General features: G+C 70.5%; 39 protein-coding genes, 2 rRNA genes and 2 pseudogenes (2 of these 43 running past the window's edge). 28 read left to right on the top strand and 15 right to left on the bottom strand.

From position 1 onward, the window contains the following. Positions 1 to 695: the 3' portion of a hypothetical protein gene (locus tag STRVI_RS39780; RefSeq protein ID WP_014061221.1), read on the top strand. 397 nt of this gene lie to the left of the window's left edge; 695 of the gene's 1,092 nt are visible here — the last part of the coding sequence; its start codon lies beyond the left edge, outside the window; it ends in the stop codon at positions 693 to 695. A gap of 1 nt (position 696) precedes the next feature. Continuing rightward, on the top strand, positions 697 to 2,091 hold the full coding sequence (locus tag STRVI_RS39775) for a hypothetical protein (protein ID WP_014061220.1): 1,395 nt from the start codon (positions 697 to 699) through the stop codon (positions 2,089 to 2,091). Positions 2,092 to 2,224: 133 nt separating this feature from the next. Here STRVI_RS39775 and STRVI_RS39770 read toward each other — a convergent pair whose 3' ends face one another. Continuing rightward, positions 2,225 to 3,751, bottom strand: coding sequence for a peptide MFS transporter (locus STRVI_RS39770; protein WP_014061219.1), 1,527 nt, complete (start codon positions 3,749 to 3,751; stop codon positions 2,225 to 2,227). 331 nt (positions 3,752 to 4,082) lie between these two features. Here STRVI_RS39770 and STRVI_RS39765 point away from each other — a divergent pair, with 331 nt between their 5' ends. Beyond that, positions 4,083 to 4,763, top strand: coding sequence for a response regulator transcription factor (locus STRVI_RS39765; RefSeq protein WP_014061218.1), 681 nt, complete (start codon positions 4,083 to 4,085; stop codon positions 4,761 to 4,763). Positions 4,764 to 4,794: 31 nt separating this feature from the next. Then, the gene (locus STRVI_RS39760) at positions 4,795 to 6,045 is read left to right on the top strand and encodes an ATP-binding protein (protein WP_014061217.1); all 1,251 of its coding nucleotides are present in this window, start codon (positions 4,795 to 4,797) and stop codon (positions 6,043 to 6,045) included. Between the two features lie 36 nt (positions 6,046 to 6,081). Here STRVI_RS39760 and STRVI_RS39755 read toward each other — a convergent pair whose 3' ends face one another. Continuing rightward, the gene (locus STRVI_RS39755; RefSeq protein WP_014061216.1) at positions 6,082 to 6,609 is read right to left on the bottom strand and encodes a GtrA family protein; all 528 of its coding nucleotides are present in this window, start codon (positions 6,607 to 6,609) and stop codon (positions 6,082 to 6,084) included. A 163-nt stretch (positions 6,610 to 6,772) separates the two neighbouring features. On the opposite strand from STRVI_RS39755, the gene STRVI_RS39750 reads away from it, so the two are divergent. The 5 genes and pseudogenes from STRVI_RS39750 to STRVI_RS39730 all read left to right on the top strand — a co-directional run. Further along, positions 6,773 to 7,921 (top strand): 5-(carboxyamino)imidazole ribonucleotide synthase, encoded by a 1,149-nt coding sequence (locus STRVI_RS39750; RefSeq protein ID WP_086019655.1) that lies wholly within the window; start codon positions 6,773 to 6,775, stop codon positions 7,919 to 7,921. Continuing rightward, on the top strand, positions 7,918 to 8,442 hold the full coding sequence (gene purE / locus STRVI_RS39745) for a 5-(carboxyamino)imidazole ribonucleotide mutase (RefSeq protein ID WP_014061214.1): 525 nt from the start codon (positions 7,918 to 7,920) through the stop codon (positions 8,440 to 8,442). Before STRVI_RS39750 ends, purE begins: the two co-directional genes overlap by 4 nt. Positions 8,443 to 8,625: 183 nt before the next feature. After that, positions 8,626 to 9,825, top strand: a complete 1,200-nt coding sequence (locus tag STRVI_RS39740; RefSeq protein WP_014061213.1) for a dipeptidase — start codon at positions 8,626 to 8,628, stop codon at positions 9,823 to 9,825. Positions 9,826 to 9,840: 15 nt separating this feature from the next. Beyond that, a pseudogene (locus STRVI_RS39735) lies at positions 9,841 to 11,068 on the top strand (RNA-guided endonuclease InsQ/TnpB family protein). A gap of 35 nt (positions 11,069 to 11,103) precedes the next feature. Continuing rightward, positions 11,104 to 11,541 (top strand): annotated as a pseudogene (locus STRVI_RS39730) (alkaline phosphatase family protein); the annotation flags it as partial. Between the two features lie 71 nt (positions 11,542 to 11,612). Here STRVI_RS39730 and STRVI_RS39725 read toward each other — a convergent pair. Continuing rightward, positions 11,613 to 12,953, bottom strand: a complete 1,341-nt coding sequence (locus STRVI_RS39725) for a UDP-glucose dehydrogenase family protein (RefSeq protein ID WP_014061212.1) — start codon at positions 12,951 to 12,953, stop codon at positions 11,613 to 11,615. A gap of 164 nt (positions 12,954 to 13,117) precedes the next feature. Between STRVI_RS39725 and STRVI_RS39720 the strand changes: the two genes are divergently transcribed. Next, the gene (locus STRVI_RS39720; protein WP_014061211.1) at positions 13,118 to 14,293 is read left to right on the top strand and encodes an acyl-CoA dehydrogenase family protein; all 1,176 of its coding nucleotides are present in this window, start codon (positions 13,118 to 13,120) and stop codon (positions 14,291 to 14,293) included. A gap of 62 nt (positions 14,294 to 14,355) precedes the next feature. On the opposite strand, the gene STRVI_RS39715 is transcribed toward STRVI_RS39720, so the two are convergent. After that, the gene (locus STRVI_RS39715) at positions 14,356 to 15,678 is read right to left on the bottom strand and encodes an LCP family protein (protein WP_063644330.1); all 1,323 of its coding nucleotides are present in this window, start codon (positions 15,676 to 15,678) and stop codon (positions 14,356 to 14,358) included. A gap of 107 nt (positions 15,679 to 15,785) precedes the next feature. Between STRVI_RS39715 and STRVI_RS39710 the strand changes: the two genes are divergently transcribed. Next, entirely contained in the window at positions 15,786 to 16,358 is a 573-nt protein-coding gene (locus STRVI_RS39710) for an acyl-CoA thioesterase (RefSeq protein WP_014061209.1), read from the top strand. A 9-nt stretch (positions 16,359 to 16,367) separates the two neighbouring features. On the opposite strand, the gene STRVI_RS39705 is transcribed toward STRVI_RS39710, so the two are convergent. Next, entirely contained in the window at positions 16,368 to 17,822 is a 1,455-nt protein-coding gene (locus tag STRVI_RS39705) for an LCP family protein (RefSeq protein WP_014061208.1), read from the bottom strand. A gap of 219 nt (positions 17,823 to 18,041) precedes the next feature. Between STRVI_RS39705 and STRVI_RS39700 the strand changes: the two genes are divergently transcribed. After that, positions 18,042 to 19,058: a glycosyltransferase family 2 protein gene (locus tag STRVI_RS39700; RefSeq protein WP_014061207.1), complete on the top strand. Its 1,017-nt coding sequence runs from the start codon at positions 18,042 to 18,044 to the stop codon at positions 19,056 to 19,058. A 63-nt stretch (positions 19,059 to 19,121) separates the two neighbouring features. Here STRVI_RS39700 and STRVI_RS39695 read toward each other — a convergent pair whose 3' ends face one another. From STRVI_RS39695 to STRVI_RS39680, 4 genes are all read right to left on the bottom strand, one after another. Beyond that, a complete protein-coding gene (locus STRVI_RS39695; RefSeq protein ID WP_014061206.1) occupies positions 19,122 to 20,780 on the bottom strand; it encodes an LCP family protein in 1,659 nt (552 codons plus the stop codon). Between the two features lie 58 nt (positions 20,781 to 20,838). Then, positions 20,839 to 22,539 (bottom strand): LCP family protein, encoded by a 1,701-nt coding sequence (locus tag STRVI_RS39690; protein ID WP_014061205.1) that lies wholly within the window; start codon positions 22,537 to 22,539, stop codon positions 20,839 to 20,841. 227 nt (positions 22,540 to 22,766) lie between these two features. After that, positions 22,767 to 23,885 (bottom strand): LCP family protein, encoded by a 1,119-nt coding sequence (locus STRVI_RS39685; RefSeq protein WP_014061204.1) that lies wholly within the window; start codon positions 23,883 to 23,885, stop codon positions 22,767 to 22,769. A gap of 282 nt (positions 23,886 to 24,167) precedes the next feature. Further along, complete coding sequence (locus STRVI_RS39680; protein ID WP_014061203.1) at positions 24,168 to 24,920, bottom strand: TIGR03089 family protein; 753 nt, start codon at positions 24,918 to 24,920, stop codon at positions 24,168 to 24,170. A gap of 128 nt (positions 24,921 to 25,048) precedes the next feature. Here STRVI_RS39680 and STRVI_RS39675 point away from each other — a divergent pair, with 128 nt between their 5' ends. Together STRVI_RS39675 and STRVI_RS39670 are read left to right on the top strand one after the other, a co-directional pair. Next, positions 25,049 to 26,695 carry a peptidoglycan recognition protein family protein gene (locus STRVI_RS39675; RefSeq protein WP_014061202.1) on the top strand — a complete coding sequence of 549 codons (1,647 nt, stop codon included), beginning with the start codon at positions 25,049 to 25,051 and terminating at the stop codon, positions 26,693 to 26,695. Positions 26,696 to 26,767: 72 nt separating this feature from the next. Next, positions 26,768 to 27,874: a sugar phosphate nucleotidyltransferase gene (locus STRVI_RS39670; RefSeq protein ID WP_014061201.1), complete on the top strand. Its 1,107-nt coding sequence runs from the start codon at positions 26,768 to 26,770 to the stop codon at positions 27,872 to 27,874. Positions 27,875 to 28,214: 340 nt separating this feature from the next. Here the strand turns inward: STRVI_RS39670 and STRVI_RS39665 are convergent, their stop codons facing one another. The 4 genes from STRVI_RS39665 to STRVI_RS39650 all read right to left on the bottom strand — a co-directional run bounded on the left by STRVI_RS39665 (position 28,215) and on the right by STRVI_RS39650 (position 33,283). After that, a complete protein-coding gene (locus STRVI_RS39665) occupies positions 28,215 to 29,126 on the bottom strand; it encodes a DNA-3-methyladenine glycosylase family protein (protein WP_014061200.1) in 912 nt (303 codons plus the stop codon). Between the two features lie 1,160 nt (positions 29,127 to 30,286). Continuing rightward, positions 30,287 to 31,741: a coenzyme F420-0:L-glutamate ligase gene (locus tag STRVI_RS39660; RefSeq protein WP_014061199.1), complete on the bottom strand. Its 1,455-nt coding sequence runs from the start codon at positions 31,739 to 31,741 to the stop codon at positions 30,287 to 30,289. Continuing rightward, entirely contained in the window at positions 31,738 to 32,700 is a 963-nt protein-coding gene (cofD, locus tag STRVI_RS39655; RefSeq protein ID WP_014061198.1) for a 2-phospho-L-lactate transferase, read from the bottom strand. Before cofD ends, STRVI_RS39660 begins: the two co-directional genes overlap by 4 nt. Before the next feature lie 49 nt (positions 32,701 to 32,749). After that, entirely contained in the window at positions 32,750 to 33,283 is a 534-nt protein-coding gene (locus STRVI_RS39650; RefSeq protein ID WP_014061197.1) for a cysteine dioxygenase, read from the bottom strand. A gap of 712 nt (positions 33,284 to 33,995) precedes the next feature. Here STRVI_RS39650 and STRVI_RS39645 point away from each other — a divergent pair. From STRVI_RS39645 to STRVI_RS39635, 3 genes are all read left to right on the top strand, one after another. Then, a complete protein-coding gene (locus tag STRVI_RS39645) occupies positions 33,996 to 34,259 on the top strand; it encodes a WhiB family transcriptional regulator (protein ID WP_004952403.1) in 264 nt (87 codons plus the stop codon). Positions 34,260 to 34,551: 292 nt separating this feature from the next. Then, positions 34,552 to 38,601, top strand: coding sequence for a glycosyltransferase family 2 protein (locus tag STRVI_RS39640; RefSeq protein ID WP_014061196.1), 4,050 nt, complete (start codon positions 34,552 to 34,554; stop codon positions 38,599 to 38,601). Continuing rightward, the gene (locus STRVI_RS39635; protein ID WP_014061195.1) at positions 38,598 to 40,154 is read left to right on the top strand and encodes a DUF5719 family protein; all 1,557 of its coding nucleotides are present in this window, start codon (positions 38,598 to 38,600) and stop codon (positions 40,152 to 40,154) included. Before STRVI_RS39640 ends, STRVI_RS39635 begins: the two co-directional genes overlap by 4 nt. A 167-nt stretch (positions 40,155 to 40,321) precedes the next feature. On the opposite strand, the gene STRVI_RS39630 is transcribed toward STRVI_RS39635, so the two are convergent. Continuing rightward, positions 40,322 to 40,741 (bottom strand): metallopeptidase family protein, encoded by a 420-nt coding sequence (locus STRVI_RS39630; RefSeq protein ID WP_014061194.1) that lies wholly within the window; start codon positions 40,739 to 40,741, stop codon positions 40,322 to 40,324. 342 nt (positions 40,742 to 41,083) lie between these two features. Here STRVI_RS39630 and STRVI_RS39625 point away from each other — a divergent pair, with 342 nt between their 5' ends. The 7 genes from STRVI_RS39625 to STRVI_RS39595 all read left to right on the top strand — a co-directional run bounded on the left by STRVI_RS39625 (position 41,084) and on the right by STRVI_RS39595 (position 49,014). After that, complete coding sequence (locus STRVI_RS39625) at positions 41,084 to 41,539, top strand: DUF3499 domain-containing protein (RefSeq protein WP_014061193.1); 456 nt, start codon at positions 41,084 to 41,086, stop codon at positions 41,537 to 41,539. 219 nt (positions 41,540 to 41,758) lie between these two features. Then, positions 41,759 to 43,375: an L-lactate permease gene (locus tag STRVI_RS39620; protein ID WP_014061192.1), complete on the top strand. Its 1,617-nt coding sequence runs from the start codon at positions 41,759 to 41,761 to the stop codon at positions 43,373 to 43,375. Positions 43,376 to 43,521: 146 nt separating this feature from the next. Beyond that, positions 43,522 to 44,880, top strand: coding sequence for a phosphomannomutase/phosphoglucomutase (locus STRVI_RS39615; RefSeq protein ID WP_014061191.1), 1,359 nt, complete (start codon positions 43,522 to 43,524; stop codon positions 44,878 to 44,880). Between the two features lie 202 nt (positions 44,881 to 45,082). Beyond that, positions 45,083 to 45,265, top strand: a complete 183-nt coding sequence (locus STRVI_RS39610) for a Trm112 family protein (protein WP_014061190.1) — start codon at positions 45,083 to 45,085, stop codon at positions 45,263 to 45,265. Between the two features lie 78 nt (positions 45,266 to 45,343). After that, positions 45,344 to 46,651, top strand: coding sequence for an SIS domain-containing protein (locus STRVI_RS39605; RefSeq protein WP_014061189.1), 1,308 nt, complete (start codon positions 45,344 to 45,346; stop codon positions 46,649 to 46,651). Between the two features lie 137 nt (positions 46,652 to 46,788). Continuing rightward, entirely contained in the window at positions 46,789 to 47,985 is a 1,197-nt protein-coding gene (gene manA, locus STRVI_RS39600; RefSeq protein ID WP_014061188.1) for a mannose-6-phosphate isomerase, class I, read from the top strand. Positions 47,986 to 48,090: 105 nt separating this feature from the next. Continuing rightward, on the top strand, positions 48,091 to 49,014 hold the full coding sequence (locus tag STRVI_RS39595) for a cation diffusion facilitator family transporter (RefSeq protein WP_014061187.1): 924 nt from the start codon (positions 48,091 to 48,093) through the stop codon (positions 49,012 to 49,014). A 551-nt stretch (positions 49,015 to 49,565) separates the two neighbouring features. On the opposite strand, the gene STRVI_RS39590 is transcribed toward STRVI_RS39595, so the two are convergent. Then, the gene (locus tag STRVI_RS39590; RefSeq protein ID WP_014061186.1) at positions 49,566 to 51,734 is read right to left on the bottom strand and encodes a fructose-specific PTS transporter subunit EIIC; all 2,169 of its coding nucleotides are present in this window, start codon (positions 51,732 to 51,734) and stop codon (positions 49,566 to 49,568) included. A gap of 411 nt (positions 51,735 to 52,145) precedes the next feature. On the opposite strand from STRVI_RS39590, the gene ahcY reads away from it, so the two are divergent. The 4 genes from ahcY to STRVI_RS39570 form a co-directional block, all read left to right on the top strand. Further along, complete coding sequence (ahcY, locus tag STRVI_RS39585) at positions 52,146 to 53,603, top strand: adenosylhomocysteinase (RefSeq protein WP_014061185.1); 1,458 nt, start codon at positions 52,146 to 52,148, stop codon at positions 53,601 to 53,603. A gap of 137 nt (positions 53,604 to 53,740) precedes the next feature. Continuing rightward, entirely contained in the window at positions 53,741 to 54,358 is a 618-nt protein-coding gene (locus STRVI_RS39580) for a hypothetical protein (RefSeq protein ID WP_014061184.1), read from the top strand. Between the two features lie 654 nt (positions 54,359 to 55,012). After that, a 16S ribosomal RNA gene (locus STRVI_RS39575) occupies positions 55,013 to 56,539 on the top strand. A 290-nt stretch (positions 56,540 to 56,829) separates the two neighbouring features. After that, positions 56,830 to 57,671: ribosomal RNA gene (locus STRVI_RS39570) — 23S ribosomal RNA — on the top strand (it continues 2,277 nt past the right edge of the window). The 16S and 23S rRNA genes sit together here, the layout of an rRNA operon.

The raw sequence follows: 57,671 nt of genomic DNA, 5'->3' as shown, positions 1-57,671 counted from the left end.
CGTTCAAGGTCGCCGGGCATCCGGTCGCGCCGCTGCCCAAGGAGCGGAGCGGAGGCGAGCGGCTGAGCGTGCTCTCGGCCCGGCTCGACGGGTCCAGCGGGCTGCTGACCTGGTTCGGCGCACCGCCGAGTCGACGGCTCGTGGTCACCGTCGGCAATCTCGGCTCGACCCCGGCCCGCGATCCGGTCTTCGAAGTGGGCACCTCGCATGGCGTCTTCGCCCCCTCCTGGGAGGAGCAGCGATGGCGGGGGACGCTCCAGCCGGGGAAGAAGACGCAGGTCAAGCTGGACGTCGAACTGTCGGCCGGGGCCCATGGCGACTATCTGGTCTCGCTGCGCTACGGAGACAAGCTGCTCGTCGAACAGCCGTGGACGGTGGGGCGGCCCTGGGGCGTCACGCTCTTCTGGGTCCTGCTGTGCGTGGTGGTCGCGGCGACGGTCTTCCGGATCGGCATGGCCGTCGTGGACAAGGTACGGCCCCGTACGTCCCGGGCCGCGCCACCGCCGCGCCCCTCCACGCCCCCGTCGTCCGGGTCAACCGCGTCCGGGTCAACCCCGTCCGGACCGGCCGCGGCGAACGGCGCGCATCCGGCGCTTCCCTGGTTCACCCCCGACACGGCGCCGGAGGCACCGCCGCACCACCAGATTTCCGCACCGTCCGAGGAGATCCGATCGACTCCGAAAGGAACCACCTGAGATGCGACGAAGAGTGAGTGCGGCCGCCGTCGCGCTGCTGCTCGGCGGTGCGGGCGTGCTGCTCGGCGCGGGCAGCGCGGCGGGCGCCGAGGTCTCGTACAAGACCGAGTGTCTACCGCCCCCGATCTCCGGTCTGCCGCCGGTGGAGGGCACCACGACCGTGGCCGTGACGGCACCGGCGACGGCCAAGGTCGGGGAGGAGGTCGAGGTGGTGTGGAAGACGGTGCAGGCCGCCTCCAAGAACCCGCCGATCCTCGACCTGGAGGCCAACACCATCCTGCCGACCGGCACCATCACGGTGGGCGGTGCCCAGACCGGTGACCTGTCCCTGGAGGGGCCGCGGGAGAACCCGGCGATCCCCAAGGGCGGTGAGATGAAGCTCTCCGACATGAAGGGGAAGCTGAAGCTCACGAAGGCGGGCGAGGTGACGCTGACGCCCGGCGGCTACAACATCAATGTCAGCAAGCCGCTGTCCACGGACACCAAGTGCTCTGCGAAGGAGGACGTCAAGGCCGCCGCGACCATCAAGGTGACGGACGGCGGCAGCGGTCCGGGCGGCACGACGAGCGGCACCACGAGCGGGACGACCAGCGGCACGACAAGTGGCACCACCAGTGGTACGACGAGCGGTACCACCAGTGGCACCACGAGCGGCACGACCAGTGGCACCACCAGCGGGAACACCGGTGGCGGGGGCGGCGGAGACGATTCGTACACCGGTAAGGAGGTTGAGGTCGCCTACGCCTGCAAGACCCCCATCGGCGACAAGAACGCGACCTCCCCGGTCCAGATCAACGCCACCAAGAGCGGCGGGAGCTTCGCGCTGACCGTGAAGTTCGGCAAGTCCGTGATGGACAGCCCGGCCGATATCCCCGCCGATTCGGTCAAGCCGTCGATGGCCGTCAAGGTCGGCGGTGCCGACAAGGGCACCGTCGCCGTGGCGGGGCCGACCAACAAGGGGCCCATCAAGTCCGGTGATCCGATCGAGATCCCCGACCTCACCGGCACCTACAAGCCGGGCGCGAGCGGCAAGTCGACGCTCACTCCCGGGGTGCTGACGGTCAAGGCGCTCGGTACGACCACCACCTGCACCCCGTCCAAGGACCCCGGAGCCTCGCTCGAACTGGACACCACCGGCCAGCCCGGCGGCACCACCGGCGGTGACACGACCGGCGGTGGTACGTCCGGGGGCAGCGGCTCCGGGGGCGGCACCTCCGGCGGCAGCGGCACCTCGGGCAGCGGCGGTTCGGCCACCAGCGGCGGGCTCGCCGACACCGGTGCCGGCGACCACGGCGGGCTGAAGGCGCTCGCCCTGATCGCCGGTACCACCGTTCTGCTCGGCGGCGCCATCTTCACCCTCACCCCGTGGCGCAAGCTGCGCGGCACCACCCGCTGAACCGAGTAGCCACCCGGAACGGCGAAGGGCCCGGCGCGGTTTCCCGACGCTGTTGGTCGAATTGACCAACAGCGTCGCTTTCCCGCGCCGGGCCCTTCATATCGCTGCCGAGTACGGCGTACCGCTGCCGACGTCAGTGGACGTCGGCCATCAGGGCCACGACCTTCTTCCGGTACATGAAGACCGCGAAGCCCGCGAGCGCCGCCATGACCGCCTCCAGCGTGATCACCCCGACCCCGCTCAGGTCGACCCCGGCGATGGACAGCAGCCCTGTGATGCAGTCGCCCGCGGTCACGGCGAGGAACCACACGCCCATCATCTGGCTGGCGTACTTCGCCGGCGCCATCTTGGTGGTCACCGACAGGCCGACCGGCGACAGGCACAGCTCACCCATCGTCTGGACCATGTAGATCGACACCAGCCACAGCGGGCTGACCTTGGTCCCGTCCTGGGTCATCCCCATCGGCACGACGAAGACGAAGAACGAGGCGCCGATCAGGACCAGGGCCATCGCGAACTTCAGCGTGGTGTTCGGCTCCCGGTCACGCCGCGCCAGCCACAGCCACAGCCAGGCGAAGACCGGGGCCAGCGCCATGATCATCAGCGGGTTGACCGACTGGAACCACGAGGACGGGAAGTGCAGCCCGAAGATCGTGTCCGCGGTCTTGGACTCGGCGAAGGCGGACAGCGTCGAACCGCCCTGGTCGTAGATCATCCAGAACACCGCGGCGGCCACGAAGAACCAGATGTAGCCGCTCACCTTGGTCTGCTCGACGGCCGAGAGGTCCCGGTCGCGCTTGATCCGGATGAGCACGCCGGTCGGGATGATCAGGCCCAGGATGGTGATCGGGATCAGCACCCAGTTGAGGGTCCAGCTCCCGCTGAGCACCACGCCGGTGTAGAAGACCGCGGCGACGATCAGCCAGATCATCGCCTTGCGCAGCCAGGAGCGGCGCTCCTCGGTCGCCAGCGGGGTGGGGACGACGTTGCTCTCCGGGCTCAGATGGCGGGTGCCGATCAGGAACTGGACCAGACCCAGGGCCATGCCGAGCGCGGCGAGCGCGAAGCCCAGGTGCCAGTTGTACGACTGGCCGACGGTGCCGATGACCAACGGAGCGGCGAAGGCACCGAGGTTGATGCCGATGTAGAAGAGGGTGAAGCCGCCGTCCCGGCGCGGGTCCTGCGGACCGTCGTAGAGCTGGCCCACCATCGTCGAGATGTTGGCCTTGATCAGACCGGAGCCGAGCGCCACCAGGGCGAGGCCGACGAAGAAGGTCGCCTGGCCGGGGACGGAGAGCGCCAGATGCCCGGCCATGACGATCCCGGACGCGATGACCACCGTCTTGCGCGGGCCCCAGACCCGGTCGCCGAACCAGCCGCCCGGCATGGCCAGCAGATAGACCATGGCCAGGTAGACCGAGTAGATGGCCACCGCGTTGCCCTCGGTCAGCCCGAGCCCGCCGCCCTGCCCGCCGGCCTTGGCGTCGGGGCCGCCGGAGATCAGATAGACCACGAGGAGGGCCCGCATGCCGTAGAAGCTGAACCGCTCCCACATCTCGATCATGAAGAGAGTGGCCAGGCCGCGGGGGTGGCCGAAGAAGGTTTTGCCGCCGGCAGGGGTCCCCTGCGCGGTGGCGCCCTTCGTCAGGCTGGACGCCATGGTGGTTTCCTTGCGTTTGCGTGCTCAGAGAGCGCTGCCGAGCGGGCCAGCGCCCATGGGGGGATGGCTGAGCGACTGAGCGCCGGAGGTGGTCCGGGCCGGTCGTGCCGACCCCTTCCCCGCTCCGGACATGACAGAGACCTTTGGGTGCGTCGTCGTCACCAAAGGTCCCGGAGGAGTGCTACAGACGTTGTTTCACCATACGACACGTACTTGACACCTTTGGAGACGGTGAGAGATAGCTCACGGCGGAGGCGCGCAACCTTCCGTGCACCGTCCGTCGCGCCGTACGCGCCCCGTGCCCCGACCTCAGCGGACTACCATCACCCCCATGACCCGAGTACTGCTCGCCGAGGATGACGCATCCATCTCGGAGCCGCTCGCCCGCGCCCTGCGCCGCGAGGGGTACGAGGTAGAGGTGCGCGAGGACGGACCCACCGCGCTCGACGCCGGTCTGCAAGGAGGCGTCGATCTGCTCGTCCTCGATCTCGGCCTGCCCGGGATGGACGGGCTCGAGGTCTGTCGTCGGCTCCGTACGGAGGGCCACGGCTTTCCGGTGCTGGTGCTCACGGCCCGCGCGGACGAGGTGGACACGGTGGTCGGCCTGGACGCCGGCGCCGACGACTACGTCACCAAGCCGTTCCGGCTCGCCGAACTGCTCGCCCGGGTCCGGGCGCTGCTGCGGCGCGGTGCCGTCGAGACGCAGCAACAGCAGCCGGCCACCCATGGGGTGCGGATCGACGTCGAGTCGCACCGCGCCTGGATGGGCGACGAGGAGCTGCAGCTCACCGCCAAGGAGTTCGATCTGCTGCGGGTCCTGGTGCGGGACGCAGGGCGGGTCGTCACCCGCGATCAGCTCATGCGCGAGGTGTGGGACACCACGTGGTGGTCGTCCACCAAGACCCTCGACATGCACATCTCCTGGCTGCGCAAGAAGCTCGGTGACGATGCGGCCAACCCCCGCTATATCGCCACCGTCCGGGGTGTCGGCTTCCGATTCGAGAAAAGCTGAAGAAACTGACCAGGGCTGACACGGTAGGGCAATGCGCCGTCGCTTGATCAACTCCACGCTGGCCGTGGTGCTCGTCGTCATCGCGGTCTTCGGCCTGTCGCTGGTCATCGTCGAGACGCGGACCATCGAGAACAGCGCCCAGGAGAGCGTGAGCTCCGACGCCGTGCGCCTGGTCAGCATCGTCGACAGCAGGCTGCTGGGGGGCGAGGGGGTCACCCCCAGAGTGCTGCGCGAGCAGATCGAGCCCGGCCGCTACGCCGTGATCAGGATGCCCGACCACCGCAATGTGGAGATCGGCAAGCGCCCCGGGGGCAGTGTCATCTCCGCCGAGGAGACGGGTGAGCAGGGCGAGGTCGTACGGGTCGAGGCGTCCCGGACCACGGTGAGCCGCGAGGTCGGCCGCACCATGCTGATCATCCTCGCCGTCGCGCTGCTCGCCGTGCTCGCCGCCGTCGCCCTCGCCGTACGCCAGGCGCACCGGCTCTCCGCCCCGCTCACCGACCTCGCCGAGACCGCCGAGCGGCTGGGCTCCGGGGACCCCCGGCCGCGCCACCGGCGCTATGGGGTGCCGGAGCTGGACCGGGTCGCCGACGTGCTGGACGGGAGCGCCGAGCGCATCGCCCGGATGCTCACCGCCGAGCGGCGGCTGGCCGCCGACGCCTCGCATCAGCTCCGTACGCCGCTGACCGCGCTGTCGATGCGGCTGGAGGAGATCACGCTCACCGACGACCCGGAGACGGTCAAGGAGGAGGCGACGATCGCGCTGGGCCAGGTGGAGCGGCTCACCGACGTCGTCCAGCGGCTGCTGACCAATTCGCGCGATCCGCGCAGCGGCTCCGCCGTCGCCTTCGACCTGGACGAGGTCGTCAAGCAGCAGATCGAGGAGTGGCGCCCGGCCTCGCGCAGCGAGGGCCGCGCCATCGTGCGCTCGGGCAAGAAGGGGCTGCGCGCGGTGGGCACCCCGGGCGCGGTCGCCCAGGTGCTGGCGACGCTGATCGAGAACTCGCTGATGCACGGTGACGGCACGGTCGCGCTGCGTACCCGGGTCACCGGCAACCAGGCCGTGGTGGAGGTCTCCGACGAGGGGCCGGGGGTCTCGCCGGACCTGGGGGCGCGGGTCTTCGAGCGGACGGTCAGCGGACGGAACTCCACCGGGCTCGGGCTCGCCGTCGCCCGGGATCTGGCCGAGGCGGACGGCGGCCGGCTGGAGCTGCTGCAGCAGCATCCGCCGGTGTTCGCGCTCTTCCTCAGCCGGGAGGCCGAGGACGCCTCGGGGTCCTGAGCGGCGCCCGAGGCCGCTCGGGCGCTGCGTGCGGACCTACTTGCGGACCGGCTGCTTACGGGTGGCCTGGGCGGGCGGCGCGTCGGACAGGAAGGCTTCCGCGTGCACGACGGCGTCCCGCGCCGGCAGCGTCCGGAACACCCAGGTCCGGTAGGACCAGAAGCGGAAGAGGGTGCCCAGGCCGATGCCGAGGAACTTGAACACATTGCTCTGCAGTGAGCTGTCCCACCCGAAGCCATAGGTGGCGGCGTAGAGCACCCCGTTCTCGATGATCAGGCCGATGGCGCTGAACAGCAGAAAGAGGCTGAGCTCCTTGGTGCGGCCCTGCTTGTCGCGGTCCCGGTAGGTGAAGTAGCGGTATCCCACGTAGTTGAAGCCGGTGGCGACCACCGTGGCCACGACGCTGGCCCGCACCACCGGCAGTTCGGTGGCGCTGCGGACCAGGTTGAACACCGCGAGATTGACGAAGACGCCGGCACCGCCGACCACCCCGAACTTCGCGAGCTCGCGGGCCAGTTGCCCCATCTGGGCGCGCAGCCCGCCGAGTGTGCTCCGTTCACTCATGGTGATCGATCAGCCCCGTCCCGTCGGTGTCGTCCATCCCCCCATGCTAACCAGCGGCCGCGCCCCGTGCCCTTCAGGCCGCGGACAAGTGTCCGGTGCGTATCTCTGGAGGTTCCTCCAACGCAGGTCAGGGCCGGTCGGCGGAGGAAGTTACCCTGGGAGGGTGACATTCCCGGTAGTCGGCATGGTCGGTGGCGGCCAGCTCGCCCGTATGACCCATGAGGCGGGCATCCCCCTCGGCATCAGGTTCAAGCTGCTCAGTGACACCCCCCAGGATTCGGCGGCTCAGGTGGTCAGCGAGGTCGTCATCGGCGACTACCGCGACCTGGACGTTCTTCGTGCTTTCGCACAAGGCTGTGATGTGGTCACTTTCGACCACGAGCATGTCCCGGCCGAGCATCTGCGCGCCCTGGAAGCGGATGGCGTGGCCATCCGCCCCGGAGTCGAGGCGCTGCTGCACGCCCAGGACAAGGGTGTGATGCGTGAGCGGCTGAGCGAGGCCGGTGTGCCGTGCCCGCGCCACCGCATCGTGGCCGACCCCGAGGATGTCGCGCGGTTCGCGGCGGAAGCGGGGGAGGGCGACGGATTTCCGGTCGTCCTCAAGACGGTGCGCGGCGGTTACGACGGCAAGGGCGTCTGGGTCGTCCGCGGTGTGGGGGAGGCGGCCGAGCCGTTCCGCGCGGGGGTGCCCGTCCTCGCAGAGGAGATGGTCGACTTCGCCCGTGAGCTCGCCGCCAATGTCGTACGGTCCCCGCACGGCCAGGCCGTGGCCTACCCCGTCGTGGAGTCGATCCAGGTGGACGGGGTCTGCGACACCGTGATCGCCCCGGCCCCCGGCCTCTCCGAGGAGCTGTCCGGCACCGCGCAGGAGATGGCGCTGAAGATCGCGGCGGAGCTCGGGGTGGTCGGCCATCTCGCGGTCGAGCTGTTCGAGACCCGCGACGGCCGGCTGCTGGTCAACGAGCTGGCGATGCGCCCCCACAACTCCGGTCACTGGACCCAGGACGGCGCCGTCACCTCCCAGTTCGCCAACCATGTGCGGGCCGTGCTGGACCTGCCGCTCGGCGATCCGCGGCCGCGCGCGCCGTGGACCGTGATGACCAATGTGCTCGGCGGCGACTACCCCGATATGTACGGGGCGTATCTGCACTGCATGGCGCGCGACCCGGCGCTCAAGATCCATATGTATGGCAAGGACGTGAAGCCCGGGCGCAAGGTCGGCCACGTCAACACCTATGGCGACGACCTGGCCGATGTGCGCGAGCGCGGCCGGCACGCCGCCGACTACCTCCGAGGAACCATCACCGAATGAGCGCTCCTGTGATCGGCATCGTCATGGGCTCCGACTCCGACTGGCCCGTCATGGAAGAAGCGGCCAAGGCCCTCGACGAGTTCGAGGTCCCGTATGAGGTGGACGTCGTCTCGGCCCACCGCATGCCGCGCGAGATGGTCGCCTACGGGGAGAACGCGGCGTCCCGCGGCCTCAAGGCCATCGTCGCGGGCGCGGGCGGCGCCGCCCACCTCCCGGGCATGCTCGCGTCCGTCACCCCGCTGCCGGTCATCGGGGTGCCCGTACCGCTGAAGTACCTCGACGGCATGGACTCCCTGCTGTCGATCGTCCAGATGCCCGCGGGCGTCCCGGTGGCCACCGTCTCCATCGGCGGAGCCCGCAACGCGGGCCTGCTCGCCGCCCGGATCCTGGCCGCACACGACCCCGGACTCCAGGTGCGCATGTGCGAGTTCCAGGACGAACTCAACGCCCAGGCCACGGAAAAGGGCAAGCGCCTGCGGGCGAAGGTGGACGGCGCGGACGCTTTCGGCTTCGGTCGCTGAGTCACCTTCAAGCCCCTCCGGCGTTTGAGGAGCGGGGTCCGGGGCGGAGCTCCGGCGGGGGCTGGGGGTGGAGCCCCCGGTTGCGGGAAGGGGCGGGGTGGGGCATAGCCCGCCGCAGGCGCCCCCACCGCACGCGCGCCCCCAACACGTGACTTCGACCCGCCCGCATACGAAAATGCCAGGATGACCGATCACCTCGCGCAAGCCCACGACCTGCTGGCCGCCCACCCCGTCGTAGACGGCCACAACGACTTCCCCTGGGCCCTGCGCGAGCAGGTCCGCTACGACCTCGACCAGCGCGACATGGCCGCCGACCTCACCCCGTACACCCACACCGACATCCCCCGCCTCCGCGCGGGCGGCGTAGGCGCCCAATTCTGGTCGGTGTACGTGCGCTCGGACTTCAGCGGCGACACCGCCGTCAGCGCCACCCTCGAACAGATCGATGTCGTCCGCCGCTTCACCGACCGCTACGCGACCGACCTGCGCCCCGCCCTCACCGCCGACGACATGGAGGCGGCGCGGACCGAGGGCCGCATCGCCTCCCTCATGGGCGCCGAGGGCGGCCACAGCATCAACTGCTCCCTGGCCACCCTGCGCACCCTGTACGACCTGGGCGTGCGGTACATGACGCTCACCCACAACGACAACGTCCCCTGGGCCGACTCGGCGACCGACGAGCCGAAGGCGCACGGCCTCACCCGCTTCGGCGAGGAGGTGGTGCGCGAGATGAACCGCCTGGGCATGCTCGTCGACCTCTCTCATGTCTCGGCCGACACCATGCGGGACGCGCTCCGGGTGACCGAGGCGCCCGTGGTCTTCTCGCACTCCTCCGCACGCGCCGTCTGCGACCACCCGCGCAACATCCCCGACGATGTGCTGGGGCTGCTGCCCGCCAACGGGGGCGTGGCGATGGCCACCTTCGTCCCCAAGTTCGTCCTGCCCGAGGCGGTCGCCTGGACCAAGGCGGCGGACGAGAACATGCGCGCCCATGGAATGCATCCGCTGGAGATGACGCCCGCCGGGATGAAGGTCCAGCGCGCCTTCGAGGAGGCCAACCCGCGTCCCCTGGCGACCGTGTCGACCGTCGCCGACCACCTCGACCATATGCGCGAGGTGGCGGGCATCGACCACATCGGCATCGGCGGCGACTTCGACGGCACCGCCTTCACCCCCGAGGGCCTCACCGATGTCGCGGGCTATCCGAACCTGATCGCCGAGCTCCTCGACCGCCGCTGGTCACCGGCCGACCTCGCCAAGCTGACCTGGCAGAACGCGGTCCGTACGCTGCGCGGTGCCGAGGACGCGGCGCGCGCCGCGCAGAGCACCCGCGGCCCGTCCCTCGCGACCATCGACCAACTGGACGGCACGGACGCCACCTGAGGCACACGCCGCCGCCTGACGCACCAACAGCCCCTTTGCGGCCCAGCCGACGGCCCGTCAGGAAGTCACAGGCGGTACCGCTTCTATCCGACCGATGCGCAGGCGGCCGAGCTGTTGCGCACGTTCGGGTGCGTGCGAAAGGTCTACAACATGGCGCTCGCGGCCCGGACGGAGGCGTGGATGCTGCAAGCCGAGCGGGTCAACTACAACGCGACGTCGACGATGCTGACCGCGTGGAAGAAGACCGAGGAACTCGCCTATCTCAACGATGTTTCCTCTGTCCCGCTGCAGCAGGTCCTGCGCCACCTCCAGACGGCGTTCACCCACTTCTTCGCCAGGCGGGCCAAGTACCCGCGGTTCAAGTCGCGGAAGAAGTCCCGCAAGAGCGCGGAGTACACCTCCAGCGCGTTCCGGTTCCGGGACGGGAAGCTGACACTGGCGAAGGTGGCGGATGCGCTGGACATCGTGTGGTCCCGTCCCCTGCCGGAGGGGGCGGTGCCGTCCACGGTGACCGTCTCCCAGGACGCGGCCGGACGCTGGTATGTCTCCCTCTTGGTCGAAGACCCCGGTGTGAAACCGCTTCCCGCCACGGGTGCGGCGGTTGGTGTGGACGCCGGACTGGGTCACCTGCTCACCCTCTCCACCGGGGGAGAAAGTCGCCAATCCCCGGCACGAACGGCGCGACCGCGCCCGTCTGGCGAGGGCCCAGCGAGAACTGTCCCGCAAGGCCAAGGGGGACGGCACCAACCGGGCCAAGGCCCGCCGCCGCGTGGCCCGCGTCCACGCGCGCATCGCCGACCGCAGGCGTGACACCTTGCACAAGCTCACCACTCGGCTCGTTCGTGAAAACCAAACGATCGTGATCGAGGACCTCGCCGTTCGCAACCTGATGGGGAACGGCAAGCTCGCTTGTGCCATCAGCGACGCGGCATGGTCGCGGTTCCGCGGCATGCTGGAGTACAAGGCCCAGTGGTACGGCCGCGAGGTGATCGCGCTCGACCGCTGGTTCCCCTCTTCCAAACTGTGCTCGAACTGTGGAACTGTGCAGGACGCGATGCCGCTAAGCGTCCGCACTTGGACGTGCCGCTGCGGCGTGACCCACGACCGCGACGTGAATGCGGCGCGAAACATCTTGGCCGCCGGGCTGGCGGTGTCGGCCTGTGGAGCCGGTGTAAGACCTCAACGGAGTTCTCCGGGCGGGCAGTCGGCGATGAAGCAGGAAACCCCACGGCGCGAGCCGTAGGAATCCCCCTCTTTCAGGAGGGGGACGAAGTCAACCTCAACTACGACGAGAGCGACGGTCTGTTCGACCATGTCCCGCCGCCCACCCCCAAGCAGGGGACCGTGGACGAGTTCGTGGGCGGCCTGCCCATCGGCGGCGGCTTCCGGGTGCCCTGCCTGATCGTCTCGCCGTGGACGGTGGGCGGCTGGGCCGCGGGCCAGGCGTTCGACCACACCTCGGTGCTGCAGTTCCTGGAGCGGCTGACCGGGGTCGAGGAGCCGAACATCAGCCAGTGGCGCCGCCGCACCTTCGGCGACCTGACCTCGGCCTTCGGCTTCTCACACGTCGCGCCGAAGCCGCCGAAGCTGCCGGACGACACGGCCGAGCAGTTGGAGCAGGCCAAGAAGGACGTCGAGAACCTTCCCGAGCCGACCCTGCCGGGCGCCGGCCAGAAGCCCCCGCAGCAGGAACGCGGCCACCGCCCCCGCCGCTGAAACCGACCCGACGTCGCCCCCGCCGGAGCATGTCCGGCGGGGGCGACGGTTACGTCGGGGGAGGGCGGCGGCTACGCCAGCGGGCGCCCCAGCGCGCGGTAGGTCCAGCCGGCCTCGCGCCAGTGGTCGGGGTCCAGGGCGTTGCGCCCGTCCAGGATGCGGCGCTCGGCGACGACGCTGCCGAGGGCCGCCGGGTCCAGCTCGCGGAACTCGCGCCACTCGGTGAGATGCAGCACCGCATGCGCGCCCTGCGCCGCCTCGGCCGCCGTCGTCGCGTAGGCGAGGGTCGGGAAGAGGGCCCGGGCGTTCTCCATGCCCTTGGGGTCGAAGACGGTGACCTGGGCGCCCTGGAGCTGTATCTGACCGGCCACGTTGAGTGCGGGGGAGTCCCGGACATCGTCCGAGTCCGGCTTGAAGGTCGCGCCCAGCACGGCGACCCGCTTGCCCAGGAAGCTGCCGCCGACGGCCTCGCGGGCCAGCTCGACCATGTGGCCGCGGCGCCGCATATTGATCGAGTCGACCTCGCGGAGGAAGGTCAGCGCCTGGTCGGCGCCGAGCTCACCGGCGCGCGCCATGAAGGCCCGGATGTCCTTGGGCAGACAGCCGCCGCCGAAGCCGATCCCGGCCCGCAGGAACTTACTTCCGATGCGCTCGTCGTAGCCGATGGCCTCGGCCAGCTTGACCACATCGCCGCCCGCCGCCTCGCAGACCTCGGCCATGGCGTTGATGAAGGAGATCTTCGTCGCCAGGAAGGAGTTGGCCGCGACCTTCACCAGCTCGGCGGTCGGGAAGTCGGTCACCACGAAGGGCGAGCCCTCGGCGATGGGCGTCTGGTACACCTCGCGGAGCAGCTTCTCGGCCCGGTCGCCGGCGACGCCGACCACGATCCGGTCCGGGTGGAGGGTGTCCTGGACGGCGAAGCCCTCGCGCAGGAACTCCGGGTTCCAGGCGAGCTCCGCGTCCGCCCCCACCGGGGCCAGCTCGGCCAGTCGGGCCGCGAGCAGGTCGGCGCTGCCGACCGGCACCGTGGACTTGCCCACGACCAGCGCGGGGCGGCGCAGATGCGGGGCGAGCGAGTCCACCGCGGCGTTGACGTAACTCATGTCACAGGCGTACTCGCCGTGCTTCTGCGGGGTGTTCACGCAGATGAAGTGGATGTCGCCGAACTCCCCGGCCTCCTTGTAGGAGGTGGTGAAGCGCAGCCGCCCGGTGGCGCCCTCGATCCCCGCGACGTGGCGCCGCAGCAGGTCCTCGAGGCCGGGCTCGTACATCGGCACCCGGCCCTCGGTGAGCATCGCGATCTTCTCGGGCACGATGTCGAGGCCGAGCACCTCGAAGCCCAGTTCCGCCATGGCCGCTGCGTGGGTGGCGCCGAGGTAGCCGGTGCCGATCACAGTGATCTTGATGGCCATGCAGTGCTCCAGAACGGTCGATCGCAGATGCGGTGCCTGAGCATAGTCGGGACCACGGGACGGGCTCAGCCGACTCTGTCGGGTAACTCACGTATACCTGCCGGGGCGTCGCCCCTAGAATTCAGTTACTTAACGGTAGTTAGCACTCTTGGGGAGTGAGAGGCTTGGCGTCCTCGGTGAACGACTTCGAACTGTACCGGCCGTCCGAGGAGCATGACATGCTCCGGGACGCCGTCCGCTCTCTCGCCGAGGCGAAGATAGCCCCCTTCGCGGCAGAGGTCGACGAGGGGGCCCGCTTCCCCCAGGAGGCGCTCGACGCCCTCGTCGCGAACGATCTGCACGCGGTGCACGTCCCCGAGTCCTACGGCGGCTCCGGCGCGGACGCGCTGGCCACCGTGATCGTCATCGAGGAGGTCGCCCGGGTCTGCGCCTCGTCCTCCCTGATCCCCGCGGTCAACAAGCTGGGCTCGCTGCCGGTCATCCTCTCCGCCTCCGATGAGCTGAAGAAGAGGTACCTGGCCCCGCTCGCCAAGGGCGACGCGATGTTCTCGTACTGCCTCTCCGAGCCGGACGCGGGCTCGGACGCGGCGGGGATGAAGACCAAGGCGGTGCGCGACGGCGACTTCTACGTCCTCAACGGCGTCAAGCGCTGGATCACCAACGCCGGGGTCTCCGAGTACTACACGGTGATGGCCGTCACCGACCCCGAGAAGCGCTCCAAGGGCATCTCCGCCTTCGTCGTCGAGAAGGGCGACCCGGGCGTCTCCTTCGGCGCCCCGGAGAAGAAGCTGGGCATCAAGGGCTCCCCGACGCGTGAGGTCTATCTCGACAACGTCCGCATTCCCGCCGACCGCATGATCGGCGAAGAGGGCACCGGCTTCGCCACCGCCATGAAGACCCTCGACCACACCCGCATCACCATCGCCGCCCAGGCCCTCGGCATCGCCCAGGGCGCCCTGGACTACGCCAAGGGGTACGTCCAGGAGCGCAAGCAGTTCGGCAAGCCGATCGGCGACTTCCAGGGCGTCCAGTTCATGCTCGCCGACATGGCCATGAAGCTGGAGGCCGCCCGGCAGCTCACCTACGCGGCGGCGGCCAAGTCCGAGCGGGTCTTTGCCGGAGGCGGCAAGGAGGACCTGACGTTCTTCGGCGCCGCGGCCAAGTGCTACGCCTCGGACGCCGCGATGGAGATCACCACGGACGCCGTCCAGCTCCTCGGCGGCTACGGCTACACCCGTGACTACCCGCTCGAGCGGATGATGCGCGACGCCAAGATCACGCAGATCTACGAGGGCACCAACCAGGTCCAGCGCATCGTGATGGCGCGCAACCTGCCGTAACCCGTCACGACAGAAAAGACCGCTGCCGGGTCCCGGCAGCGGTCTTTTCTGTATTGCCCTGCTCAGTTGCTGGAGACCGTGACCGTGTCGTCGTTCTTCAGCTCGCCCATGAGCTGCTTGACCTTGCCCATGTCCCACTGCACGGCGCTGCCCTTGGAAGTGGCCAGGCCGGGGTTGGAGATCGGCATGTTCATCTGCTTGCCGTCACCGCCGGAGACGCTCTTCATCGCGAAGAACATGTCCTTCACGTCCCACAGGCTCATGTCCTTGTCGACGACCAGGTTGTCCAGGCCGGCGCCCATCGTCGGGTAGAGCTTGAAGGGGTTCATGACCGTGCCGGTCGAGGCCGCCTTGTTGGCCAGCGCGGAGAGGAACTTCTGCTGGTTCTTGGTGCGGTCCAGGTCGCCGCCGGCGAGGCCGTAGCGCTGCCGGACGAAGGCGAGCGCCTGCTGGCCGTTCAGCGTCTGCTTGCCCTTCTTCAGGTCATTGCCGGACTTCTTGTCCTTCATGTCCTGCGGGATGTCGATGTCGACGCCGCCGACCCCGTCCACGAGGCTGGCGAAGCCGTCGAAGCCGATCTCCGCGTAGTGGTCGATCTTCAGGCCGGTGTTGTACTCGATCGTGCGGACGAGCAGCCCGGGGCCCTCGGAGGAGTACGACGCGTTCAGCTTGTTCTGGCTCTGCGGGATCCGCCTGCCGCTCTCCGAGCCAGTGAAGGCCGGGATGGTGACCCAGGAGTCACGCGGGAGGCTGACCATGGTGTTCCCGTTCGCACCGACATGGAGAAGGATCATGGAGTCGGTGCGGCGGCCGTCGGCCGAGCCGGTGTGCAGCTTCTTCTTGTCCGCGTCGGACATGCCCTCGCGGCTGTCCGAACCCACGATCAGGTAGTTGGTGCCCTGGCCGCCGCCCGGCCGGTCCTCGACCTTGCTGAGGTCGACCTCGCGGCGGAGCTTGGAGTCGGCCCAGAAGTAGGTGCCGATGCCGACGGCGAGCAGCAGGACGATCAGGGTGACCAGGCCGATGGTTATCCGGCGCTTCCAGTTCTTCGGCCTCACCGGACGCGGGCCGGGGCCGCCCGGACCGCCGGGGCCGTGGGGGTCGCCGCCGCCGGGCCCGCCGTTGCCGTGGCCGTAGACCTGCCCGGTGTTGTAGCCGTCGTCGTAGTCGTCATAGCCCTGGGACGCCTGCTGCCGCGGAATGGTGCCGTGGGGCGAGAGGTCGGGCGGTAGTGGCGGCTCGTTGTAGGGCGGCTGACCGCCCGCACCGGGCGCCGGGCGCCTCACTTGCGGCATGGCGCGTACCCCCTCTGATTCGGGGCTGCCGCTACCACGTCCGTACCGGCCGCTGCGGTCGCCGGTCGATCCCTGGGGCCATTCGCTCATGCAAGGCAGTGTGCCTGGTCGGGTGGGTCGCCTTACAGGGCGGGGGCCGGATCGGAGCACGGCTGTTGCAGACCTGATAAGAATGTGGTCCGCATAAGGTGGAGGGCATGACCAATCAGGCCCACGGTGCGGAACCGGAGCTTCCGGGAAAGCCCACCTCCGCCTCCCGTACCACGCTGTCACACATCATGACGGGCAGTGACACCAATCTCCTCGGCACCGTCCACGGCGGCGTGATCATGAAACTGGTGGACGACGCGGCCGGAGCGGTCGCCGGACGCCACTCCGAGGGGCCCGCGGTCACCGCGTCGATGGACGAGATGGTCTTCCTCGAACCGGTCAGAGTCGGCGACCTCGTTCATGTGAAGGCCCAGGTCAACTGGACCGGCCGGTCCTCCATGGAGATCGGGGTGCGGGTGCTGGCCGAGCGGTGGAACGAGTCCACGCCCGCCACCCAGGTCGGCAGCGCCTATCTGGTCTTCGCCGCCGTCGACGCCGACGGCAAGCCCCGGCCGGTGCCCCCGGTCATCCCGGAGACCGAGCGGGACAAGCGGCGCTACCAGGAGGCCGAGATCCGCCGTACCCACCGGCTGGCCCGCCGCCGCGCGATCAAGGAACTCCGCGCCCAGCGCGTCGCCCCGCGCGCCGACGACGACACCGAGGACGCCGGCCGGGGGTGACCCCTCGGGTCAGAGGGAGCGAGTGGCGCCCTCGGGGCAGACGACCTCGTCGCCGGTGATGGCCCCGAACCCGGCAGTGTCGCTCCGCGGCTTCTCGACCCGGACCGGCCGCACATCCGTGTAGTCCGCGCCGATCGTGATCTGCATCACCGCACCCTGCCCGACCACCGGCTTCAGCCGGGCCCCGGGCAGCGCGGCCGCCAGCGAGCGCACCGAGCGGTCCCAGACGGGGTCGTACGCGATCACCGTGCGCCGTACGTCGGGGGTCGCGGCGTCGGCGGGGGAGCCGGTGGTGGCGAAGCCGGTGGCGTGCAGCGCGCGGTCCGCATGGCGGGCGAGCCCCGCCGTATCGGTGCCGTTGAGCACATGGACCCGGACCCGGCCCGGGTCCACGTCGACCGGGGTGGCGCCGGAACGCTTCGGGCGGTGGGCGACCAGCGGCCGGTCCTCGCGGAGGGTGGTGAAGAGCCGCTCGGCCTTGGCCTGGTCCCAGCGGAGCGTGGAGCCGGCCCCCTTCACCGGGACGCCGGGCAGGATCACCGGGACCGAGGCGAACTCCGAGGACGCGGGGGTGACGCCGCTCATCGCCCGCCCCAGGGCGACCATGTCCGTCGCCCCGAAGCCGTGGTCGGCGCGGACCGAGCCCAGCAGAGCCCCGGCCACCCGGTTGAACCGCACCGGGTTGAGCAGGATGCCACCGGCCGTGGTCTGGTGGACCACGGCGGCCAGGAAGCGCTGCTGCCGCTGGATCCGGCCCAGGTCGGAGGTGCCGTCGACATGCCGGGAGCGGACGTACTGCAGCGCCTGGCCGCCGTTGAGCACATGGGTGCCGGCCGCCAGGTCAAGCCCGGTGTGATCGTCCTTGAGCGGCCGCGCGGTGCAGATCTTGACCCCGCCGAGCACATCGACCGTCTTCATGAAGCTGGTGAAGTCCACCTCGAGGTAGTGGTCGATGTGGATGCCGGTCAGATGCTCCACGGTGCGCACGGTCAGGCTCGGCCCGCCCTCGGCGTACGCGGCGTTGAGCTTCCGCGGATGGTGCGGATGGCGCTTGCCGGTGGCGTCGGTGTACGCCGGGATCTGGGCGTACGAGTCGCGCGGCAGGCTCACCGCGCTGATCCGGCGGTGGTCGGCCGACAGATGCATCAGCATGATCGTGTCGGTGCAGCGGCAGGGGGCTCCGCCCAGCCGGTACAGCGCCTTCTCCCGAGGCGTGATCTTCTCCCGCCCGTCCGTGCCGACCACGAGGAAGTTGACGCCCCCACCGGTGTTCTTCGGCCGGTTGTCCAGGCCGCCGAAGGCATCCACCCGGTGGATCCCGGATTCGAGCTCACTGACCAGCAGATGCCCGATGCCGCTGACCGCCAGCACCAGACAGGCGCCGCCTGGGGCGAGCCGCAGCCCCCAGCGCGGGCGGCGGGAGCGGGGGCGCGGCGGGCGCGGCGATCGGGCCGGTGCACTCACTCCGGGGACCTCCGTGAACGGGGGGGGCTGGGCGGAACCGCCTCACCGTAGGCCCATACGACGATCGCTTTGACGGCCCCACGCCGCCCGTGTGGCGCGCTGCCACCCGGGCGGCGCGTTCCGGTGTCCACCATTCGCGGTAACGTGGGCGCGATATCGCAGCCTTTTGGGGCCCCACCCCCAGTCTCCTGGGGCCCGGCCCCCGAACCCCGAGGTGCCATGCCCCCGCATCAGCTCCCGGCCGTCTCCGTGATCATGCCGGTGCTCAATGAGGAACGCCATCTGCGCAATGCCGTGCGGCACATCCTGGAGCAGGAGTACGACGGTGAGATGGAGGTGGTGATCGCGCTCGGCCCGTCCGCGGACCGTACCGACGAGATCGCCGCCGAACTGGTGGCGGAGGACCCCCGGGTGCATACGGTCCCCAACCCCACGGGCCGCACCCCCGCCGCCCTGAACGCGGCGATCAAGGCATCCCGCCATCCGGTGGTGGTGCGGGTCGACGGCCACGGCATGCTCTCGCCGGACTACATCGCGACCGCCGTGCGGCTCCTGGAGGAGACCGGCGCGCAGAACGTCGGCGGGATCATGCATGCCGAGGGCGAGAACGACTGGGAGAAGGCCGTCGCCGCCGCCATGACCTCCAAGATCGGCGTGGGCAACGCGGCCTTCCACACCGGCGGTGACGCGGCCCCCGCCGAGACCGTCTATCTGGGCGTCTTCCGGCGCGAGGCGCTGGAGCAACAGGGCGGCTACAACGAGGAGTTCATCCGCGCCCAGGACTGGGAGCTGAACTTCCGGATCCGTGAGGCCGGCGGGCTGGTCTGGTTCTCGCCCGAGCTGAAGGTCTCCTACCGGCCGCGGCCGAGCGTGCGGGCCCTGGCCAAGCAGTACAAGGACTACGGGCGCTGGCGCCATGTCGTCGCCCGCTTCCACCAGGGGTCGATCAATCTGCGCTATCTCGCCCCGCCGACCGCCGTCGTCGCCATCGCGGCGGGCATCGTGGTGGGCGCGGCCGTCACCCCCTGGGCCTTCGTGATCCCCGGCGGCTATCTGGCCGCGATCGTCGCGGGCTCGGTTCCGGCGGGCAAGGGGCTGCCGGTGATGGCCCGGCTGCGGGTCCCGGTGGCGCTCGCGACCATGCACATGTCCTGGGGCTGGGGCTTTCTGACCAGCCCGCGGGCGCTCGCCAAGCGGGTCATCGCCAGCCGCCGCCCGGCGGTCATGGCCTCGTAGCCCTACGCGAAGGGGCCGGACCCGCTGCTGGTCCGGCCCCTTCGTCGTGCCGTCACGGGGGCGTCAGAAGGTGTAGCCCTGGTTGACCTTCATACAGCCCTTCTGCTCGCCGTTGAGCGCGTCCGCGCTCTCGGGCGTCTTGTCGGCGTCGTCCGTCGCCGCCTTCGGATAGGTCGTGCCCTCGCGCCAGTCGTTGCCGACCACCACGGTGATCTCCTGGACCGACGTCGACGACTTCGCCGCGGACTTCGGCAGCTTCAGCGCCTTGGCCACGGCCAGGCCGTCGCCCTGCCGGTCCTCGCCCGGGTAGAGGACGGTGGTGTCGGCCTGCGAGATGAGCACCGTGTTCGCGGTGGCCTTGGCGTAGCCGAGCCGCGCCAGCTCGGAGGTGATGACCGAGGCCCGGCCGGAGACCGGCCCCAGTACGGTGCTGGCGGTGCCGTTCTGCACCACCACCGGGAGCTGCTCCTTGGGCTCGGTGGGCGCCGGGGTGGCGTCGGGCTTCTTCTTGTCCTTGCCGTCCAGCGCTATATCGTTGCGCAGCAGCGAGAAGGTCTGCTCGGCGTCGCCCGGCTTGGGCAGTACGTACTCCCCGCCGCCGCCGTACTCCCAGGGCATGGTGATCATGGTGGTGCGCTTGGTCGGCACCCGCTTGAGGTCATTGCCCAGGTCGTACAGGTTCTTGACGGTGCCGAGGCCATGGTCGACGGTCAGCGCCTCGGTGGCGGCCTCCGCGAGGTCCATCAGCTTGCCCGGGTCGCTCAGCTTGGTGCCCGACTTGAGCTGGCGGATCATCGAGGTCATGTATATGTGCTGGGCCTTGGCCCGGCCGATGTCGGTGTTGTCCTCGAAGCCGTAGCGGGTGCGCAGCCACTGGAGGGCCTGGACGCCCTTGACGTTGTGGGTGCCCTTGGTCAGCTTCAGCCCGGAGCCATGGCCCTTGCTGTCATGGGAGTACACGTTGTTTTTCACGCACACCGGGACGCCGCCGATGGCGTCGGCCATGGAGACCACCCCGGAGAAGTCGATCATCATGAAGTGATCGATGTAGACGCCGGTGAGCTCCTTCCAGGTGGCGACCGTGCAGCCCGGACCGCCGTTCTGGAGCGACTCGTTGATGGGCCCCTCGGTCTTCCGATACACCGTTCCGTCGTGTGGATCGGTGCACTGGGGGATGGTCACCCGGGTGTCGCGCGGGATGCTGACCACCGACATGTTGCTGCGGTCGGCCGAGACATGCACCAGCATCTGCACATCGCCCAGCGGCTTGCGGTCCGCGTCCTGCTTGGCCCCGCCGAGCTTGACGTTCTCCGCGGTGTTCCGGCCGTCGGAGCCTATGAGCAGGATGTTGAGGGGGGTCTGGCCGGCGGCGTTCGGCTCGGGTTTGCCGATCTTGCTGTCCCCGAGGTCCAGATCCTCCTTCCGGAGATTCCCGTTCAGATGTTCGTAGTAGAAGTATCCGGCGCCGGCCGCGCCGAGTACCAGCACGGCCAGCGTCAGGGCGGTCCAGCGCAGGATCCGCACCCCGCGACTGCGCTTCGGCGGCTCCTTGCCGCGCCGCCGGTTGCTGTTCGGCCCTCCACCGCTCGAGCGGCGCCCCGCGTCCGGTGACGCGGGGCGCTCCTCTTCCGGCGGGCTGCCGTCCTCACCGGGCTCGCGGGGCTCGGGGACGGCGGCCCGCCGCCCTCTCTCCCCCCGCCCCCGCACACTGCTCTGCCCCATCGAGCCCTCCCCGCAGTTCTCTATGCCGTCCGGCCCGGGTTCCCCAGGCCGGCGACGGTCACTTGGCGCAGACGTTCTTGTCGTCGGCCTCGACCCGTTGAATGTCCTTCGGCGCCTTCGCCGGAGCGGAGATCGGTGTGCCGGCGCCCTTGAAGTCCGCGCCCAGCGTCAGGCTCATCTCCGCCTTCGGCTCGGCGTCCTTCGTGCCTTCCTTCATGGCGGAGGCGGGCAGCCCCATGCTGTCGGCCAGCCGACGCGCCTGGTCGGCCTGGTTGGGAGCGTACTCGAGCGTCGTCTTCTTCAGCTCTGACGGAGCGTTTCCGCCGTTGCTGGTGAGGAGCATCCCCTCGGTGTTCTGCATCCAGTCGACGGTCTCCTGGGCGGCGCCGAACTGCCCGCTGCCGTTGAGCACCTTGACCCGGACATCGGCGGGATCGGACTTGGGCCCCTTCAGCCGTGCCGCCTGCTCGTCCTTGGCCGCCTTCTCCTTCTTCTTGACCTCGGTCAGGGACACGTCCTGGCGGACCATGGAGAACAGCGGCTCGGCCTTGGTCTTGTCGAGCAGCACGGTCGCACCGTCGGTGTTGTCGACGACCGGGACGGTCGCGAAGGTGACGTTCTTGAGGTCGACCTTGCTCAGGTTCTTCCCCAGCGAGGCCAGCTTGTTGACGGTGCCGATCCCGGTGTCCACGGTGAGCGCCTTGGTGGCGGTCTGGGCCAGGCCCCACATCTTGCCCGGGCTGGTGAGCGTCCCGCTGTCCTTCATCTTGCGCATCAGCGAGCTCAGGAACTGCTGCTGGAGCTTGATCCGGTCCAGGTCGCCGCCGAAGCCGACGGTGTGCCGGGTCCGGACGAACGCCAGCGCCTCCTCGCCCTGGATCGTATGGCGCCCCTTCTTGAGGTTCAGATGCGACTTGGGGTCGTTGACGTCCTTGGCGAGACACACCTCGACCCCGCCGACCGCCGAGGACATCTCCTTGACCGCGTTGAAGTCGGCCATCATGAAGTGGTCGATCTGCAGCCCGGTGAGCTTCTCGACCGTCTGCCAGGTGCAGCCGGGGTCGCGCCCCTCCTGGCCCAGGCTGGTGTTGAAGCGCACCTCCGACTCGCCCGGGATGCTCTTGAAGGCACCGTCCTTCTGCTTCGTACGGCAGTTCGGGATGTCGGTGATCATGTCGCGCGGAATGGACAGCACGGTCGCGTTGGACCGGTCCTCCGAGACATGGAAGAGCAGTGTGGTGTCGGCGTGACCGACGCTCCCCGCGTCGCCGTACCCCTCGTTGCCCTTGCCGTCGCGCCGGTCGGTGCCGATCAGCAGGATGTTCATCGGGCCGTCGGAGACCGCGGCGTTGTTCTCGCCGACGTCGACCTTGCTGATGTTGTTGTTGAGGTGCTGATAGACGAAGTACGCCGCGGCCGAACCGCCCACGAGCAGGAAGGCCAGGGTGCCGCTGCCCCAGTACAGCGCCTTCTTCGTCTTCGACTTCTTCGGCTTCGGCTTGCGACGGCTGACCGGGCCCGTCGCCTTCTCCTTTTCCTTCTCCGACTCCCGTTTGGCCGCCCGCCGGCGCCCCCTGGGCTCGGAGTCGGTGGCGCCGTCACGGCTCGACGATCTGGAGACCCGTCGCAGCTCCGTGGTGTCGTCCGCCGATGTCTCGGCGGCGTTCAGCCGCAGCTCGTAATTGCCCGTGTTCGGGTCGAACACCCACTGATCGGCTGGGTCCAAGTCACCCGCCCCGCCAGGGCCTTGCGCGTCCACGGTCGTTTGTGTCCTCCGTCGGTGCCACGCGGCGCCTCCCCCTCAAGGCGCTCCAGCTGTCTTCGTGCAGTGCGCGGCCACCTCGTAGAGCGCACCGGATCGCTCACACTATCCGCCCGGATCAGCGTCAAGCGACGCCGGTGACACATTCCACTTCCCTACAACTGGGCAATCTGCCCAATCCTTATCTCATCCTTCACGATTCGTGGCCCGCCCTTAACGTGCTTTTACTCGCAGATGCCTCGCGCGGCCGTCGTCCCTTGGTACGGGCTGAGGTTGCCGGCCTTCTGGTCGCCGCCCGTCGAGGCCGTGACGGTGTGGGCCACCGGCACCGGGCGATCCAGCCGCAACTGCCGGAACAAGCGGTCGGCGTCGGGCTGGACGAGCTCATCCCGGTTCTTGTTGTACGTGTAGGGCTGCTGCGGAATCGTGAGGAACCGGATCTTCTCCCGCGGGATGTCCCGCACCCCGCGCACCAGCGCGTACAGATCCTTGAGCGAATCCAGCCCCGGATCCGTGGTCAGCGAGGACGTCGCCGCGTTGAGCACCGGATACAGCTTCGCCGGATTGAGCAGCACACCATTGCTCTGCACTTTCTTCACAAGCGAGCCCATGAACTCCTGTTGCCTGCCGATGCGCTCCGTGTCGCTGCCGTCGCCGATGCTGTACCGGGCGCGCACATAGCCCAGCGCCTGCTCCCCGTGGAGGACCTGACGGCCCGCGGGCAGCTTCAGATGCGCGTCATCGTCGTCCACGGGCTCCTTCAGGCACATCTCCACCCCGCCGACCGCGTTCACCAGCCGCTTGAAGCCGCTGAAGTCCACGATCAGATGGTGGTCGACGCGGATCCCGGTCAGCTTCTCGACGGTGCGGATCGAACAGGCCGCGCCACCGGCCTCGAACGCCCAGTTGAACTGGGCGAATCGGGCCTGGGTCCGCTTTCCGTCCGGCTGGTCGCAGGCCGGGATGTCCACCATCAGGTCGCGCGGGATGGAGACGGCGGTGGCGCTCTTTCCACCGGCCTGCAGATGCAGCAGGATCGTGGTGTCCGAGCGCTGGGTGCCGGTGTCCTTGCCGTATTTGCCGTTGCCCTTGCCGCCCCGGTTGTCGGAGCCGATCAGCAGGATGTTCTGCGCGTCCCGCACCACCGATACCGGCCGCTCGGCCTCGTACTTCCTCAGCTCGTCCGCGGTCCGGGTATCGGTACGGATATTGCCGTCGAGGCGCTCGTAGAACCACCACCCCGCCCCGGCGACCGACAGCACCAGCATGGCCACGCCCAGCGCGAGAACACGCGGCCAGCGGCGCCTGCGTCTCGGCGCAGGCTCAGAGCTGTCGGTCGTCACGTCCGCGTCCTCCCACCCGTCTTCCGCCCGGGGGGCGGAGCGGCATCGCATGCCGGGATGCCGATTAACGGAACAGACATGCGAAGCCCGTACATGGTTGTACGTATCCGTAGATCATCGCGCGGGGTGGGCGACGCGGCCCGTGGACTCGGCCCGCGGTCCGCCGGACGGGTCAGGGGTGGGAAGGGGGGGCGTGGGGTCCGGGGCGGGGAGGTTGCGGGGTCTCTGGGTGTTCTCGGGGTGGGGTGGTCGGCCCCAGGGGGCGTGGCCGTGGCTGTGGCCTCAGGGCATGGTGGCGGTGACGCGCTCGCTCTCCTTGCGCCCCGCCAGCCCCTTCTCGTCCAGCCGGTCCAGATGGCGGCAGAGCACCACTGAACCGCCGGTGGCCAGCGGTGCGTACAGCCCGTACGACAGTCCCTCCCAGCCGTCGTACGGCAGCCCCGAGAGGATCCGCGAACCGGGCCCGAGCCCCTGCGCGGCGGCGTCGGCCTGCGCCCGCTCCACCACCTCCGCGCTCGTCAGCTCCACACCGCCGACGGCAAGCGCGGGCGCCTCCGGGTCCACGGGGGAGTACGGGGCGAAGCGGTCGCCCTGGCTGGGCACCTCCACGGCGTAGTCCGCGAACCCCTCCGGTAGCTGGGGGAACCGGCCGCCCAGCGGCTGCAGCGACAGCGCCACCCGCTCACCGGAGCACTCCCGTGCCTCCTTGAGGGTGTCCGGGCCGCTGACGACGAGATCGGCGGAGGCCGGGTCGCCCCCGATGTCCACGAGGACCCCGACCGAGGAGCAGGCCACCAGCCACACGGCGGTCTGCCAGTGGGCGGGCAGCAGCAGTGCGCATCTCTCGCCCGGCGCTGCGGCCAGATCGTCCTGGAGCAGATTGGCGGTCTTCGCCACCCAATTGGCGAAGGTGGCCACGGAGAGTTCGACACGTTCGCCCGTGGCGTCGTCGTAGAAGGTCACGAGCGGGCGGGCCGGGTCCGCGGCGAGCGCGGATCCCAGCAGGTCGGCGGGGGTGCGATCGGTGGCGTTCACGCGCGCAAGACTACGCGCCGAAGATGCGGCGCGGACGGGGCCGGTGGGGCTTGGGTCAGCGAACGGTCCGCGACGTGTCAGCTCTTCCGAATGGACAGGTTTGTCCCCCTATGTAGACGATTTCAATCATGCGTGCATACCTGGCATCCTCGATCGGCGTCGCGTGCACCGCCGCCCTCGCCCTGCCCCTCGCCGTCTATCCCGGCCCCGCACATGCCCGGGCCGAGCGGACCGCCGCAACCTCCTTCGGCTCCGGCTCCACGCAGTCGCTGCCGCTCCTTCCGCTCGTGGCGGACGGACTCGACCGGGGGTTGGCCGCATCCGGTGGCGACGCTCCGGCACCGGCCCCGGCCGACCGGGGGGTCGCCGCGTCGCGCGTACGGCCGTTCTCGCTCGTCGGCGTCGTCTGGGACCAGCCCTCCGCCGACCTCCGCGGCCGGGTACAGGTCCGCACCCGCGCGGTCGGCGGCGAGTGGTCCCCATGGCGCGAGCTGCTCCCGTACGGGGACGACGGCCCCGACCCCGACTCGCCCGAACTCCGCGGGGTACGGGCCCACGGCGGCACGGCGCCGCTGTGGGTGGGCGACTCGGACGGCGTGCAGGCGCGGGTGCGGCCGGAGGAGGGGGTGGCGGTGGCGGACGGGGGCGCTGGTGCGGGCGTGGGCGCAGGTGCGGCTGCCCGGTCGGCGGCGCTGCCGTCCGGGCTGCGGCTGGAGCTGATCGACCCCGGCGAGGCCCCGGCGCCGCCACCCCCGGACCGGGCCGTACTGCGCGCCCTTCCGGCACATCCGGTGCCGACGGCGGGGGCTGCCGCGAAGCCGGGTGCCGTATCGGCGCCGGGGGGTGCCGCGCCGGGCACGAGACCGTCGGCGGGGTCGTCCGGGAAGCCGTCCTGGGGGCACTCGGGGGTGTCCGCCCAGCCACCCTCCCGGCCCTCGAGGTGGTCCGCGAGGCCGTCTCCCAGGCCCTCCAGGCCATCCGTCGAGCCGTCCTTGCCCTCCAGGTGGTCCGCGAAGCCGTCCCCCGGACCCGCCGGGTCATCCGCCAAGCCGCTGCCGTACCCCTCCACCCACTCCACCCACTCCACACCCCCCACCTCGCCGCCCAGCTCCATCACCCCGCCGCCCAACGCACTCGCCGAGGAGGCGACCAAGGCGAACGCCGCCCGCTACAGCGCGCCGCGGCCCAGCATCGTCACCCGCGCGGGCTGGGGCGCCGACGAGAAGATCCGTGAAACGGGCCACGTCTACAGCAAGACCGTGAAGGTCGCCTTCATCCACCACACCGTGACGGGCAATAAGTACCGCTGCTCCCAGGCGCCCTCCGTTATGCGCAGTATCTACCGTTACCACGTGAAGAGCCTGGGATGGCGCGATTACGGCTACAACTTCACCATCGACAAGTGCGGAAAAATCTACGAAGGCCGCTCCGGCGGTGTCACCAAAGCCGTACGCGGAGCGCACACCCTGGGCTTCAACACCAACAGCATGGGTGTCGCTGTCCTCGGTACTTTCTCCGCCAAGAAGCCCCCCGCCAAGGCGGTCAAGGCCATCGCCAAGCTCACCGCGTGGAAACTGGGCCTCTTCAAGCGAAATCCGCGCGGCACCACGCATCTGGTGTCCGGCGGCGGCAACAAGTACAAAAAGGGCGCCAGCGTAAAGCTCCATGTGATCGCAGGTCACCGCGACGGCTTTGCCACCGAGTGCCCGGGCAAGGACCTCTACAAGAAGCTCGGTTCGGTACGGAAGACAGCCGCCCGCCTCCAGGGGCGCTGATCAGGCGTGGTCCGGGGATCTGCATACACTGGCCGCCGACCGGCGAGCCCCAGCAGGAAGCAGAGACGTTACGTGACCATTGCGCCAGCAACGCCATCGCCAGAGGCGATCCTCCTGGTCGGCGGCAAGGGAACCCGGTTGCGCCCGATGACGGTGCACACTCCCAAGCCGATGGTCCCGGCGGCCGGCGTTCCGTTTCTGACCCACCAACTCGCCCGCGCCCGCGCCGCCGGGGTCGAGCACATCGTGCTCGCCACCTCCTATCTGGCGGAGGTCTTCGAGCCGTACTTCGGTGACGGCTCCGCGCTCGGCCTGCACCTGGAGTACGTCACGGAGGAGGAACCCCTCGGCACCGGCGGCGCCATCCGCAACGTCGCCTCCCGGCTGCGCTCGGGCCCCGACGACCCGGTGCTGATCTTCAACGGCGACATCCTCACCGGCCTCGACATCCGCGCCCTCGTCGACAACCACCGCACGACGGGCGCCGATGTCTCCCTGCACCTCACCCGGGTCCCCGACCCCCGCGCGTACGGGCTGGTGCCCACCGACGAACAGGGCAGGGTCACCGCCTTCCTGGAGAAGCCGCAGACCCCCGAGGAAATCGTCACCGACCAGATCAACGCGGGCGCGTACGTCTTCAACCGTTCGGTCATCGACACCATCCCCGCCGACCGCCCCGTCTCCGTCGAACGCGAGACCTTCCCCGGTCTGCTGGCCGCGGGCGCGCATCTGCAGGGCATGGTCGACTCCACGTACTGGCTCGACCTCGGCACCCCCCAGGCCTTCGTCCGCGGCTCGGCGGACCTGGTGCTGGGCCGGGCCCCCTCCCCGGCCGTACCGGGACGCTGCGGTGACCGCCTCGTCCTGGACAGCGCCTCGGTCGCGGGCGACGCCAAGCTGACCGGCGGCACGGTCATCGGCCCCCAGGCCCGGGTGGGCGCGGGCGCGCGCATCGACGGCAGCACGGTGCTGGAGGGCGCCGTCGTGGAGGAGGGCGCCCAGGTGCGCGATTCGCTCGTCGGCGCGGGCGCGCGCATCGGCGCCCGTACGGTGCTGCAGGGCGCGGTGGTCGGGGACGGCGCGCTGGTCGGCCCGGACAACGAGCTGCGGGACGGCGTACGCGTGTGGTGCGGCGCGGACATCCCGGCGGGGGCGGTCCGCTTCTCGTCCGACCAGTGACGGGGGTGCCGGTCGGGCGGGCTTGCCCTTGGACGCGAGGTGGGGTGCGCGGTGGCGTGTGTGGTGGGTGCCGGGTGCGGGGCCTCCGGGGCGGCGCCCTGGACCGTATATTTACGGCGCCATTGACCGGGGGCGTTGAGTTGGTCGGAGATCGGCGCCACAAATACACGTAAGCGTCCAGGACACCACCCCTGCGACCCCGCCCCCTCCCGCCGTCTCGCGGCTGCCCGCCGGTGGCACCGGGGCGCCTGTCCGTCTCGCGTTCGGCCCGGGGGCCGTGCATTCAGCCCCTCCGGCGTTTGAGGAGCGGAGCCCCTCGGATGTGACTGGGGCCCGGGAGCTACATCGTCCGGAAGTCCCTGACCGCGAAGCGGGGGGCACGGCGGGGTGGGGTGCGGCCGGACAGGAGGATCAGCCGGGTCGCGCGGTAGCGCTGGCCCGCGTAGGGGACCAGGAGTTCGAGCATCGCCTCGTCGTCCGCACCCCGCTCTCCGGTGAGCGCGTAGCCGACGATCTGCGGCAGATGCAGATCCCCGACCGTGATCGCGTCCGGGGTGCCATTGCTGCGCTGCAGGGTCTCGGCCGCCGTCCAGGGCCCGATGCCCGGGATGAGTTGCAGCCGGGCGGAGGCGGTGGCGAGGTCCATGGACGTGGCCTCCTCCAGCCGTCGGGCGACCCGGACGGCCCGCAGGATCGTCGAGGAGCGCTTGGTGTCCACGCCCGCGCGGTGCCACTCCCACGACGGGATCAGCGCCCAGGTACGCGGATCGGGCATGACCCGCATCCGCATCCCCTCGGCCGGACCGGGCGCGGGCTCGCCATGCCGCTGAAGCAGCAGCCGCCAGGCGCGGTACGCCTCGACGGCGGTGACCTTCTGCTCCAGGATCGACGGAATCAGGGATTCCAGGACCAGCCCGGTGCGGATGAGCCGGAGACCGGGGTGGCGGCGGTGCGCCTCGTGGACGAGCCGATGGCGGGGCACGAACGCGGTCGGGTCGTCGTCCGCCCCGAGGAGGGCGGGCAGGCCGTCCAGCAGCCACTCCGCGCCCGGCCCCCAGGCCCGGCCCTCGACCTCCGCACCCTTGCGCGCGATCCGCATGGTCCCGGGCCCGGCCGGCGTCCGGCTCGCCCGCCAGAAGGCGCCGTCCGCGCCGACCTGAAACGCGGGATCCCCTGGGCCTCGCTGCAGCACGCCGAGGTTACGCGCGAGGTCGCAGGGCCCCGAAGGGCGCCAGGTACGTCTCACACACACCCCGCCACCCTACGACCCACCCAATCCGCACTTCCCCCGCCCCGGGGGTGTGCCCCTGGCGCCCACTCGCCGAGGAACTGGGAGGACGCAGGGCCGGCGCCCACCCCCGCCCAACACTCGGCCCCTGGAGGCCGGTCGCCAGCGAGGGCACACCCGTCCTCGGGCGATCCGGAACCGGACAGGCGGCTCGTGCCACTGGCAGGTGGTCGCGGGACGGCGGTAGGGGGCGGGGGTCGCACCCCCGGCGCTGGACGTGGGACGGGCAGGCGGCCTGTGCCACCGGGGCCTGGTCGTCGATGCAGCGGGAGAGGACGGGGCCGTTCCCCCCGGCCCAGCGCCTCCGGGCGGTCCGAAGCCGGGGAAGCGGCCTGTGCCACTGGCGGGTGGCCGCGCGGCGGCCGGAGGGGCACTCCCCTCGTCCATCCGGCGGCCCTCAGGCTGAAACGCGGGGCAGGTGCCCGGTGCCACCGGCGGGTGGCCGCAAGACGACGGTAGGGGATTGGGGTCGCTCCCACGCCCGCCCAGCACCCGGCCCGCGGGCGGAACGCGCGCCGGACAGGTGCCCGGTGCCACCGGCGGGCGGTCGCAAGACGACGGTAGGGGATTGGGGTCGCTCCCACGCCCGCCCAGCACCCGGCCCGCGGGCGGAACGCGCGCCGGACAGGTGCCCCGGTGCCACCGGCGGGCGGTCGCAAGACGACGGTAGGGGATTGGGGTCGCTCCCACGCCCGCCCAGCACCCGGCCCGCGGGCGGAACGCGAGACGGACAGGCGCCCCGGTGCCACCGGCGGGCAGCCGCGAGACGGCGGGAGGGGGCGGGGTCGCAGGGGTGGTGTCCTGGACGCTTACGTGTATTTGTGGCGCCGATCTCCGGCACACTCAACGCCCCCGGTCAATGGCGCCGTAAATATACGGTCCAGGGCGCCGCCCCGGAGGCCCCGCACCCGGCACCCACCACACACGCCACCGCGCACCCAAGGGCGCCCCGTCCCAAGGGCAACCCCGCGGCGCACTCCAGCAAACGCTCCCGCACCCGTGCCCCCACCCCGCACAACGCACGCCCCCCTGCCCCCGCGCGCACAACCCCATCGCACAACCGGCCCGCGCAACCCCTCCGCTCAGCGCACCCGCACAACCCCGGAAACCCCGGACCCGACGTCCTACCGCACCACCACGAACCCCTCGACCCCCCGCTCCGGCCGTGCCTTCGGCGGAACTGCCGCCTGGCCCACCGCGACCGTGCCCATCGGGTCCCAGTCGTCCGGCAGGCCCAGTACCTCACGCACCACCGGGCGGCAGAACATCGTGGACGACACCCACGCCGACCCCAGCCCCTCACCCGCCAGCGCGACCAGCAGGTTCTGCACCCCGGCGCCCGCCGCGACCACGAACATCTCGCGCTCCGCCGTGTTCCGCCGCGGGTCGGGGTAGCTGTGGGCGCCATCCGCGACCAGGCAGGGGACCACCAGGTACGGCGCCTTGCGCAGCACATCCCCGCGCCGCACCCGCTTGGCGATGCTCTCCTCCGAGAAGCCGTCCCCTCGCAGGTCGGCGATCCACGCTTCCCGCATCGCGTCCAGCAGCCGCGTCCGTGACTCCTCCGACTCCAGCAGGACGAAGCGCCATGGCGTCGTATGGTGCGGCGCCGGCGCGGTGACGGCGGCGGCGACCGCGCGCCGCACCGCCGCGCCGTCCACCGGCTCGTCGGTGAACTCCCGGACCGTACGGCGCAGCGTCACGGCCTCCCGTACGGCCTCGGAGGTGCCCAGCCGGAACATGTCGTCCGCGGCACCGCGCACCAACGCCCGCGCGCCTTCATCGAGCTCTTCACCGAGCTCTTCATCGAGCCCTTCACCGAGCCCTTCGCCAGGCCCATCCGGTCCGCCGAGCCCGTCAGACCCGTCGTCCAGCCCCTCGAACGCCACCACCTGCGGAAGCCCCCGCAGTACCGCCACCGGCAACCCCTCGGCCTTGCCCTTGACCAGGTCACCCGCCGCGGCCAGCTCATCGGCGGTGGCGACGATGGTCGCGCTCAGCGCGTTCCCGTACGCGTCGACGCCGCCGCGCAGATCGTCCAGGACCCGCACCCCCGCCGCCCCGATGGCGACGTCGGTGACCCCGGTCCGCCACGGTCGACCAAACGTGTCGGTGACGATGACGCCGACCTCCACGCCGAGCACTTCCCGCAGCCCGGCCCGGATCGCCCGCGCCGAGGCGTCGGGGTCCTCGGGGAGCAACAGGACCGTCCCGGAAGGCGTGTTGGAGGCGTCGACCCCGGCGGCGGCCATGACCAGGCCGTGGCGGGTCTCGACGATCCGGGTGCGGCCGCGTCGCGCCACGACCCGCACCGTCTCGGCGTCTATGGCCGCCTCGCGGTCGGTCGCCTCGACGACGCGCCCCTCCGCCTTGCTGACGATCTTGGAGGTGACCAACAGCACATCGCCGTGCGCGAGCCCCGGCAGACCGCCGGAGGTCGCGGCGTCGGCGATGAGCTTGGCGAGGTCGTCACCGGGCCGCACCTCGGGCATACCGGGGAGGGCCCACACCTGATACGACGGCAGCTCGTGCGACGCGCCACCCGGCACGCCCTCCACCCCGTCCCGCAACGCGCTCATCCCCGCACCTCTTCCGCCAGCACCAGCGCCGCGGCCGCCATCGCCGCCGTGGCCTCAAGGTCCGTCATCATCAGCGGGATCGCCCGGCAGCGGATCCCGGCGGCCTCGACCTCGTCGACCGCGCCCGCGTCCACGGTGTCGACGAGCCAGCCGTCCAGCAGCCCGGAGCCGTAGTGCTTGGCGACGGCGGCGGCGGTGGACTCGACGCCGACGGCGGCGAGCACCTTGTCGGCCATGCCGCGCACGGGCGCGTCGCCCACGATGGGGGACAGGCCCACGACCGGGACCCCGGCGTCGGCGATGGCCTCGCGCACGCCGGGCACGGCGAGGATCGTGCCGACGCTGACGACCGGGTTGGACGGCGGGAAGAGGACGACGTCGGCGTCGGCGATGGCCTCCAGGACGCCGGGCGCCGGCTTGGCCTGGTCGGCGCCGACGGGGACGACGGCGTGGGCGGGCACGGAGGCGCGCAGCCGCACCCAGTACTCCTGGAAGTGGACGGCCTTACGGCTCTCGCCGTCCGGGTCGTCGATCAGGACATGGGTCTCGACGCGGTCGTCCGTCATGGGCAGCAGCCGCACCCCCGGCTGCCACCGGGCGCACAGCGCCTCGGTGACGGCGCTCAGCGGATAGCCCGCGCCGATCATCTGCGTACGGACTATGTGCGTGGCGAAGTCGCGGTCGCCGAGGCCGAACCACTCGGGCCCCACCCCGTACGCCGCCAGCTCCTCCTTGACGGTGAACGTCTCGTCGGCCCGGCCCCACCCCTGCTCCTCGTGGATGCCACCGCCGAGGGTGTACATCACGGTGTCGAGGTCGGGGCAGACCTTGAGGCCGAAGAGGTGGATGTCGTCGCCGGTGTTCCCGATGACGGTGATGTCGGCGTCCGGAGCCGCCGACATCAGACCGCGAAGGAAACGGGCGCCACCGATACCGCCTGCCAGAACCACAATGCGCATGGGAGACAGTCTGGCAGCAGCCCCGGACATCGCGGGCGTTCGGGGCGGCTCAGCGGCCCGGGACGCCCAGCGTGCCGGGGGCCGCGGCAGGGCGCGCGGGGGCGGACAACTCGGCGCTCTGGGTGGGGTGCAGCGGCATCTCGGTCAGCCCGGGGAAGTAGATGTGCAGGCTGACGGCCGGTTCGAGGGCGTCGTTGACGACGTCGTGCACATAACCGGGCGCGAAGACGCGCTGTGCGCCGGCGCGCAGCGCATGCCGCACGCCGCGCGTTCCCACCCGTTCGGTGAGCTCGCCCTGGAGCACGGTCAGCACTCCGGAGGAGCGGCCGTGGTCGTGGGCTCCGCTGCCCTGTCCGGGCACCCAGCTCAGCAGCCACACCTCATAGCCGGGGCCGGTGCGCAGCCGGTGGTACCAGCGGCTGGTGGCGTCGTACTGGACGAGGGAGGCCCAGCCGTCGCGGTCGGCCGCGATGGTGCGGGCCAGACCCGCGAAGGCGGAGACGGTGGAGGGGTGCGCGGGTACGGGCGGCAGCAGATGCGGGATGGCGAGCGGGTCACCGGCGATCTGGACGTCGCTGTTCATGGCGGGGGTTCCTCGGCGGGAAGGGCGCGGAGAGGTGCGCCGTAGGGGACGCTGTCAGGGCGCGAAGTGCGGTGCGAACGAGGTCTCAGGACGAGGCGCCGTAGGCGAAGCGAGAGAAACGCGGAGAAAGCTGGAGCTCGGGGGGCATCAACAGCTCGAACAGCGACAGCGAGCCTGCACAGCGCAGCGGAACCCGTGGTCACGGGTCGGCAGGGGCGCGTGGGTCACTGACATGCGACCAAGGAGACCCGGATCGCCGCGCCGCTGTCAACTTGATCTCACGTTTCAGCTCAAGGTTCACCTCATCAGGTCGCTCTGGAGGCAGAAAGGTTTGTGCACGCGTTGTACCGGTGAGAGGGCGCACCAACGCGCATCGACGCGCACCACCCCCGCACCACCCCTGCACGATCCCCGCACGACCCCCGCGCCACCCTGCTCCATCTCCCGCGCGATGCAACGGGACCGGCGTCGATGGCGTCCTCCTCAGTGAGCGTGAGAGGAGGGACCCGGGCGTCGGATGGGGAAGGTGTCGCGTTTAGGCCGATTTGAACACTTTCCGCGCAGCCTTGGTTCCGCAGAGTGAATAAGAGGCCCAATAGCAGATCTCGGCTTGACTGGCCCGGATCGGCGCACTTGTAATTTCACTCGTGTCGTTCTGCCGGCTCATCGACGGCATCAGGCACGGGGACGCAAAGACAGACGAGGGGCGCACATGACCGAGTTGTTCCAGCAACTGCTGGTCGAAGAGGCGGACGAGGAGCTCGGTTGGCAGGAGCGCGCGCTGTGCGCCCAGACCGATCCCGAATCGTTCTTCCCGGAAAAGGGCGGATCCACCCGTGAGGCGAAGAAGGTCTGCCTCGCGTGTGAGGTCCGTTCCGAGTGCCTTGAGTACGCCCTCGCCAACGACGAGCGGTTCGGCATCTGGGGCGGTCTGTCCGAGCGTGAGCGCCGCCGACTGAAGAAGGCCGCCGTCTGACACCCGACGCCGGACCGGGCCCGCGGGACCCGTCCGACTCGCCGGACCCGTCGGCCGCGCCGACTCCTCGGGCCCGTCGGACCTGCCGGAACCGTATGACCCGCGCTGACATATCCGCACAGGTCACGGCGGGCTGAGCCACCGCGACCGGTGCGCCCCCCGCCCGCATGGTGACGGGAGGCGGACCGGTCGCATACACAGCCGTTAGTGTGGGGCCCCGTCCGAGACGCTCCAATGCCCCCAGGGGGCGCGCGCGTCCACCGCAGTCCAGCGAACCGGGGCCCGTACCTCGATGTCCGTGCACAGCCACCAGGCGGCCCAATATCCGGCCGCCAACGCCGCGTTTGCGCCCGCTCAAGAACCGGTTCAGGCACCGGCCTATCCGCGTCATGTCGTCACCGCCGTCCTGGTCGCCCACGACGGCGCCCGCTGGCTGCCCGACGCGCTGTCCGGTCTGCTCGGCCAGGAGCGCCCCGTCCAGAGCGTCGTCGCGGCCGACACCGGCAGCGCCGACGACTCCGCCCGGCTGCTCACCGAGACCCTCGGCGAGGAGCGGGTGCTGCACATGGCGCGCCGCAGCGGCTTCGGCACGGCCGTCGCCGAGGCGGTCCGCACGGCCCCGGTGCTCGGCCCCGAGGAGCTCACCTACCTCAAGCGCCCCAGCGGCTGGGACCCCGTCAACCGGACCTGGCGCGACGACGCGTACGACCTGCCGGAGCTGCCGCACGGCGAGCCCGTCCAGTGGCTGTGGCTGCTGCACGACGACTGCGCGCCCGACCCCGACGCGCTGGCCGAGCTGCTGCGGGTCGTCGACGCCGAGCTCACCGCCAACCGCGAGCCCGCGATCGTCGGCGCCAAGCTGCGCGGCTGGTACGACCGCCGGCAGTTGCTCGAAGTCGGCGTCAGCATCGCCCGCAGCGGCCGCCGCTGGACCGGTCTGGAGCGGCGCGAGCAGGACCAGGGCCAGCACGACCAGGTGCGCCCCGTGCTGTCGGTGTCCAGCGCGGGCATGCTGGTGCGCCGCGATGTGTGGGAGGAGCTGGGCGGTTTCGACGCCCGGCTGCCCCTGATGCGGGACGACGTCGACCTGTGCTGGCGCGCCCAGGCGGCCGGTTATCAGGTGCTGATCGCTCCGGACGCGGTACTGCGGCATGCGGAGGCGTCCGCGCGCGAGCGGCGGCCCATCGACTGCGTGGGGCGCTCCGTCGCGAACCCCCATCGCGTGGACAAGGCCGGCGCCGTCTACACCCTGCTGGTCAACACGCGCGGCGGGCTGCTGCCCTATGTGATGCTGCGGCTTCTGTTCGGCACGCTGCTGCGCACCCTGGCCTATCTCGTGGGCAAGGTGCCGGGGCAGGCCCTGGACGAGGTCGCCGGTCTCTTCGGCATCCTGTTGCGGCCGGGGCGGATCCTCGCCGCGCGCAAGCGCAGAGGCCGCCCCGCGGCGGAGCCGAGCGAGCTGCGGCCGCTGTTCCCGCCGCCCGGTGCGACCGTAAGGGCGACGGTCGAGCAGGTCGCCAGCAATATAGGCGGCCGTTCCGAGCCCGAACTGTCCTCCGGCGGGCGGCACGGCGCGGTCGAGTCCGGGCCCGGCGGCGATGACGCCGACTTCCTGGAGGTCGAGCAGTTCGCCCGGCTCAAGCGGATCGCGCGCAAGCCAGGGCCGATGCTCTTCCTCGTCCTGCTGGTGGTCTCGCTGGTCGCCTGCCGGGATCTGCTCGGTGCGGGCGCGCTCGCGGGCGGCGCCCTGCTGCCCGCGCCCGCTCATGTCTCCGAGCTGTGGTCGAGCTATGTGGACGGCTGGCATCCGGTCGGCACCGGCGGGACGCAGTCCGCGCCGCCGTATCTGGCCGCCCTCGCCGCACTGGGCACGGTCTTCCTGGGCTCCACGGGCTTCACGCTGACCCTGCTGCTGGTCTGTTCGGTGCCGCTGGCCGGGTTCATCGCGTACTTCGCCTCCCGGCCCCTGGTCGAGTCCCGGCTGCTGCGCGCCTGGGGGAGCGTCGCGTACGCCTTCCTCCCGGCCGCGACCGGGGCGCTCGCGGGCGGGCGGCTCGGCACCGCCGTGCTCGCCATACTGCTGCCGCTGATGGCCCGGGCCGCGGCCGCCGCGAGCGGGTTCACGAGCAATGGGACGCGGCTGCCGAGCTGGCGGGCGGCATGGGCGTACGCGCTGCTGCTCACGTTCACCATGGCCTTCACCCCGGTCGTCTGGCCGATGGCGCTCCTCCTGGGCGTCGGCGTGCTCGTACGCCACCGGCAGAGCGGCACCGAGCAGCTCATGGGCCACGGACTGCGGTTCCTGACCGTGCTCGTCACCCCGCTCGTCGTGCTCGCCCCCTGGTCGCTCGACCTCCTTGCCGACCCCGCCCGCTTCCTCGAGGAGGCCGGGCTGGACCGCGGCGCCGGCTCCGCGTCCGCCCTGGACCTGCTCGCGCTCAGCCCCGGCGGCCCCAAGGGCGGCGGCACGCTGCTGCTGCTCGGCTTCGTCCTGGCCGCCCTCGCCGCCCTGATGCGCGGGGAGCGGCAGACGCTGGTGCGCACCGCGTGGGTCGTGGCGCTCACCGGCTTCCTCTTCGCGGCGTTCACGGGCGGCTCCGGCTGGGCCGGGCCCGCGACCCTCGTCTACGGCCTGGCGCTGCTGACCGCCGGTGTGGTGGGCGCCGAGAACGCACGCGAGCGGGTCGCGGCGCAGAGCTTCGGCTGGCGCCAGCCGGTGGCGCTGCTGATCGCGGTCGCCACGGTCGCCGCGCCGCTGTACGCCGCCGTCAGTTGGATGGTGAGCGGCGCGGACGGCCCGGTGGGGCGGCGCGACCCCTCGCAGGTTCCGGCGTTCGTGGCGGCCGAGAGCGCCACCGAGGACCAGGCCCGCACGCTGGTGCTCGGCGGCGGCAGCAGCGCCGCCCACGCCGACTACGCCCTGGTGCGCGGCTCCGGCGCCCGGCTGGGCGAGGGCGAACTCGCGGCGGCGGGCGGCGCCGACACCCGGCTCGACGGCGTCGTGGCCAATCTGATCGCGGGCTCCGGCGCCGACCAGACCCGTCAGCTCGGCGGCTACGCGGTGCGGTACGTGTACGTCCAGAAGGGCGCGCCGTCCGAGATGGAGCGGGTGCTGAACGCGACCCCGGGCCTCACTCAGCTCAGCCGGGAACACGGCGGCGTGCTGTGGCGGGTCGACCAGCGGGTCTCGCGGGTCTCCATCGTCCCGGCCGAGTCCTCGGGCCGTCCGGCGGGCGGGGCGGCGGCCAAGCCGGTGCATGTGGCGTCCGGCCCCGTCGAGGCGCACACCACGGTGCCGGACGGCACCGCCGGGCGGGTGCTGCGGATCGCCGACCGGTCCGCACCCGACTGGCAGGCCACGCTCGACGGCAAGCCGCTGAAGGCGACGACCGTCGACGGTTGGGCGCAGGGCTTCGAACTCCCGGCGAACGGCGGCCGGTTGGACCTCACCTACGACACGCCCATCACGCACACCGCGTGGGTGTGGGCGCAGGGGCTGCTGGCGGTCGTGCTGCTGGTGCTCGCGCTGCCGGGCCGCCGCCGGAACGTCGACGACGACCTGCCGGACGCGGAGGGCGCGGCCGCCGTCATCACCGCCGAGGACATGGCGGGCGACGGACGCCGGGCGCGGCGGCTGCGGGCCGCCGCGGAGGCGCAGGCCGGGCAGGCAGAGGCCGGCAAGGGGCGGCCGGACGAGGATCCGGCCACCGCGGACGCCATGCCCCCGCTGCCGGACGAGATTCCCCCGCAGCCGGGCGAGCCGCCGCTGCAGCCGCCCGTCGAGCCGGCCGCCATGGGCGACCCTTACGGCGACCAGGCGGCGGCGAACGACCCTTACGGCGACCAGACGGTGGCGAACGATCCGTACGGCGACCAGACGGCCGCCGGTGACCCGTACGCGGCGGTGCCGCATCAGCAGCAGGCCGTGCCGCATCAGGAGCAGTACGGGCAGCAGTGGGACGCGCAGACGTACGCCGACGCCGGATACGGCCAGTACCCGGCCGGTCAGTACCAGGGGGAGCAGTACCAAGGCGAGCAGTACCAGGGCGAGGGCTACCCGGGTCAGTACCCCGGCGGCCAGTACCCGGCCGGTGACTACCAGGGCGGCTATCAGGACACCGGCTATCCGGCCGGCTACCAGGAGGGCCAGGGCCAGGGCCAGGGCCAGTACCAGGAGGGCCAGTACCCGGCGGACCCGTACGCGGGCGGCCAGTACGCCGACCCTTACGGCTACGACCAGCAGCAGCCCTACCCCGACGGCGGCTACCCCCCGCAGGGCGATACGACGTACGGCGGCGCCGACCCCGAGGACCGCCGCGACGGGAGCGAGCAGCAGCGATGAACCGCACCACCCTGTCCCTCATCGGCGCCGCCACGGCGCTGGCCGCCGTCACCGGCGTCGCGGCCCTCACCGGGGGCTCCTCCGACGACGCGGACTCCGCCGCGAAGGCCGCCGCCCGGCTGCCCGTGCAGCGCTCGACGCTGCTGTGCCCGACGCCCTCCTCCTCGGATGTGAGCAGCACCACCTACACCGCGTACACGCCCAAGCGCGACGGCGTGGACGCCAAGGACGGCACCGCCGAACTGCTGCCCGCCCAGAACCCGGCTGATGACGTGCCGGGTCCCGGCGGCGACGGCGGTAAGGACAACAAGAACGGCAAGAAGGGCGGTCAGGCGTCCCCGGGCGGCGACAAGCCCGTACTGCCCCTGAAGGAGCCCGGCAAGCCCGTCACCACCGACGAGGACAGCGAGGGCGCCCCCGCGCTCATCGGCACCGCCGACGGCCGCTTCGCGCCCGGCTGGACCGTCCAGCAGACCACCACGATCGACGCGGGCAGCGGACGCGGCATCCTGGGCACCGCGTGCACGGCCCCGGATACGGACTTCTGGTTCCCCGGGGTCAGCACGGACAAGAACCGCCAGGACTTCGTCCATCTCACGAACCCGGACGACGCCGCCGCCGAGGTGGATCTGAAGCTCTACGGACCGAGCGGCCGGCTGAAGCCCTCGACCGACGAGTCGATCACGGTCCCGCCCCGCTCCACCGTCCCGGTCCTGCTCTCCACCCTCACCGACCAGCGGGCGGCCGGCGCCTCGCTCCGCGTGACGGCCCGCACCGGCCGGATCGGCACGGCCGTACAGGCCGTGGACCAGAAGGCGGGCAGCGACTGGCTTCCCGCCTCCGCCGTGCCCTCGACGAGCGTGGCGATCCCCGGCATCCCCAAGGACGCCACCTCGGCGCGCCTGGTCGTCTTGGCGCCCGGGTCCGACGACGCGGACCTCAAGGTGCGGCTGGCCGGGCCGAACAACTCGATCACCCCCGCAGGGCATGAGTCACTGCACGTCAAGAGCGGGATGACGACCGCGATCGACCTCGGCGACGTGACCAAGGGCGAGCCCGGCTCGCTGCTGCTCACCCCCGAGGGCGGCGACGGCCCGGCCACGCCGGTGGTGGCCGGGCTCCAGGTGACCCGGGGCAAGGGGAGCGACCAGGAGACGGCGTTCATCCCGGCGACCGGCGCGATCGAGCGCAGCGCCACCGCGGCCGACAACCGCACCAAGGGGTCGACGCTCTCCCTGGTGGCGCCGGGAGCGACCGCCAAGGTGCGGATCACCGCCTCCGCGGGCGCCGGCGGCGGCAGCCCGGTCAGCAAGACCTACGAGGTCAAGGGCGGCACCACCCAGGCCCTGGAGCCACCGCGCCCGGCCTCGGGCAAGGGCCCGTACGCGGTGACGGTCGAGCGGCTCTCCGGCGGGCCGGTGCACGCCTCGCGGATGCTGGCGCTGCCGGAGGGCGGGGTCCCGATGTTCACGATCCAGCCGCTGCCGGACGACCGGGGCATGGTCGCGGTGCCCGAGGCGGGCCAGGACCTGTCCCTGCTCAACGACGACTAGGGCCGCGCCTGAGGGCGGTTAGGGCTGCTCCTGGGTTATGGCAGTCCTGGGGGCCTGCGGCCCGTGCCGGGGCCTACCACGGGGGTTCGCGGCCCGCCCCGGGGCGCGTCGTGCCTCTGGGCGCCTCGTCCATCGGGGCGCCTCGCGCCTTGGGGCGCCGCCGCCCGCTACTCCTGTCCGTACCGCGGGTCCACGGACTCCGGGGCCAGCCCCAGCAGCTCCGCCACCTGCTCGACCACGACCTCGTGCACCAGCAGCGCCCGCTCATCCCGGTTCTTCGCCCGGATCTCGACCGGGCGGCGGTAGATCACGATCCGGTCCGGCGCGTCCCCGCGGGCCGCGATGAAGCGCCCGAGCGGCACGGACTCGCCGTCCCAGCCGTCCGGTCCGCCGTGCCCGTCCGGGCCCCCGCCCGGCCCCGGGCCGCCGAGACCCGACGTGGGCACCTCCAGCACCGTGAAGTCGACTCCGGACAGCTGTGGCCAGCGTCTCTCCAGCCGCTCCGCCGAGTCCTGCACCAGATCGACGAAGGACTCCGCGCGGCTGACCGAGAGCGGCACCTGGGGCGGCGCGATAGGGCCGCGCATACCTCGTCCGTGGCGGTCGCGACGGCGAGGGCGCGGCTCGGACTGATGGGGATGTACGGGCCTGGTCATCACTCACGAGGGTAGCCGTCGCCCGCCCGCCCCCCGTGCGCTTACCGGACAGCCGTGCCGGATGTCGCTAAATGAGCATTCCAGCCATGCTTGGGTCCAAAAACGGATGTCTCTTGCGTCGCTTCCCTGGCCCAGGATGATCTCTCTCGGTTCGAGTGCTGACCGGATTCGTCGTCGGCGGCTTTTGTCGCGCCGGAAGTCCATGCTGGTCAACCGGTAGGTTCACGTTTCGGGTGCACGGGGCGAACCAGGACGACACGGCGGAGTGAGCTGGTGGAGAGTCGTCGCGGCCCGCTCAAGAGTGCGGTACCGTCCAACGTCGTGAGCCCTGTACGTCGCTGTTCGCGCACCGCCTGCGGCCGCCCCGCCGTCGCGACGCTGACGTACGTCTATGCGGACTCGACCGCCGTTCTCGGGCCGCTCGCCACCTACGCCGAACCCCACTGCTACGACCTGTGCTCGGAGCACTCGGAGCGGCTGACCGCCCCGCGTGGCTGGGAGGTCGTCCGGCTCGCCATCGACACCGGTCCGACCCGGCCCAGCGGTGACGATCTGGAGGCGCTGGCCAACGCGGTCCGCGAGGCCGCCCGCCCGCATGAGCGCGCGGCGGGGGCGGCGTCCGGTTCGGGAGGCTCCGGGGCCGGGAGCGGGCACGGTGGCCGGGAGGGCGACCCGCGTGAGGTCGCGCGCCGCGGCCATCTGCGGGTCCTGCGGTCGCCCGAGTCCTGATCGGCTGCTCGGCGCACTTTCCGCCGCGTTCTTCCCGCACCTTCCCCGCGATCTTCTGGCGAACGTCTCGCGGTCCTCTCCGGCACCTTGTTGGGATCACTTGCTGACGGAGCATTGACTGTGACTTGGCGCGGACACGACCATGCCTGCACGCCAGGGTCCTCCGTTTCCGCATTACGGATGTGACCTTCCAGGGATGGCCCATGCCGGGAGGCCCGTGTGTTCGTGCAGCAGTTGGACCCCGTCGCCGATTCACTCTCCCTGTCCGCCCTCGTCGCCGCCCTTCCCCTCGTCACCGTCCTCGTGCTGCTCGGCGGGGTGCGGATGCGCGCCCACTACGCGGGCCCCATCGGGCTCGTCGTCGCCGCGCTCGTCGCCTGCCTCCCGTACGGGATGCCCGTCGGCCAGGCCCTCTCCAGCGCCGTCCAGGGGGCGCTCTTCGGTCTCTTCCCCATCATGTGGATCGTCGTCAACGCCCTGTGGGTGTACCGGATGACCGTCCGCACCGACCACTTCGACGTACTGCGCCGCTCCTTCGGCCGGCTCTCGGACGACCCCCGCGTCCAGGCCCTCGTCATCGCCTTCTGCTTCGGTGCGCTCCTGGAGGCGCTCGCCGGGTTCGGCGCACCCGTGGCCATCTGCTCGGTCATGCTCGTGGCGCTCGGCTTCGACCCGGTGCGCGCCGCCGTCGTCGCGCTCGTCGCCAACACCGCGCCGGTCGCCTTCGGCGCCATGGCCACCCCCGTGGTGACGCTGGCTCAGGTCACCGGGCTGCCGCTGGACTCCGTCGCCTCCGTCGTGGGGCGGCAGACCCCGCTGCTCGCCCTCGTCGTCCCGCTGCTGCTGGTCGCGCTCGTCGACGGCCGGCGCGGGCTGCGCGAGACCTGGGCGCCCGCGCTCGCCTGTGGGGCCGCCTTCGCCGTCGCCCAGTTCACCGTCTCCAACTACCTCTCCGTCCAGCTCGCCGACATCGCGGCGGCGCTCGTCGGCGCGGCCGTGCTGGTGGCCATGCCCGCCGCCCGGCGCCCCGCCGAGGAGCCGGTGCGCGCCGCCGTGCTCACCGGCGTACGCAGCGACGACCTGGACCGCGAGGACCCGCGCCCCGAGGTGCTGCGCGCCTACGCCCCGTACGCGCTCATCGTGGCGATCTTCTCCATCGCCCAGATAGGCCCGGTCAAGGATCTCCTGGCCAAGGCCACCCGCACCTTCGACTGGCCCTTCCTGGACGTCGCGGCGCCCGACGGAAAGCCGGTCGGCGCCAATGTCTTCTCGCTGCCGCTGATCGCCACCGGCGGCACCTTGGTGCTGGTGGCCGGGGTGGCCACTGTCGCCGTGCTGGGGGTGACCGCCCGCGACGCCGCGCGGGAGTGGACGGCCACGGTGCACGAACTGCGTCATGCGATCCTTACGGTCACCTCGGTGCTCGCGCTCGCCTATGTCATGAACCTCTCCGGGCAGGCCGCCGGCATCGGGCACTTCGTCGCCGCCGCCGGGGCCGGGCTGGCCTTCCTCTCCCCGGTGCTCGGCTGGTTCGGCGTCGCCGTCTCCGGCTCGGACACCTCCGCGAACGCCCTCTTCGGCGCCCTCCAGGTGACCGCCGCCCATGAGTCCGGGCTCTCCCCGGATCTGCTCGCCGCCGCCAACAGCTCGGGCGGGGTGCTCGGCAAGATGATCTCCCCGCAGAACCTCACCATCGCCTGCGCGGCGGTCGGGCTGAAGGGGCGCGAGGGGGATCTGCTCCGTAAGGTGCTGCCGTGGAGCCTCGCGCTGCTGCTGGTGATGAGCCTCATCGTCGTCGCGCAGTCGTCGTTCCTGCTGAGCTGGATGCTGCCGTGACCCGGCCGGGGACGCCCCGCAGCACGCCGCGCGACGGGGCTCACAGTTCCGGCCCAGCTCCTGCGGGTAGGTTTTGAGGTCCGCAGGGACGTCCCCAGAGGCGTCCGCGGAGACATCTTCACCAGGACCTCCAGAAGGGGTTGGCTGTGCCCGACTTGTCGCAGATCGTGAAGGCGTACGACGTGCGGGGTGTGGTCCCGGACCAGTGGGACGAGTCGCTCTCGGAACTCTTCGGCGCCGCCTTCGCCCGGGTGACCGGCGCGGACGCGATCGTCGTCGGCCATGACATGCGCCCCTCCTCGCCCGGTCTGGCGCGGGCCTTCGCGCGCGGCGCCGCCTCGCTCGGGGTGGATGTGACAGAGATCGGGCTGTGCTCGACCGATCAGCTCTACTTCGCGAGCGGACATCTCGACCTGCCCGGCGCGATGTTCACCGCCAGCCACAACCCCGCGCAGTACAACGGCATCAAGATGTGCCGCGCGGCTGCCGCCCCCATCGGCCAGGACACCGGGCTCGCCGACATCCGCGCCCTGGTCGAGGAATGGGCCGACAGCGGCGCGCCCGAGCCCGCCGCCGAGACCGGCACCATCACCCAGCGGGACGTCCTCGCCGACTACGCCGCCCATCTGCGCTCGCTGGTGGACCTGACCGCCATCCGGCCGCTGAAGGTCGTCGTGGACGCGGGCAACGGCATGGGCGGCCACACCGTCCCGACCGTCTTTAAGGGGCTCCCGCTCGACCTCGACGCCCTCTACTTCGAGCTGGACGGAACCTTCCCCCACCACGAGGCCAACCCGCTCGACCCCAAGAACATCGTCGATTTGCAGGCCCGGATCCGGGAGACCGGGGCCGACCTCGGGCTCGCCTTCGACGGCGACGCCGACCGCTGCTTCGTCGTGGACGAGCGCGGCGAGCCGGTGTCCCCCTCCGCCATCACCGCCCTGGTCGCCGCCCGCGAGCTGGCCAAGCACCCGGGCGGGACGGTCATCCACAACTGCATCACCTCGTGGTCGGTCCCCGAGGTCGTCAAGGAGAACGGAGGCACCCCCGTCCGCACCCGCGTGGGCCATTCCTTCATCAAGGCCGAGATGGCCCGCACCGGCGCGATCTTCGGCGGTGAGCACTCCGCGCACTACTACTTCCGCGACTTCTGGAACGCCGACACCGGCATGCTGGCCGCCCTGCACGTCCTGGCCGCGCTCGGCGGCCAGGAGGGCCCGCTGTCGGAGCTGGTCGCGCAGTACGACCGGTACGCGGCCTCCGGGGAGATCAACAGCACCGTCGACGACCAGACCGGGCGCATGGAGGCGGTCAAGGCGGCGTACGAGGGCCGCGAAGGCGTCGAGCTCGATGAACTCGACGGCCTTACGGTCACGACCGCCGACTGGTGGTTCAACCTCCGCCCCTCCAACACCGAGCCGCTGCTGCGCCTGAACGTGGAGGCGCGGGACGCGGAGCGGGTGGCCGAGGTCCGCGACGAGGTCCTCTCCATCGTCCGCGCGTAAGCCTTACGGCCGTCCGCGCGCGGACCCCGCCGCCGTCCGCGTCCTTACGGCGGGCACCGCGCGCGGGGCGCACGGCGTTGCCGGAGCCCGGGGCGAGCCCCCGGGCTCCGGTGCCCACCGGCCGCGCCCCGCCCCCGCCCGGCGGTACGCTGACCACGCCGGGCCGATGTCCGGCTGGACCCATACCCGAAGGGACGCCCCCATGCCGCTCGAAGCCGGTCTTCTGGATATCCTCGCCTGCCCGGCGTGCCACGCCCCGCTGCGCGAGGAGCAGTCCCCGGAGACCCCCGAGCTGGTGTGCACGGGCGAGGGGTGCTCTCTCGCGTACCCCGTCCGGGACGGCATCCCCGTGCTGCTCGTCGACGAGGCCCGCCGCCCGGCCTGATCCGGCGGCCCGCCGGAGCCCCAGCCCCGCGCGGTCCCGCGCGTACCGCCCGCCACGGCGATCGGAGGCCGAAGCACGATGCTCGACGAATCCCTCCTCGACGCCCCAGAGGCCCTAGCCCGCGCCGATAGCCGCGGGCTGCTGCGCGGAGCCGCCGAATCCGGCGCCCGCATCCGCACCGCCGCCCGGCACGCCACCGAGGCGGGGATCGGCGATCTCAAGCCGGACGGGCGGCCGCGCGCCGTCATGGTCGCGGGCCCAGGGGCGGCCGGAACCTGCACCGCCGACCTCCTCGGCGCGCTCAGCGGGGGCAACTGCCCGGTCAGCCTGATCGCGCCCACCGGCGTAGCCCCCGCGCCGGGCGCCCTGCGCTGGACACTGCCCGGCTGGGCGGGCCCGCTCGACCTGTTGGTCGTCGGGACGCCGGACGGTACGGAACCGGGCCTTCCGCGCCTTGTCGAGCAGGCGTACCGCCGCGGCTGCGCGATCGTCGCGGTCGCCCCGGGCCAGTCCCCGCTGGCCGACGCGGTCGCGCAGGCGCGCGGCCTGATGGTGCCGCTGGCCACGGCGCCGCACGCCTCGGCCCCGTACGCCACGGGCGGATACAGCACCGATCCGTACCGCAGGGACCCGCACGCGCCCGGCACGCCCGAGGACGACGACACCGCCCGCGCCGAGGGCGCCCTGGGCGATGCCCCCGGCACGTACGGGACGCCTTCCGTCCCGCACTCCGCCGAGCCGCCCGGCACCGCGCCCGACGAGATGACCGGCCCCTCGCTGCCCGGCACGCTGTGGGCCCTGCTCACGCCGCTGCTCCTGCTGGTCGACCGGATCGGCCTGGTGTCCGCGTCGCCCGCCGCGCTGCTGCAGGTCGCCGACCGGCTCGACCGGGTCGCCGAGCGCTGCGGCCCGGCCATCGCCACCTACACCAACCCCGCCAAGACCCTCGCGGCCGAGCTCGCCGGGGCGCTTCCGCTGCTGTGGACCGAGGGCCCGGTGGCCGCCGCGACCGGACGGCGCTTCGCGAGGCTGCTCGCGTCGCTCGCCGGGCGCCCGGCGCTCGTCGCCGAGCTCCCCGGGGCGCTCGCCGCGCATGGCGCGATGCTGACCGGGGCGTTCGCGGGCGGGGCCGACCCGGACGACTTCTTCCGCGACCGCGTGGAGGAGGCCGAGGCGCTCCGCGCCCGGATCGTGCTGCTCCACGAGGAGCCGGTGGGCCCGGTCTCGGCGGTGCCGACCGCCCGGGAGCTCGCGCTGGCGCATGACACCGCGTTCAGCGAGCTGGAACCGGCCGAGGGCACCCCGCTGGAGAGGGCCGCGGAACTTCTCGCCATCACGGATTTCGCCGCCGTTTACCTCGCGCTCGCTTCGGCCGATAGAACTTGACGCCGTCAGAACGTGACGCCGTGGACCGCGACGACGTGACGCCGTAGACCTCTGGAACAGACCTCCAGAACGTGACGCCGTAAGACCACGCACCACCCGCCCCACGTCCCTCACTGCACAGTCAGGAACCGCACCGCATGGACCGCCTCGTCAACACCGTGCGCCCCTACGCCTGGGGCTCCACCACCGCCATCCCCGAGCTGCTGGGCGTCCGGCCGACCGGGGAGCCGCAGGCCGAGATGTGGATGGGAGCACACCCCGGGGCGCCCTCCCGGGTCGACCGGGGCACGGGCCCGGTCGCGCTCTCCGAGGTGATCGCCGCGGATCCCGAGGGCGAGCTCGGCGCGGACGCCGTAAGCCTCTTCGGGCCGCAGTTGCCGTTCCTGCTGAAGGTGCTGGCCGCCGCCTCGCCGCTGTCGCTCCAGGTCCACCCCGACCTCGAGCAGGCCAAGGAGGGCTACGCGGACGAGGAGGAGCGCGGCGTTCCGGCCGATGCCCCGCATCGCAACTACAAGGACGCCAACCACAAGCCCGAGTTGATATGCGCGCTCACGCCGTTCAACGGGCTGTGCGGCTTCCGCGACCCGAACGAGGCGGCCGAGCTGCTGGCCGCCCTGGAGGTCGACTCGCTCAAGCCGTACGTCGACATCCTGCACGCCCACCCGGAGTCGCACGCCCTGCGCGAGGTGCTGACCGCCGTGCTGACGGCCGACCCGGAGGCGATGACGGAGACCGTAAGGCAGGCAGCGGCCGCCGCCGAGCGGCTCAGCGCGCTGGACGGACCGCACGCCCCGGCGTACGCGGCGTACGCCTCCATCGCGCAGCACTACCCGGGCGACCCCGGGGTGATCGCCGCGACGCTGCTCAACTTCGTGACCCTCCAGCCCGGCGAGGCGCTCTACCTCGGCGCCGGCGTACCGCACGCCTATCTCGACGGCCTGGGCGTCGAGATCATGGCCAACTCCGACAATGTGCTGCGCTGCGGGCTGACGCCCAAGCATGTGGACGTCCCCGAGCTGCTGCGCATCGTCCGCTTCGAAAGCGCCGCCCCCGCCGTGCTGCGGCCCGAGGCGGACCCCTCCGGCGAGGAGCTCTACACCACCCCGATCGGCGAGTTCCGGCTCTCCCGCCACGTCCTGGCCGACGGCGCCGCTCCGCGCCCGCTGCCGTCGACCGGCCCGCAGATCCTGCTGTGCGCCTCGGGCGAGGTCTCCCTGCGCGGCGCGGACGGCGAACTCCCGCTGACGCGTGGGCAGTCGGCCTTCGTACCGGCCGGCGAGGAGGCCGTACTGGGCGGCGACGGCACTGTGTTCAGGGCCACAGTGACGGCCTGACGTACGGCCCGTTCGAGGGGCTGGAACAATGGCCCGCCGTGAGGCGGTAAAGCGCTGGCAAAGCCGCCATGAGCTGTAATGAAGCGGAAGGGACATTCGGCACATATGAGTGCATCAGGCGGAACCAAGGCGATTGTTGCCGCGCTGGGCGCGAACCTGGCTATCGCCGCAGCCAAGTTCGTGGCGTTCGCCTTCAGCGGCTCGTCGTCGATGCTCGCCGAAGGCGTGCACTCGCTCGCCGACTCGGGCAACCAGGGGCTGCTGCTCCTCGGCGGGAAGAAGGCCAAGCGCGAGGCCACCCCCGAGCACCCCTTCGGCTACGGCCGCGAACGCTATATCTACGGCTTCCTCGTCTCCATCGTGCTGTTCACCATCGGCGGTGTCTTCGCGCTCTACGAGGGCTACGAGAAGATCAAGCATCCCCATGACGTGGAGCACTGGTACTGGCCGGTCGGGGTGCTCATCTTCGCGATCATCGCCGAGGGCTTCTCCTTCCGCACGGCCATCAAGGAGTCCAACGAGATCCGCGGCAGGCTGAGCTGGCCGCAGTTCGTGCGCCGGGCCAAGGCCCCCGAGCTGCCCGTCGTCCTCCTGGAGGACTTCGGCGCCCTCGTCGGACTGGTCCTCGCGCTCGGCGGTGTCGGGCTCGCGCTGCTGACCGGCGACGGCGTCTGGGACGGCATCGGCACCCTCTGCATCGGCGTCCTGCTGGTGCTGATCGCCCTGGTGCTCGCGGCCGAGACCAAGTCGCTGCTGCTGGGCGAGGCGGCCGACGTCACCGAGGTCACCAAGATCCGTGAAGCGGTCGTGGACGGCGAGACCGTCACCGGGCTGATCCACATGCGCACGCTCCACCTCGGCCCCGAGGAGCTGCTGGTGGCCGCCAAGATCGCGGTGCAGCACGACGACACGGCGGTGGAGGTCGCCCGCGCGATCGACGCCGCGGAGGCGCGCATCCGCGAGGCGGTCCCCATCGCCCGCGTCATCTACCTGGAACCGGACATCCTCCGCACGTCCACGCCCACCTGAGCGCATACGGCAGAGCCGCCCCGCCGCCGGCCCTTCGAACCTGAGAACCACGGGCACGAGGGGCCGGCACCGCCATGCCGGTTTGTGGGCATTCGTTCCTCCCCCAGTTACCGCTGGGAGGTGCCCCCTGGCGGAACGGGTGGGCACAAACCGGCCACCGACCCGCACCCGGCAACGCACCCTGGCCGCCGACGGCGTGGGCCGCACAGGCAACGGGGTCGCACCCGGAAGCGCACCTTGGCCGTCGACGGCGTGGGCCGCACAGGCAACGGGGTCGCACCCGGAAGCGCACCTTGGCCGTCGACGGCGTGGGCCGCACAAGCAACGGGGTCGCACCCGGAAGCGCACCTTGGCTGCCGAGGAGGCGCCCCGTACGAACAGTGGGGTCGCACCCGGAAGCGCACCTTGGCCGCCGACGAGGCGCCCCGTACGAACAACCGGGCCACACCCGGAAGCGCACCCCGGCCGCCGACGGCGTACACCGCACACGCGACCGGGGCGCACCCACCACCCACAAGTGGCTGCCCACAAGTGGCTCCCCCACAAGGGGCCTACTCGATCTCCCCGAGCACCCGCAGAATCGCCCCCACATCCGCCGCCCCCAGCAACCGCTCCCGGAACTCGGCACCCATCAACTTGCGTGACAACAGCGCCAGAATCCGCAGATGCTCATCGCCCGCGGCCGCCTCCGGCACCGCGATCATGAACACCAGCCTGGCCTTCGTCCCGTCCGGCGCGCCCCACTCGATGCCCTCGGGGGAGCGCGCGAAGCCGACGACGGGAGCGGTCACCGCGTCCGTCTTGGCATGTGGAATCGCGATCTCCTCGCCGAGACCGGTGGTGCCCTGGTCCTCCCGGGCGAACGCGGCCCGGACCAGCTCCGCCGTATCCGCCACCTTGCCGGTCGCAGCCAGCAGCTCGGCCATCTCGCGGATCGCGGCGTCCTTACCGTCCGCCGCCAGCCGCTCCTTCACGGTCTGCTCGGTGAGATAGCCGGACAACACCTGGTCCGCGGCATCGACCTCGGGAGCGGCCTCGGCCTTACCGCCGTCCGGCGGCTCAGCGGCCGAGACGGACACAGCCTTGGGGACAGTGGCGTCAGAGGCAGCCACGCCACCGCTCGCCGAGGAATCCGCCACGGCACCGCTCGCGGCCCCCGTACCGCCCCCGCTGCCCACTCCGGCCAGTACCGGCGCACCCGCCGGCGACGGAGCCAAGGAGACAGCTTCCGCGGCTTCCGCCACATCCGCGGCACCCGCCGCCGCACCCTGTCCGCCGCCCACAGACATCAGCGCAATCGTGACCAGCGCCGTAACCGCCGTACCGACGACGACCGCGACGAAGAACATCGGCACCCCGCCGACTGCGCCGAGCACCGCGACGATCGGCCCGCCGTGCGGCACGTTGTCCTCGACCGACGCCACCCCGGCAATCGCCCCGGCGACCGCGCCGCCCAGCATGTTCGCCGGGATGACCCGCGCCGGACGCGCCGCGGCGAACGGAATCGCGCCCTCGGTGATGCCGAAGAAGCCCATGAAGAGCGCCGCGAGCCCGGTTTCCCGCTCCTGGTCGTCGAACATCCGGCGGCGCAGCAGCGTGGCCAGCCCCTGGCCCAGCGGCGGAACCGGAATGGCCGCCGCACACGCCCCCATGACCTCGGGGTTCTTGGACACCAGCCCGGCGCCGAAGAGGAACGCGGTCTTGTTGACCGGACCGCCCATGTCGAACGCGATCATCAGCCCGAGGATGATGCCGAGCAGTGCCGCGCTGGTGCCGGTCAGCCCGCCGAGCCAGTCGGTGAGGCGCTCGAAGACCCAGGAGATCGGTTTGCCGAGGGCATAGATGAAGAAGAGGCCGAGCGCCGAGGTCGCCACGATCGGGATCACGATGATCGGCATGATCGGCTGGACGAACTTCGGAACCTTGACCCGCTTGATCCACAGCACCAGATAGCCGGCCAGGAAGCCGGTGACGATCGCCCCGATGAAACCGGCGCCCGCCTCGCTGTCGTACAGCTCGCCGTGGGCCGCGATCCAGCCGCCCACCATGCCCGGCACCAGCGCGGGCCGGTCCGCGATGGCGTACGCGATATAGCCGGACAGGGCCGGGATCATCAACTCGAAGCCGATGCTCCCGATGTCGTTGACCGTCTTCCAGAAGGAGTCGTCGGGGATGACGATGCCCTTGGACGTCGTATCACCGCCCAGGGCGAGCGAGACCGCGATCAGCAGACCGCCGACCACGACGAACGGGATCATGTACGAGACGCCGTTCATGAGCGCCTTATAGGTGACGCTGCGCCCCTTACCGCCGCCGGAAGCCGCCGAGGCGGCGCCGCGCTGGGCCTCATGGCCGTCGCCTTGGTACACCGGCGCGTTGCGCACCTGCTCGATCAGCCGCTCGGGGCGGTGGATGCCGTCGGCGACCCCGACGACGAGCACTCTCTTACCGATGAAACGGCTGCGGTCGACGTCCTTGTCGGCGGCGATGATGATGCCGTCGGCCTGACTGACATCGTTGTCAGACAGAACGTTCTCGGCCCCGATCGAGCCCTGGGTCTCCACCTTCATGCTGTGGCCGAGTGACTCCGCCGCCTGAGCCAGCTTCTCAGCGGCCATATAGGTGTGGGCGATACCCGTGGGACAAGCGGTCACCGCGAGCAGCTTGAGCCCCGGTCCGCTGGCCCCCGCACCGTTGGGGGGATCGGCTGGACTGGTCACGTGGTTCTCCTTAACAACGCATTGAGCGGGCGCGGGAAGCTGCCAGCGTCCCGGCGCTCGCGGCATCGTGCAATACATCCGGCCAGGATCAAAGCGATGGGGTGAGCCACCGGGCTCCCCGAGCGGCGTGGCCGTCGGCGCAGGTCATGGCCTTACGGCCGAAGATGGCCCATGGGGGCTGGGGTTCGCCGCGCCGATCGGTGTAGATTCGTGACCGAGCCAGACGTCGCTGCTGATGGCGGTCGGGCGGCCCGTACACCGGGTCGGCCGAGGGAGAGAGGGCCTCCGACGGACTGCGCACTGTGAGGTAGAAGGGGACAGGTGTGCCCGCTGTGCGGGGCCCTGCCCAGCGCTTCACATGCCCAGCCGAAACCACTCTCGCTCGCACACGATCGAGGAGGAGCAGCACTCATGACGACAGCCGTCTCCGGTCAGGACTTCAAGGTCGCGGACCTCTCCTTGGCTGCCTTTGGCCGTAAGGAGATCACCCTCGCCGAGCATGAGATGCCCGGCCTGATGGCGATCCGTAAGGAGTACGCCGAGCAGCAGCCCCTGGCCGGCGCCCGTGTCACCGGCTCGCTGCACATGACCGTGCAGACCGCCGTGCTGATCGAGACCCTGGCCGCCCTTGGCGCCGAGGTCCGGTGGGCCTCCTGCAACATCTTCTCCACCCAGGACCACGCCGCGGCCGCGGTCGCCGTCGGTCCGAAGGGCACGGTGGAGAACCCGCAGGGCATCCCGGTCTTCGCCTGGAAGGGCGAGACCCTGGAGGAGTACTGGTGGTGCACGGAGCAGGCCCTGACCTGGCCCGGCACCCCCACCGGCGGGCCCAACATGATCCTGGACGACGGTGGCGACGCCACCCTCCTCGTCCACAAGGGCGTCGAGTACGAGAAGGCCGGCGCCGCCCCTGACGTCGCCACCGCCGAGAACGACGAGCACCGCGTCATCCTCGAGCTGCTGAACCGCACCATCGCCGAGAACCCGCAGAAGTGGACGCAGCTTGCCTCCGAGATCCGCGGGGTCACCGAGGAGACCACCACCGGCGTCCACCGCCTCTACGAGATGCAGCGGGACGGCCTGCTGCTCTTCCCGGCGATCAACGTCAACGACGCGGTGACCAAGTCCAAGTTCGACAACAAGTACGGCTGCCGCCACTCCCTGGTCGACGGCATCAACCGCGCCACCGACGTGCTGATCGGCGGCAAGGTCGCGGTCATCTGCGGCTACGGCGATGTGGGCAAGGGCTGCGCCGAGTCGCTGCGCGGTCAGGGCGCCCGGGTGATCATCACCGAGATCGACCCGATCTGCGCGCTGCAGGCCGCGATGGACGGTTACCAGGTCGCCACCCTGGACGACGTGGTGGAGACCGCCGACATCTTCATCACCACGACCGGCAACAAGGACATCATCATGGCCGCGGACATGGCCAAGATGAAGCACCAGGCGATCGTCGGGAACATCGGCCACTTCGACAACGAGATCGACATGGCCGGCCTCGCCGCCCTCCCGGGCATCGTGAAGGACGAGGTCAAGCCGCAGGTCCACACCTGGACCTTCCCCGACGGCAAGACGCTCATCGTGCTCTCCGAGGGCCGTCTGCTGAACCTCGGCAACGCGACCGGTCACCCGTCGTTCGTGATGTCGAACTCCTTCGCGAACCAGACCATCGCCCAGATCGAGCTCTTCACCAAGCCGGAGTCGTACCCGACCGACGTCTATGTGCTCCCCAAGCACCTGGACGAGAAGGTCGCCCGTCTCCACCTGGACGCGCTCGGGGCGAAGCTGACCACGCTCCGGCCCGAACAGGCCGCCTACATCGGCGTCCCGGTCGCGGGCCCGTACAAGCCCGAGCACTACCGTTACTGATCGCATCCGCTGATCGAACCGGCGCCGCCGACCGCACGGTCGGCGGCCGCTGACCCGGCCCCCCGCCCCGGCGGGGGCCCCAGGGCCCGTCCGCGCCGTCCGGCCGGGCGGGCCCGACGCTCGTCAAGGACCTCACCATGCCCCGCGGCCGCTACTCCCTCCACGACCCGCACGACCACACCCCGCTGGGTGAGGAGCACTTCCAGTGCGCGCCCGGTCCCAGCGGCTGGCGCTACGTCGCACAGCGGACCTCGCCTTCCGGCGATCACGCCGGGTCCGTGGACCTCACTCTCGACGAACTGGGCCGACCGCTCAGGGTCGAGCTGCACGCGGCGAGCTGGCAGGTCAAGGGCGCCGCACTGGACGGGGTCACCTGGGTTCGTACAGATCCCACCGGGGAGCACGCGACCGAGGGCAATGTCGGCGCCCACGCATTCACCGGTGCTTCCCCCGCCTTCCTGGTCGCCATCTCCCGCCTGCTGCGGCTGGAGCCGGGCGCCGGAGCCGTCCGCGTCCGTCTCGTGGCCTTCACCGATCCGGTCCTCGCGCCCCTCACCCTGGACCAATCATGGGCACTTCTTGACAGAACCGGGCATACTGCCGATACTGGACCACTCCTTGTGGATGAATACCAGGTCAGCGAGCTGGACACCGGAGAGGTCCGGACGATCCATATCGCTGGCGACGTGGTCCTGGCCGCCCCCGGCATCGAGCTCGAGGATCTGGAGAGCCCGCCGTCGTCCTTCGCGGCCTGACCGCCGCCGCACCCCCTCTGACCTGCGACGTTAAGAATCTTCTGTGATTCCCTTGACGCAGAGAGTGCGGATGCGTATGTTGGAATGTCGCGGCGCACGGAGAGCGTAGGCACTCCGATGAGGCCGCACAAAGAATCTTCCCCAGGACCCTTGACGAGGGTCACCCGGGGAGGTAAGGTTAAACGGTTGTGGTGAGCAGCATCTGCTCACTCACAGACACTTAATCTGAACTCGCTCCGCAGACGGATGGAAATCCAACGGAGCACCTTTGACACCCGCGGACATCAACCGAAGCCGATTAGGTTCGGCGGATGCGTGTCTGCTAAAGTCGAAAACACGCCGAAAGGCAAAGGCCTCTCCAACGGCCACCGGAATCAGAATTCGGACCGGAAACGGACTGAAAAAGAATCTGGTAAGGTTGGAAACACCGAAGGGAAGCGCCCGGAGAGACCGGTGAAGCGGTTTCAAAGGAAGCGTCCGTTCCTTGAGAACTCAACAGCGTGCCAAAAGTCAACGCCAGATATGTTGATACCCCGTCCATCTCGGACGAGGTTCCTTTGGAAAAATACACAGCGAGGACGCTGTGAGCGGACTGGATTATTCCTCCGGTCTGCTCCGCTCTCGTGACTGTGTGACCGGGATATCCCGGAAGCATTCACGGAGAGTTTGATCCTGGCTCAGGACGAACGCTGGCGGCGTGCTTAACACATGCAAGTCGAACGATGAACCGGTTTCGGCCGGGGATTAGTGGCGAACGGGTGAGTAACACGTGGGCAATCTGCCCTGCACTCTGGGACAAGCCCTGGAAACGGGGTCTAATACCGGATATGACACGCTCCCGCATGGGATGCGTGTGGAAAGCTCCGGCGGTGCAGGATGAGCCCGCGGCCTATCAGCTTGTTGGTGGGGTGATGGCCTACCAAGGCGACGACGGGTAGCCGGCCTGAGAGGGCGACCGGCCACACTGGGACTGAGACACGGCCCAGACTCCTACGGGAGGCAGCAGTGGGGAATATTGCACAATGGGCGAAAGCCTGATGCAGCGACGCCGCGTGAGGGATGACGGCCTTCGGGTTGTAAACCTCTTTCAGCAGGGAAGAAGCGAGAGTGACGGTACCTGCAGAAGAAGCGCCGGCTAACTACGTGCCAGCAGCCGCGGTAATACGTAGGGCGCAAGCGTTGTCCGGAATTATTGGGCGTAAAGAGCTCGTAGGCGGCTTGTCACGTCGGATGTGAAAGCCCGGGGCTTAACTCCGGGTCTGCATTCGATACGGGCAGGCTAGAGTTCGGTAGGGGAGATCGGAATTCCTGGTGTAGCGGTGAAATGCGCAGATATCAGGAGGAACACCGGTGGCGAAGGCGGATCTCTGGGCCGATACTGACGCTGAGGAGCGAAAGCGTGGGGAGCGAACAGGATTAGATACCCTGGTAGTCCACGCCGTAAACGTTGGGAACTAGGTGTGGGCGACATTCCACGTCGTCCGCGCCGCAGCTAACGCATTAAGTTCCCCGCCTGGGGAGTACGGCCGCAAGGCTAAAACTCAAAGGAATTGACGGGGGCCCGCACAAGCGGCGGAGCATGTGGCTTAATTCGACGCAACGCGAAGAACCTTACCAAGGCTTGACATACACCGGAAACCTCTGGAGACAGGGGCCCCCTTGTGGTCGGTGTACAGGTGGTGCATGGCTGTCGTCAGCTCGTGTCGTGAGATGTTGGGTTAAGTCCCGCAACGAGCGCAACCCTTGTTCTGTGTTGCCAGCATGCCTTTCGGGGTGATGGGGACTCACAGGAGACTGCCGGGGTCAACTCGGAGGAAGGTGGGGACGACGTCAAGTCATCATGCCCCTTATGTCTTGGGCTGCACACGTGCTACAATGGCCGGTACAATGAGCTGCGAAGCCGTGAGGTGGAGCGAATCTCAAAAAGCCGGTCTCAGTTCGGATTGGGGTCTGCAACTCGACCCCATGAAGTCGGAGTCGCTAGTAATCGCAGATCAGCATTGCTGCGGTGAATACGTTCCCGGGCCTTGTACACACCGCCCGTCACGTCACGAAAGTCGGTAACACCCGAAGCCGGTGGCCCAACCCTTGTGGGGGGAGCCGTCGAAGGTGGGACTGGCGATTGGGACGAAGTCGTAACAAGGTAGCCGTACCGGAAGGTGCGGCTGGATCACCTCCTTTCTAAGGAGCACATAGCCGACTGCGAGCGCATGTCTCGCACGGTTTGCTCATGGGTGGAACGTTGACTATTCGGCACGGCCGTCTGGTCCGCTGTCTCTAGTACTGCCCCTCGGGGCGTGGAACGAGACCGCTGGATGCAGGGGGTCGGGCCGGGCACGCTGTTGGGTGTCTGAGGGCACGGGCTATGACGCTTGTCCCTTTCGACCGGTCCCGGTGAACCACATCAATGGGTGTGGGTGACGGGGTACGGGTCGTTGTTTGAGAACTGCACAGTGGACGCGAGCATCTGTGGCCAAGTTTTTAAGGGCGCACGGTGGATGCCTTGGTACCAGGAACCGATGAAGGACGTGGGAGGCCGCGATAGGCCCCGGGGAGCTGTCAACCGAGCTTTGATCCGGGGGTGTCCGAATGGGGAAACCCGGCAGCCGTCATGGGCTGTCACCCATACCTGAACACATAGGGTATGTGGAGGGAACGCGGGGAAGTGAAACATCTCAGTACCCGCAGGAAGAGAAAACAACCGTGATTCCGGGAGTAGTGGCGAGCGAAACCGGATGAGGCCAAACCGTATGCGTGTGATACCCGGCAGGGGTTGCGCATACGGGGTTGTGGGAATGAGCTTCAGTCGTCTGCCGGCGACTGGGCAAGTTAGAAACCATTGCGATAGGCGAAGGACATGCGAAAGGTCCGGCAAAGAGGGTAAGACCCCCGTAGCTGAAATCGTGATGGCTTGCTTGCTCATCTCCCAAGTAGCACGGGGCCCGAGAAATCCCGTGTGAATCTGGCGGGACCACCCGCTAAGCCTAAATATTCCCTGGTGACCGATAGCGGATAGTACCGTGAGGGAATGGTGAAAAGTACCGCGGGAGCGGAGTGAAATAGTACCTGAAACCGTGTGCCTACAAGCCGTGGGAGCGTCGCGCAGGGATTCGTCTCTGCGTCGTGACTGCGTGCCTTTTGAAGAATGAGCCTGCGAGTTTGCGGTGTGTTGCGAGGTTAACCCGTGTGGGGAAGCCGTAGCGAAAGCGAGTCCGAATAGGGCGACATAGTAGCGCGCTCAAGACCCGAAGCGGAGTGATCTAGCCATGGGCAGGTTGAAGCGGAGGTAAGACTTCGTGGAGGACCGAACCCA

It is taken from the genome of Streptomyces violaceusniger Tu 4113, assembly GCF_000147815.2.
Taxonomy (GTDB): Bacteria; Actinomycetota; Actinomycetes; order Streptomycetales; family Streptomycetaceae; genus Streptomyces; species Streptomyces violaceusniger_A.
This window is presented reverse-complemented; position numbering and strand designations above follow the sequence as displayed.

Coding starts and splice junctions, on each gene's coding strand:
- STRVI_RS39710 (WP_014061209.1), top strand. CDS start 15,786: ATGACCAATCAGGCCCACGGTGCGGAACCGGAGCTTCCGGGAAAGCCC.
- STRVI_RS39630 (WP_014061194.1), bottom strand. CDS start 40,741: ATGCGCGGCCCTATCGCGCCGCCCCAGGTGCCGCTCTCGGTCAGCCGC.
- STRVI_RS39610 (WP_014061190.1), top strand. CDS start 45,083: ATGCCGCTCGAAGCCGGTCTTCTGGATATCCTCGCCTGCCCGGCGTGC.
- STRVI_RS39580 (WP_014061184.1), top strand. CDS start 53,741: ATGCCCCGCGGCCGCTACTCCCTCCACGACCCGCACGACCACACCCCG.
- STRVI_RS39700 (WP_014061207.1), top strand. CDS start 18,042: ATGCCCCCGCATCAGCTCCCGGCCGTCTCCGTGATCATGCCGGTGCTC.
- STRVI_RS39740 (WP_014061213.1), top strand. CDS start 8,626: ATGACCGATCACCTCGCGCAAGCCCACGACCTGCTGGCCGCCCACCCC.
- cofD (WP_014061198.1), bottom strand. CDS start 32,700: ATGCGCATTGTGGTTCTGGCAGGCGGTATCGGTGGCGCCCGTTTCCTT.
- STRVI_RS39635 (WP_014061195.1), top strand. CDS start 38,598: ATGAACCGCACCACCCTGTCCCTCATCGGCGCCGCCACGGCGCTGGCC.
- STRVI_RS39755 (WP_014061216.1), bottom strand. CDS start 6,609: ATGAGTGAACGGAGCACACTCGGCGGGCTGCGCGCCCAGATGGGGCAA.
- STRVI_RS39605 (WP_014061189.1), top strand. CDS start 45,344: ATGCTCGACGAATCCCTCCTCGACGCCCCAGAGGCCCTAGCCCGCGCC.
- ahcY (WP_014061185.1), top strand. CDS start 52,146: ATGACGACAGCCGTCTCCGGTCAGGACTTCAAGGTCGCGGACCTCTCC.
- STRVI_RS39775 (WP_014061220.1), top strand. CDS start 697: ATGCGACGAAGAGTGAGTGCGGCCGCCGTCGCGCTGCTGCTCGGCGGT.
- STRVI_RS39660 (WP_014061199.1), bottom strand. CDS start 31,741: ATGAGCGCGTTGCGGGACGGGGTGGAGGGCGTGCCGGGTGGCGCGTCG.
- STRVI_RS39765 (WP_014061218.1), top strand. CDS start 4,083: ATGACCCGAGTACTGCTCGCCGAGGATGACGCATCCATCTCGGAGCCG.
- STRVI_RS39640 (WP_014061196.1), top strand. CDS start 34,552: ATGTCCGTGCACAGCCACCAGGCGGCCCAATATCCGGCCGCCAACGCC.
- STRVI_RS39770 (WP_014061219.1), bottom strand. CDS start 3,751: ATGGCGTCCAGCCTGACGAAGGGCGCCACCGCGCAGGGGACCCCTGCC.
- STRVI_RS39650 (WP_014061197.1), bottom strand. CDS start 33,283: ATGAACAGCGACGTCCAGATCGCCGGTGACCCGCTCGCCATCCCGCAT.
- STRVI_RS39760 (WP_014061217.1), top strand. CDS start 4,795: ATGCGCCGTCGCTTGATCAACTCCACGCTGGCCGTGGTGCTCGTCGTC.
- STRVI_RS39595 (WP_014061187.1), top strand. CDS start 48,091: ATGAGTGCATCAGGCGGAACCAAGGCGATTGTTGCCGCGCTGGGCGCG.
- STRVI_RS39645 (WP_004952403.1), top strand. CDS start 33,996: ATGACCGAGTTGTTCCAGCAACTGCTGGTCGAAGAGGCGGACGAGGAG.
- STRVI_RS39675 (WP_014061202.1), top strand. CDS start 25,049: ATGCGTGCATACCTGGCATCCTCGATCGGCGTCGCGTGCACCGCCGCC.
- STRVI_RS39695 (WP_014061206.1), bottom strand. CDS start 20,780: ATGGGGCAGAGCAGTGTGCGGGGGCGGGGGGAGAGAGGGCGGCGGGCC.
- manA (WP_014061188.1), top strand. CDS start 46,789: ATGGACCGCCTCGTCAACACCGTGCGCCCCTACGCCTGGGGCTCCACC.
- STRVI_RS39715 (WP_063644330.1), bottom strand. CDS start 15,678: ATGAGCGAATGGCCCCAGGGATCGACCGGCGACCGCAGCGGCCGGTAC.
- STRVI_RS39725 (WP_014061212.1), bottom strand. CDS start 12,953: ATGGCCATCAAGATCACTGTGATCGGCACCGGCTACCTCGGCGCCACC.
- purE (WP_014061214.1), top strand. CDS start 7,918: ATGAGCGCTCCTGTGATCGGCATCGTCATGGGCTCCGACTCCGACTGG.